Genomic DNA, 57,671 nt, shown 5'->3' with positions numbered 1-57,671 from the left:
TTCGGCGATTGATACAAGGTCACCCGAGTTGATCTTCGCTTCATATTCTTGCGCGCGACGTGACCACATGGTACGCTTCACCTTGGGCTTTCCAGTCAAAGTATGCATCGCTTCTTTCAGTGTCTTATCGCTTGAAAGCTTGCGCATGCCAACGCCTTCGGCCTTGTTGAAAGGCACGCGAAGCGTCATTTTTTCTTTTTCAAAACGCAGGACATAAAGCTGAAGCTGCATCCCTGCGATTTCGGAATCCTGAAGTTCAATCACGCGGCCGACCCCATGCTTGGGATATACCACATAATCGCCTACATCAAACATCGCCGCGTTGGACGTCATATTACGACCTTTCTGATTATTCGGGAGAAATAGCTTGTTCAGGCGACGGTAGGGTCGCCCATCAGACTTTTTTCGTTCGTCCCTTACGTCATGAACCTGTCGCGACCTGGATTGGACGCGCAGTCATCGACCAAAGTTGGCCTGTCGTCACGGAGTGTAACAGATTCGCAACAAAAATTCAATGGCCGCTTTACAGCATGTCATGAGCGCAGGTTAAATCGCGCTTAACTTCCTGACGCGATCATCGATATCATGCATATCGGCGCTGATTGGCGTAATGTCTGCTGAGTGCATCCAGCATAGATCCATGTAGCCAAGAACCCGTCCGTCATGACTGCGGATTGTCACGGGCAGGATGGGTTGACGATCACGGTCATCGACCAACACCGGATTGGACAAAACACCCGTACCCCATTTTTCGCCCCATTGGCGCAACGCGATCATGGTCGGCAACAGGTCGAGCCCTTTTTCCGTCAGGCGATATTCAACCTTACGGCGGTCGTCGGGGCAGGGGGTGCGGTGTAATATTCCGCTTTCTGTCAAACGGGTCAGGCGGTTGGCCAATATGTTGCGGGCAATGCTGATTTCGGAGAGAAACTCCTCAAAATGCCGAACGCCATTAAAGGCCGCGCGCAATATCATGAATGACCAGCGTTCGCCCATTGCCTCCAGCGCCATGGGGAGGCCGCATTCGGCGAGCTGCTGCAAAGGTTCCCGCAATTCACCCATCAAACATCCTCTCGATCGCAGATTGCGACCCTTGTTCAAAATAAGCAACCTAAATTGCAAAATTAAGTTGCAAATAGAAACTTATACTAATAAGTAGCGATTCGCAACTGATTTACCAGAAGCGCAAAATGCTCGCGAGAGCCTAAAGTTCCAGTCTGCATTTTGATGTTTAGCAAAGCTAAAGGAATACATGATGACTCTCTCCCAATTTTCCGCCCGCGTGGGCGCGCTTGCTGCTGCCACTGCTTTGAGCGCAACCCTTTTGTTCGCAGCGCCGCAGGCACATGCCGCCACCAACGGTAGCTATTATAAAGCCGAACTGGCGCAGCCGACCACTGCCAAGCCAAAGCTGTTGCGCAGCGTATTTGTAAAGTGCGAAGGCACGAGCTGCCGCGCGCCAATGGCGTCGACTGCGCCAAAGAATATGTGCGTCAGCATAGTGCGTGAATTCGGCGAAGTTACGGCCTTTACCGCCGGTGAGCGCGTGTTCACGGCGGAAGAAGTTGCGGCATGCAATGGCGACAATGCAAAGGCCGTCGCCAAGAACTAAAGCCACGCCTGAATTATTCGGCTCCGCTCTCCTACCCCCCTTGCTGCTTTTCACGGGCAGCTTCAGGAGCCGAAAGCAAACTGCGCCGGAGGGAATGAACCTTCGGCGCAGTTTTTTGGTCACGCGGCCAAGCTTAAACCCCTCCAAGTCGTGACCTGACCCTAGCCCAAACGCATTTTCCTGTTGCATCGCCACGTAAAAGACCCAAGTTGGGCGGATGATGCGGCAATATGAACTGGTTGAGCGGGTGCGGGCTTACGCACCTGATGTCGATGAAGATCGGCTTAACCGGGCGTATGTGTTCACCGTGCAAATGCATGGCGCACAAAAGCGGGCCTCTGGCGACCCCTATTTCAGCCACCCGGTAGAGGTTGCAGGGCTGATGACTGACCTCAAAATGGATGAGGACACGATCATCACCGCGTTGTTGCACGACACGGTAGAAGACACGCTGACCACCATCGAAGATGTTGAAAAACGCTTTGGTCCTGAGGTCGCGCGCTTGGTCGATGGCGTTACCAAGCTGTCAAAGATTGAAGCGCAAACGGAGGATGAGCGGGCGGCGGAGAATCTGCGCAAATTCTTGCTCGCAATCTCCGATGATATCCGCGTACTTTTGGTCAAATTGGCCGACCGGCTGCACAATATGCGGACGCTGCATTTCATCAAAAGCCCCGACAAGCGACGCCGCATCGCCAAGGAAACGATGGATATTTATGCCCCGCTGGCTGAGCGGATTGGCATGTATGAATATATGCGCGAGATGCAGTTGCTTGCCTTTGAACAATTGGAGCCTGCCGCCTATCAGACGATTACGGGTCGCTTGAAACAAATCCGGGAGAAGGCGGATGTCGAGATTGACCAGATCAACCAGACCATTGCTTGGGAAATGGAGCAGGCTGGCCTTAACATCAAAATTTCTGGTCGTGAAAAGCACCCATATTCGATCTGGAAAAAGATGCAGGAACGCCATGTCGCGTTTGAACAACTGACCGACATCAACGCCTTTCGCGTCATTACCGAGACGACTGACGAGTGTTATCGCGCCTTGGGCGTGCTGCATCGGCGTTGGCAGATGGTGCCCGGACGTTTCAAAGATTTTATCTCCACGCCAAAACGCAACGGTTATAAATCAATCCATACGACGATTATGTTCGCCAAAAATATGCGGGTGGAAGTGCAGATCAGAAGCGCCGAGATGCACCGTAGCTCGGAACATGGTTTTGCTGCCCATTGGGCTTATAAGCAGGCTGACAAGCCCGATGGGCAGGCGGGCTGGTTGCGTGATCTGCTCGAGATACTCGAGACAAGCCAAGATGCCGAGGACATTCTCGAAAACACACGGATGGCGATGTATCAGGACCGCATTTTCGCCTTTACACCTAAAGGCGCGCTGCACCAGTTGCCGAAGGGTTCAACAGTCGTTGATTTTGCGTATGCCGTGCACACCGATCTTGGAGACAACACCGTAGGTGGCAAGGTCAATGGCCGTCATGTGCCGTTGCGGACGCAGTTGCGCAATGGTGACATGGTGGAAATTTTGAAGTCAAAGGCGCAAGAGCCGCAACAGGCGTGGATGAACTTTGTGACTACGGGCAAGGCACGCGCAGCCATCCGTCGCCATGTCCGACACCGCGAACGTGGTGAGCTGGTTGTGATTGGCCGTAAGCTGTATGAAGAAGTCGCCGCGCGTATGCCAGCAAAAATCGGCAAAAAGGCGCTTACGGCGGCGCTGACGCGGTTAAAGCTGGAGGATGAGGACGAGCTGATGCATCGCATTGGCTTGGGCAAAATCAACGACCGCGCATTGATGGAGGCACTGGTCCCCGGTTTTGACGCCGATGGCATTTATGCCGATTTTCCGGGGCAGGAGAGAGCAATCTCTATCCGTGGCTTAACCCCGGGCGTGGGCTATCATCTTGGCGAATGCTGCCATCCCATTCCCGGCGACCGGATTGTCGGGCTGCGCCTGGCGGGGCAGCCGGTTGAGGTGCACACCATCGAATGCGACCGATTGGCGCATGGGACCGACGCCGACTGGGTCGATTTAAGCTGGGGACAAGGCAGCGAAGGCGCGTCGGCGCGGCTTCGTGTCATCATCCACAACAGGCCCGGCACGTTGGGGGAAATTGCGGGGATTTTCGGTTATCACAAGGCCAATATCATCCACCTGCGGATGACCGCGCGCGATATAGAATTCCATACGTTTGAGGTGGATCTGGAAGTCCATGACCTGCAACATCTCATGCGCATCATCTCAGCGCTCCGGGCGTCAGAGGCGGTGGCGACGGCAGACCGAGTCTATGATTAAAATCAATCTTCGCTGATCTCATCGCCGGGTTCGGCATATACAAACCGTTTCGCCAATTCAAAACTATGCCCCGCACGCAGGAAAGCGTTCAACTGCTTATTCCGTTTTTCCGGTTGTGCGGCCTCCTTTGCAAAGGGACCAAGCCGTTTTCGTCTGGCGAAGTTTTCGGCAGCGGTGAAGATGCTATTTTCCATATGCGTTTTGGCATGGATGGCATCGGCGTCACCAATTCCGCTGGCGCGCAAATCCTCGCTCAACCGTCGCTCACCAAAACCCCTGCGGACAAAGGACCGGCTGCGGGCCTCGGCAAATTGGGCGTCGTTGATATAGCCCAAAGACGTGAATTGCTCGGTCAAGCCTGCGATATCCGCCGGCCGTTCGTCGTCCCAACCGCGTTCGCGCGTCTTTCGCGCCAGATAGCCTACCAATTTCGCCTGTGTGGTCGCATATTTGCCGACATAATGCAGCGCCAGTTGACGCATCCGTTCTTCATTTAACGGTGGAGCGGGCTTTTTGGCGGGACGGGCTTGGGTCACGCCCTATTCTTGCCACAGTCGGGTCGAAATTTGAACTGCTATCCTCGGCTAAAAGTCTATACAGATAAAAATAACATGGGCTGTCGCCCGAATGCTATGGGAAAATTTATGAGCGCACTCGCATCCACGCCAACGCAGGACAGCTTGCAACGCCGTTTTTCCGACTTTGAAACGCTTGGCGCTGCGCTTGATTACGCGGCGTTGGGTAAGCGTGGGTTAAACTTCCACGACATGCGCGGCGTATTGGCGCGGCCTTACCCCTATAGCGAAATGCGCGAAGATGCGTTGAAAATGGCGTATCGGTTGATTAGCCATGGCATAAATAAGGATGATCGCGTTGCCTTGGTCGCTGAAACAGGGCCAGATTTTGCCGCCTTGTTTTTCGGATGTGTATACGCGGGCGCATGGCCCGTCCCACTACCACTACCGACCTCGTTCGGCGTTAAGGAAAGCTATGTCGAACAATTGTCGGTGCAGTTGAAAAGCTGTGATCCCAAGATATTGTTTTTCCCTGTTGAACTGGCAGATATGGCAAATGCCGCGGCGCGCGCCTGCGGTGTCGAAGGGCTTGATTGGGAGAACTTCACTGACCGGATTGCTTCGAAGACGGAACTGCCATCGGCCGGTACCGATGAAATTTGTTATCTGCAATATTCGAGCGGATCGACCCGTTTCCCGCATGGTGTCGCGGTTACGCACAAGGCATTATTAAACAATCTGTCGGCGCATTCGCATGGCATGGAAGTGACCGAAAATGACCGCTGCGTGTCGTGGCTGCCCTGGTATCATGACATGGGTCTTGTGGGTTGTTTTCTGTCACCAGTGGCGAACCAAGTGTCGACCGATTACATGAAGACGGAGGATTTTGCCCGTCGCCCGCTGGCATGGCTTGACGTTATCAGTGCCGCCGATGGTATGGTTATCAGTTACTCGCCGACATTCGGCTATGACATTTGCGCGCGGCGGATTTCCAGCCAGAGCCATGTGAACGACCGCTTTGACCTGTCCAAATGGCGGTTGGCGGGCAATGGTGCGGACATGATCCGGCCTGACGTGATGCAGGCATTTGTGGACACCTTTTGCGATGCGGGGTTCAAGGCATCGGCATTCTTGCCCAGCTACGGCCTTGCCGAAACCACGCTTGCGGTATCGATCATGCCGCCGGGTGAAGGCATTCAAGTTGAACTGGTTGAAGAGACCGATCTGACGGGCCACCCCGGCGCGACGGACCGTCCGGTCCGGTATCGCGCAATCGTCAATTGCGGGCGTGCCGTAAAAGACATGACTATCGAGATCCGCGACGAAAACCGCGCGCCAGTTGCGGACAGGACAATTGGCAAAGTGTGGTGCACTGGTCCGTCCTTGATGAAGGAATATTTCCGCGACAAGGAATCCACCGATGCGTGCTTGGTCGACGGATGGCTCGACACCGGCGACATGGGGTATCTGTCGAACGGATATATTTACATCGTTGGCCGTGCCAAGGACATGATCATCATCAATGGCAAAAACCATTGGCCGCAGGACATTGAATGGGCTGTCGAACAACTGCCAGGCTTTAAGGCTGGAGACATTGCTGCTTTCGCCGTGACGACACCGGGCGGCGAAGAAACGCCCGCCGTGCTCGTGCAATGCCGCACAACGGACGAGGTGGAACGGGCCAAGTTGCGTGAGCAGATCCGCGACAAGGTCCGTTCGGTCACGGGCATGAACTGCGTTGTCGAACTGATTCCGCCGCGCACTTTGCCACGGACAAGCTCCGGCAAAATGAGCCGTGCCAAGGCGCGCAATCTGTACCTGTCGGGTGAAATTCAACCTTACGCCATTGCGGCTTAGGGCGTTCGGCGGACGGGCTAGATTGGCTTATAGGATTTCGCGGACCTTTTCCTGAGGTCGGCACAGCCTGACGCCTTTATCCGTTTCGACAAAGGGACGTTCAACCAAAATTGGATGCACAACCATCGCATCGAATATCCGTTCTGACGACGCTTCGTTGATAAGGCCCAATTCTTCGGCAGGTGAACCGCGCGTGCGCAATGCTTCGCGCGGCGTAAGGCCTGCATCACGGAACAGTTGTTCCAGCTTTTCGCGGGCAAAGGATTGTTTGCGATATTCGATGATGGAAACCACGACCCCTTCGGTTTCCTGAAGGATTGCCAAGGTTTTTCGTGAGGTTCCGCACTCCGGATTGTGCCAAATCGTTGCTTGCATCGTTGAAAACCTCCTTCAATCCCATCTTGATAGTGCAAACAATCGCCCAGATGCAAAAGCAATCCAATCATTTTCACAATTTTCAATTGCATATGATAACGCTTCTCAATAGTGAGCCAAAATTGATTTGCGAGTCATTCGCAATAAAACTAAGGTTCAACATGCTCCGCCTATCTGCGTCCATTATCACTTTGCTGTCCGCTTCGGCATTGGGGCAACCGGCCTTCGCCGAAGACGCGTTTGACGTCGAAGCTTATGATGACAGCCGGACAATCATCGTAACGGGCCTAAGCGACGGCTATCTTGCGACCAATTCCGTTACCGCGACCAAAACCGACACACCGTTGATTGATATTCCGCAGACGATTAACGTCGTCACTCGCGATCAGTTGGATGATCAGGCGCATCATTCGCTTGCGGACATTTTGCGTTATGTCCCGGGCACAACGGTGGGCCAAGGCGAGGGCAATCGCGACCAGATTACCTTGCGCGGGCAAAACACCACCGCTGACTTTTTCTTGGATGGTGTGCGCGACGACGTTCAATATTATCGCGGCCTGTACAACATCGAACGCGTCGAAATTCTGAAAGGGCCTTATGCCCTGATCTTCGGTCGCGGCGGCGGCGGCGGTATAATCAACCGCGTGCAGAAATCGCCTTTGAGCGATGATTTTATTTATGCAGGGCAGGTCAGCATCAACAGCCTTGGCGCTTATGATATATCGGCGGATGTCAACGCGCCCTTGAGCGATGCCGTAACCGTGCGCGTCAACGCCATTTACGAAAAATTCGACAGCCATCGCGACTTCGTTGGGGGGGAGCGTTATGCTTGGAACCCTTATGTTGCGTTAAAACTGAACGATAGGTGGAAGCTTGGGCTGTCCTATGAATATGTGCATGACGACCGCACAACCGACCGCGGAATTCCATCAATCGCCGCTGGCGTCGGTCAGCCTAACCGCCCAATCGCAGGCTATCGCGACCAATTTTTTGGCGTTCCGGGCATCAACCATACCAAGTTGGAGGCGCACATCGCCAAATTGCGGCTCGATGGTGCGTTGACTTCAAATTTGAGCTTTAGCGGGACAATATTATATGGCGACTATGACAAAGTTTACCTGAACGTCTATCCCAATGGCGCTGCGACGGCGCAGAATGGCACTGTGGCTTTGGCCGCGTATAGTGACCCGACCCAACGTGAAAACTTCATCGCGCAAGCCAATTTGGTCTGGGATGTGGAAACGGGTCCGTTGGGCCATAAAATCCTAGTCGGCACGGAATATGGAGATCAAAAATCGGCCAATCGGCGTTTCAACGGTGTGCTCTCCACGTCCACGTTCAGCTTGGCTAATCCTATTTTCCCGACCGTCAATTTCAGCGCATTGTCACGCGATACCGTGTCCGACGTAAAATTCTTCTCTGCTTATGTTCAGGACCAGATCAGCCTTGGCGACCATATCGATATTGTTGCTGGTCTGCGTTATGATAATTTCGACATTGCAGGCACAGACCTGTTTCCAGCGGTTGACCGGCCCTTTGCGCGAAAGGATGAAAAAGTAAGTCCGCGCCTTGGCCTGATTTTCAAGCCGCAGGAGAATATCTCTTTATATGGCAGCTACAGCCAGTCTTTCCTGCCACGCTCCGGCGACCAGTTTTTGGCGCTGACGGTGACGCAGGAAAATCTCGCGCCGGAAAAGTTTACCAATTACGAGCTTGGCGCCAAATGGGATGTGCAGCCCAATCTGAACCTGACGCTGGCTGTGTTTCAGCTGGAACGCAGCAATGCGACGACGCCTGATCCACGCAATCCTGTGGCCAGCATCAATATAGGTACGACGCGGACGCAAGGCGTTGAGTTGGCGGTCACGGGCAACATTACGTCATCATGGCAGGTGCATGGCGGCTATAGCTATCAGGACGCAACCCTGGCTGGCAATGACAGCGTGCGTTTGGGGCAAGTGCCCCAGCATCAGGCGAGCCTGTGGAACCGCTATGACTTTAACGGTCGATTTGCAGCTGGCCTTGGTATCATTCACCAATCCAGCCAGTTTGCGGCCATACGTACGGCCGCCAATACAACAAAGCTGCCTGCTTTCACGCGCGTTGATGCGGCATTTTATTATGACCTGAGCGATGCGCTACAATTGCAGTTGAATGTCGAAAACCTGTTCAACACCGATTATTATTCGGATGCGCATAATAATAACAATATATCGACCGGTGCGCCCATGAACGGCCGCGTCACCATAAGGGCGAAGTTTTAAACCGAAGTTACGGCGGCGGCATGTGCCTTGGCATTGTGAACATAATGCGCAACACCAAGCCGCATGTCCATGACCGCAGCATCGTCAAGATCGCGCACAAAACGCGCAGGCGAACCCGCCCATAATTGCCGTGTTGCTATCCGTTTGCCTTGGGTCAACATCGCGCCAGCGGCGAGCATGGCGTCGCCTTCAATCACTGCGCCGTTCATGACGGTCGAGGACAGGCCAACAAAGGCGCGATCATGCAAGATGCAACCGTGCAGCATGACATTATGTCCCACGAGCACATCGTCCCCAATGAGGGTGGGAAATCCGTCCTCAACCCCGGGCGCCGGGCCGTCACAATGGACGATGCTGCCGTCCTGAATATTGGTTCGCGCACCAATGACCACGCGGTTCACCTCTGCGCGGATGACGCAATTATACCAGATGCTTGCTTCAGCTCCGATGGTGACATCCCCGATGATACGGCAACCCGGCGCGATAAAGGCGCTGTCGTGGATCTGCGGTGTTTTGCCGTTCAACGTAATGATGCTGATGTCGTTGCGCGTGTGTATCATTGGCTTTTCCATAGCTTAAGGTGCGGAGGACGGATGCGTTTAGGTGTTACGCCCTAAGTAAGCGCGCCGCCACCGCCGCATGATAGGTCAATATTCCCGAACATCCCGCACGTTTGAAGGCCATGAGCGTTTCCAGCACAAGCGCATCACGATCACCTGCGCCCGCCGCGGCGGCAGCCTCAATCATCGCATATTCACCCGACACCTGATATGCGAACACAGGCACGTTAAAGCGCTCACGCACCCGGCGGACAATATCAAGATAGGGCAGGCCGGGCTTCACCATGACGCTGTCTGCACCTTCGGCAATGTCCATAGCCACTTCGCGCATTGCTTCATCGGTATTGGCCGGGTCCATTTGGTAACATTTCTTGTCACCCTTTAGCAGACCGCGCGAGCCGACCGCATCGCGGAACGGTCCGTAAAAGGCACTCGCATATTTGGCGGCGTAGGACATGATCTGAACATTATGATGCCCGTTCATTTCCAATGCTTTGCGAATGGCACCAATGCGGCCATCCATCATATCGCTTGGCGCGATGATGTCCGTGCCTGCATTGGCCTGGTTGATCGCTTGGTCGACGAGCGCGGCGACGGTGTCATCATTGACGACATAGCCGTCATCATCGATCAGCCCATCTTGCCCATGGGTGGTGTAAGGGTCGAGCGCGACATCAGTCAAAACCCCAATCTGGTCCCCATGCGCTTGCTTGATAGCGCGAATGGCGTGGCACATGAGGTTGTCGGGATTGAACGCTTCCGCACCATCTTCGGTACGGCGGTCGGCCTGTGTGTTCGGGAACAGCGCAATGCAAGGTATGCCCAATTCGATGGCTTCGGCAGCGCGCAGGACAATCTGGTCAACGGACCAGCGCGAGACCCCGGGGAGCGTCGCTATCGGTTCCTCAATGCCTTCGCCTTCGGTTACGAACAATGGCCAGATGAGATCGGCAGGAGAAAGCATATTTTCGCGCACCATCGCGCGGCTCCAACCAGTGATACGGGTGCGGCGCAGGCGGCTGTTTGGAAAAGAAGATATATCGCTCATGCAAAACACTTAGCGGCGATATATTCTTTCCTCAACGCCTTATCCGCCGGTCTGTATCCGGCTGTCGCGAAGTGTCAGCCGGTCAATCTCCCGCTTTGGTGCTTCGTCCCTTTTAGCCGCCGTTTGCAATGGGGTAAGCGCCGCGCCTGGCGTAACGGACTTTAGGCTTTGAAGCTTGCCCTTGAAACGGGTGAGGTCACCGCCGGACAGCTGCGCCCGCTGGGTAAACTTCACGGACATTGGGTTTACTGCGCGCCCGTTGCGATAAAGCTCATAATGCAAATGTGGTCCCGTCGACAGGCCTGTGGAACCCACATAGCCAATGATTTGTCCCCGCCGGACTCTGCTACCGGGGCGTGCTGCAATTCGGCTCATATGGCCATAGCCACTGGCCAGACCGCCACTGTGATTCAGCCGCACAAAATTGCCATAGCCGCCATTGCGTCCAGCAAAAGCCACAACGCCGTCGGTCACCGCAAAAATGGGCTGACCATAGCCGGCCTTGAAATCGAGGCCGGCATGCATCCGCATATAGCCCAAAATCGGGTGTCGCCGTCCGCCAAAACTAGACGTCACGGGGCCATTCACTGGGCGGCTGAGGGTACCTTTGGACTCACCGATGCCCGATGCCTCAAACCATTGGGTGTTGTTACCCAGCGTCCATTTCAGCATCTGGATATTGGATTTTCCATCGCGGTCCACGCCAGCATATAGCAGGTCGCCTACTTTAACTTCGCCGGTTTCAGCGCGCTTGTAATCAACGATGATATCAAATTGGTCAGTCGACCGGATGCTTGATAAGGATGTGCGTCCGGAAATGACTTTCAGATAGTCCTGAATAGCCCGCGCCGGCGCGCCGGCGGCTCGTGCCGAACGGAAGATGCCTTCATTACCCACAGTTCCGCGAATACGCAGCGGCGTGTTGTCGACGTTTATGGGCTTTTTGTTTAATCTTAACCTGCCGCCTTCACGATTGATTTCGAGATTGAGGTCAAAGCGCGCGCGAAAGGCAACGGATTCAAGCGGTCTCGGCTGATTTTTCGACGGTCGCGTTCCAAGTATGATGTCAATGGGGGTGCCAGGCTCAATATCCGACAATGCCGTCACGCCCGATACCATGTTCACCACATTGGCTGCCTCACTGCCGCCGACGCCCGAACGTTGGAGCACACGGGCAAAGCTGTCGCCGCGCCCCAAAGATGCCGTGAGCTCGATGCGCGGGCGTTCTGGGCTATCGGCCAGCGCGACAACGGCGTCCGTGGCGGCCATGCGCTTGCCGCTGTCGCTGCCATAACCGATTGGCATAATCATTTGTGCGCGCGCCTCTTCAAACTCTGCCTCGGTGGGCAAGGAGGGCTGTACACCGTAAATGGGTCCGTAATCTGGCAGAAGTGCAAGCGCAGCGACGCTTAATGCGGTTAAAGTGCCAAGGCCACGGAACCAGCGAAGCGATCCGATATCTTCGCCAAGGTCTGGCACAAAATCGAGTTCGGCGAAGCGATGAAACCAGCTGGCGCCAGACGCGCTGGGTTCGGATTTGTGACGCATCGACTTGGTCATGGCTTCGGGCAACGACATATCCATGTCCCAGCCCTGTCCAGCAAGCCGTGTTTCTTTGCCGTCAAACATAAGGCGTATCATCCACGACCGACTTCCCATCCCCACGGGCGTTCCCGCACGCACTTCTGTGGCCGGTTATGGTTAAAGTCAAATTAACAGCGGCCTTGCCTTTGTCGAACTGCGCCAAACGGTGCAATTTCGCGGACAAGCGTTGGAACTTTCGTCCATGCGCGCAAATCGAAATTTATCGGCTTCATAAAATATGCCGCAATGCTATGGCTGATATGAGCAAAAGGAGCGGAACATGAACGGCGAACGGGTTGAATTTTTCTACGATCTTTCAAGCCCGTGGACTTATATTGCGTTCCACAATCTTGATGCCCTCATTGCGCGCACCGGCGTCTCTGTCCGCTTGCGTCCCATATTGGTCGGTGGCGTTTTCAATGCGGTCAATCCGTCTGTATATGCCGCACGAGAAGCGGCGGATAACCCCAAGCTCAAGCATAGTTGGCGGGTTATGCGCGATTGGGCAAAGCTGGCGGGCGTGGAACTTAACTTTCCCAGCATCTATCATCCCGCAAAAAGCATCAACGCCATGCGTATGGCAACTGCGCTCGCAGGGGATCAGGTGGCGCTAAAAACGTTCACCAAGGCCGCCTTTGAGAGCTATTTTGGCGCGCAGGAAAATCTTGATGATCCCGATGTCTTGGTCGCGGTGGCGAATAAGGCTGGTCTTGACGGAGAGGCCATGCGGATAGCGTCACAGACCGATGCGGTAAAGGCCCAGTTGCGCGCGAACACCGACGAGGTCATAGCGCGCGGCGGCTATGGCTCGCCGACCATATTTGTTGACACCGACAAGATGTATTTTGGTAATGATCAATTGCCGCTGGTGGAATTTGCACTGAACAGGAGCGAAGCATGAACGACCGCGTATCCATTTCCATCGACAATCATGTCGCCGACGTCCGCCTGACGCGTGCGGACAAGATGAACGCACTTGACCCGGCGATGTTTCAAGGGATCATAGCCGCAGGTGAAGAGCTTGCCAGCACGAAAGGCATACGCGCGTTGGTGTTGTCGGGCGAAGGACGCAGTTTCTGCGCAGGCCTTGATATGGGCAGCATGGCGAGCGGTGGCGCAAGTGCGAGCAGCGGTATGGGTAACCTGACCGACCGGACGCACGGCAATGCCAACACATTCCAACAGGTTGCGATGCTGTGGCGCAAATTGCCGATGCCCGTGATCGCGGCGGTGCATGGTGTGTGTTTCGGCGGCGGGTTGCAAATTGCGAGCGGCGCAGACATTCGCGTGGTCGCGCCGGATGCGAGGCTTGCGGTGATGGAAATGAAATGGGGGCTTATCCCCGACATGGGCGGCTATGCCTTGTGGCGCGGGATGGTGCGTGAAGACAGCTTGCGTGAACTGACCTACACCAATCGGGAATTTTCAGGGGCCGAGGCGCTAAATCTGGGCTTTGCGACGTTCGTAGACGAAAACCCGCATGTCCGCGCCATGGCCATTGCCCGCGAAATTGCCGACCGCAACCCAGAAGCGATGCGCGAAGCAAAGGCGCTATTCAATGAATATGCCGATATGGACGAAGACGCGATATTGATGGCCGAAAGCGTCCGCCAAGCCCGCGTCATACGCAAGCCTAACCAGATCGAAGCGGTTATGGCCGGAATGCAAAAGCGGGCAGGGGTGTTTGCTGATTAAGCGGTCTTGACGCTTAGCCGTTCAAATTCTTCCCGCAAATCCTGTGGTAAAGGCGCTGGCCCTTGTTCGTCGGTGAGGACGATAGTCGTAATACAAGTCGCTTTGCATTCGCCGCCTTGAAAGGCTGCGGACGCGATCTGCCAACTGCTGCTGCCCACGCGCAATATGCCGCACGCTACATCAACATGTTGGGGGAAATGCGCCTCGGCGATATACTCGATTGCCACACTGACGATGAGCCAGCGTTGCCCCGGCGCTCTTCGTTGGACTCCGATTGTGTGATTAAACATGCCGCGACCATGCTCAAACAATCCAGCCATGGCGACATTGTTGATGTGGCCGAGCAAATCCATATCTGCAAACCGTGTTTCCGTGCGGTGGCTGAATGGATAGCTTGCAGGGTCAAGCTGCCAGCTTTGCGGTTTGGGCATGTGGAACCTTTATAAACAGTCGTCACCCTGAACTTGGTTCAGGGTCAATTTATCAGCCTCAACCGCCGGTTGTGTGGCACGATGGACCCTGAAACAAGTTCAGGGTGACGGAGTAGTCCGAGGATATAGATCGTTCTATAGACCCCGACCGATCAGTTCTTTCATGATCTCGTTCGTACCGCCAAAAATACGCGTTACGCGGGCGGCGCGCCACATGCGGGCGATGGGATATTCGTTCATATATCCCGCGCCGCCATGTAATTGCAGGCAGGCATCTATTACTTGCCACTGCAGATCTGTGTGCCACAATTTCGCAGCTGCGCCTTCCTCGGCGGTCAGTTCTTTCTTATAATGGCGGTTCAATGCCCAATCGAGATGCGCCCAGCCCACCTGCAATTTGGATTTGATATCGGCCAAAACAAAACGGGTGTTCTGGAAATCGAGCAATGGCTTGCCGAAGACGATCCGGTCGCGGCAAAAAGCGACGGTCTCGTCAAATGCCTTTTGCGTGCTTGCCATGGATGACACGGCGATAGAAAGACGCTCCTGCGGCAATTCGCTCATCAGATAGATGAAGCCCTTGCCCTCTTCGCCCAAGCAATTGGTCATGGGGACGCGCACATCTTCGAAGAACAATTCGGACGTGTCGGCTTCGTCCATGCCGATTTTGTCAAGGTTGCGACCGCGTTTGAAACCTTCACGCTCCGCCTCAACGAGAACGATCGACATGCCCTTATAAGCGGGCTGAATTTCGGTGTCGGTTTTAACGCAGACCAAAATCAGGTCCGCATTCTGGCCATTGGTGATGTAGGTTTTGCTGCCATTGATGACATAATGATTGCCATCCTTCTTGGCAGTGGTCTTCATGCTTTGCAGGTCGCTTCCGGTGCCAGGCTCGGTCATCGCAATCGCGGTGATGACTTCGCCAGCGATCATCTTGGGCAGCCAATGCTTCTTCTGCTCTTCGCTACCATAGCTGGTGATGTAGTTGACGACGATGTCAGACTGCAAGGAGAAGCCGGTTGTAGCGCCGCCATAATAAGCCGATTCTTCGTCGACGATTGCGTTGTAACCAAAGTCGAGGCCCAGACCGCCATATTCGACTGGGGCAGTTGGGCACAGCATTCCTATTGCACCCGCTTTGGGCCAGATGGATTTATCGACAATTCCAGCTTCCTGCCATTTCTTCGCATTTGGCGCGACTTCCTTTAAAAGGAATTGGCGCACAGACTGGCGGAACGCCTCATGGTCTTCATTATAGGCGGTGCGTGGAATGGTATCGAGTGACATGTTAAATCCCCTGCAAAATTGTCCTGCGGTATAACTCTTTCAATGGCAGTAAGTTGACGCAGACGTCAAGACGAATTTAATCGTTCGATTAAGCCGGTTCACCTGCGTCACGTGCGCGCTCGACGATACTCTGCTCGGCCTTTGGCACCGTGCGATAGGCGGCGATCAACAAGGCCAAGGCAACAGGTGCAACGGCGATGAGCGACAGGATGCCAACGCGCAAATCGCCGACCAGCTTGCCATCGACCATCGTTCCCGCAAGGTCAGAGATCTGCCCGACCATATAAGGTCCAAACGACAAGCCGACGAGCGTGGTACCCAAGAAAAACGCAGCCGTTGCGGTGCCACGCATGCGCGGCAGGACAAGGTCTTGCGTCGTGGCTGCTGCCGCGCCGAGTGCCGTCGCGCCCAGCATGCCTGCAAGGAAGTTCATGACGTAGAATAGAATCGCATTATCGGTGGTGTAGCCAATAGCGATAGGAATGATCGGGCCGAGGACGCCGAGAATGATGACAAGAATACGGCCGGCGGCATTTTTTGTACGCAGGGCGTCTGCAACGCGGCCACCCGCGATTACGCCCAAGAAGCCACTGACTGCACCATTCGCGCCGAGGATAAAGGCCAGTTCCTGCTTTGGCAGGCCAAGAACGACTTCAGCATAAGGCGCAGACCAGAACGCAAGGGCGTAGGCGACCAAAGCGACAAGGCCATAGCCGATGGTTGTGCAGATAAAGGCAGGCGTGCCCCAAATCAGACGGAAGGTCGCAGGGTCCTTGGCGCGGAGCGTCGATGCCCATGAGAAAACGGCATAATAACCAAAGCCAACAGCGGACCATTGCGGGAAATTGCCGGTGAGTTGGATCATCCAATACGCAAAGGCCGCAATTGCCGCGCCGGTCGCGACATTGATAGCCAGTGCCGCGGGGCCGCGTTGCCAAGCGCCGAGCAGAGTAAAGGGCGGGACGATCATCGACAGATCGCTCACAAACGCGCGGAAAGGGGCAGGGTGCGCAGGCGTGCTAAGACCGTCCATTGCCCCGCGCGCAGGTTCGCGCAGACTTGCGACCCATAATCCTACCAAAACGCCTGGAATACCAACGGCGAGAAACGCCGCTTGCCAACCGACCAGTCCAAGTGGCCCACCTTGCGGATAGGCTTCGTTCCAGCCTTGGACGATCAGTGCGCCAATGAACAACGACACACCGCCGCCAATATAAAGACCGGACGAATAAATGGCGAGCGCGGTCGCGCGCTGCCTTTTGGGAAAATAATCGGAGATCAGGGAATAGGCTGTTGGGCTGGCAGTCGCCTCGCCAACGCCAACGCCCATGCGTGCGATGGTCAATTCGGCTTGATTGCGCGCAAAGCCTGACAAGGCAGTCATGACCGACCACATCGCAAGCCCAATCGACAGCAGCTTCACCCGGCTCCAATTGTCCGCAAGCCGCCCGAGAGGAATGCCAAACAATGCGTAAAACACGGCAAAAGCCGCGCCGCCCAAAAAGCCCATATCTGCGTCGGTCAGGCCAAGGTCTGCCTTGATATCGACTGCCAAGATGCTGAGGATTTGTCGGTCGACGAAGTTGAGGATGTAAACGACAACCAGCACCACAAGCACGTACCAGCTGTAACTGCTTGCCTCGGGCAATGACGCTTCGGGTTCTGGTAAAACGACGTTGTTGTTGTCACCCTCGGTCGTCATACGCACATCACTCTCCCTATCAGGCCGTTTGCGCCCTCTTGCTTTGTGGCTAGCAGAACAGCCAAGCGGTGCAACCCGATTCACGAATGGCGCAATCACGGCCATGATGTCGGTATAGTTGCGGTCATGAGGGAAACCGGCGGGGCAAAGACCTCCTTTTTGTCATCATCTGTAAAAAACGTTACGTTTCATGTCGTGTTTTGCTTGAATCTGGAACGATTTCATCCAATATACTGGGCTTACGGCTATATTGCCGTGTTTTGAGGAGAAATAAGTCATGGCACAGTGGTCCGATCCACGGGTAACCGGGACCCAGTCAAGTCTTGCAGGTGTCGGCTCACGCGCCGGTGACGTCGCTTTTGACGCCGGTCTGCGTTCGCACATGCTCAAGGTTTACAACTATATGGCGTCGGGCGTTTTGCTGACTGGCATCGTCGCGATGTTGTTTGCAAGTAGCGCCTTTGGTCAGAATCTGATGATCAACGGCGGCGCGTTGCGCTGGGTTATCATCCTGTCACCGCTTGCGCTGATTCTGGTAATGAACTTCGGCTTGAACAAGCTGTCGACTGGCGCATTGCAGGCCTGTTTCTGGGCCTTTGCGGGTCTGATGGGGCTGTCGATGTCGACAATCTTCTTGGTTTATACAGGGGCGTCGATCGCAACGACTTTCTTTGCGACGGCAGCGGCCTTTGCCGGGCTTAGCCTTGTCGGGTATACGACCAAGAAGGACCTGAGCGGCATGGGCACGTTTCTGATCATGGGCGTTGTCGGCCTGCTCGTTGCATCACTTGCCAATATCTGGTTCCAGTCGAGCACCTTGCAGTGGGTTGTGAGCGCTGCTGGCGTGCTGATCTTTGCAGGCCTTACCGTTTATGACACGCAGATGATCAAGAATACCTATCTGCAATTGCGCAGTTCGAATTCTGACTTCATCGGCAAGGCAGCGATCATGGGCGCGCTGACGCTCTATCTGGACTTCATCAACATGTTCCAGTTCCTGCTCAGCTTCTTGGGCAACCGCGAATAATCATCCGCGGTTCAGTTTGAACAGATCATTATGGCCCGGTGGTAAACCACTGGGCCATTTTTCTTAGGGATTTGGTCGAACAAGGCTTTTCTTTCCACGCAAAATCTTGTTGGAATGAGGCTGATAACATCGGAGAATTCATAATGCGCCGGGGCGTTAAAAATCTAGCAGCACTCATCCTCGTCACGGCTATCGCCGCGTGTGCGCCACCGCCGGTAAAGGTTGCGCCTGTTCCGGTTCAGCTTCCACCCCCGCCACCATCTATTCCTTCTATGCCGTTACCACCCGGCGGCGCTGCATTGTCGATGACCCTCCCGTCCATCGGTGTTGATGGCATTCGCGTAACGCCTAATCGCGGCCTCAGCCGGGACGAGCAGATATGGCATTTCCGTGCCGCTTTAAACGTTGCCGCGCTTAACTGTCAGGGGCCGGTATGGGGCCAAATCGCAACCGATTATAACAAGTTCATTGTCATTCATAAGGTGCTGCTGTCGAAAACCAGCAAGTCGGTCGACCGCGAATATGTGAAACGTTATCCAAAGCAGAATGGCCTGCGTATCCGCGACACGCGGATGACGGATTTGTACAATTATTTCGCTCTACCGCCCGTGCGCGCGCAATATTGTGATATGGCGTTACGCAAGCTGCAAGAGGCTAATCAGGTGCCTAAAGGCGCCTTGCCCGAATATGCCATGGGCGGCCTTGCCGATATCGACAATGTATTTGTCAATTTCTACAATGCGTATGCAAAATATGAACTTGAACTGGCGGATTGGAACATGAAATATGCGCCAAAGCCTGCTTATAACCCTGCCAACAACATTATGACTCCGCCAGTGACAACGCAGCCCGTCGCGGCCTCTTCCGCCAAGGTTACGACGCCATCGCAACCGCGATAATATGAACGGGTGGAGACTTTTTTCACGCCATGCTGATGTAATCGCGCATGGCAGCAGCTTCGGTTTCGATTTTTTCAATCCGGTGTTTGACCAAGTCGCCGATTGAGACAAAGCCGATAAGTGCATCATCCTTGATGACAGGCAAATGCCGGATACGTCGTTTCGACATCAGCGATAGGGCGGACAAGACAGCAGTGTCCGGTGCGACGGTAATGGCAGGTGCTGTCATCGTCTCCGCAACTGTTTTAGTCAGAAAATCTCCACCATGCTTGGCAACGCCATATATTATGTCGCGTTCGGAAAAGATGCCAATCACGCAGGTGCCATCGACGACAGGAAGCGCGCCAATACGGTTTTTAGCCAATCGGGTGACGACGTCCCCCACGCTTTCGTGCGGCAATGCCGTAAATATGTCCGCATGGTGATTGGCCAGTATTGCAGAAATCGTCATCGACTCTCTCCCTTATGTCCTTGCCCCGGATGGAACTTATAGCATAAGAACGCCTTATCAAGCTATGACTCGTCCCTCCCGCCTCGATGATCCCGAATATGCTAACTTCGCATGGCAGCGATATTGGCGTCTGATGCGGTGGATGTTTGGCGTTACAATATTTGTGACCGCCATCGCATTGGGGACATTCTGGTGGCAGAATGGTATGGTTTCCATCCATTTCTTCATAGCGACCACAGGCGCAATTTTTGGCGCAATCATGCTTACAGCGGCGCTGATGGGCTTGGTTTTCTTGTCCAGCGGGTCGGGCCATGATGAAGCCATTGATGATCCGTTTGAGGATGAAGCCGACCGGTGACGGAAAATATTCGAAACTTGCCTCAACGCAAGGACCCGGTTTTGCGCGTCATCCCAGGGCCGGCGGATATCAACGCCAATGGCCACATCTTTGGCGGCTGGGTGCTTGGCATGATGGATCAGGCAGGCGGCATAGTGGCGGGCCGTATCGCGCAGGGTGCCTGTGCCACGGTCGCGATCGAAAAAATGGCGTTTATCGCGCCGATATTGTTGCGCGACATTATCTCGGTCTATGCAACGCTTGAACATCGCGGACGGACGTCGATGGGTGTTCGGGTTGAGGTGATAGCCACACGCGAACGTGGCCAACAAGAGGTGAAGGTCACCGAGGGATTATTCACCTTCGTGGCGTTAGACGAAAACCACAAACCACGGCCCTTGCCAGAGGGTTGAAGGCGCCGGAAACTAATCCAGCGCCAGTTTACATTCCCAATACATCCTGACCGTAATCATTCGGCAGCGGCGGTAACCTGATCTTCACCAGCGGGCTTCACGCGGCGGGCGCGTGGCTTACGCGCCGGCTTTTCGGCGGCATCATTGTCGCTGGAAGAAATCGCAATTGATGGCGGCAATACCGCAAGATCTAGGCCAGCCGGGGCATCGTCAACGTCTTCGCTGTGATGGCGGCGCGGGCCGCGATTTGCATTGCGGGTATTTGCCGGACGTTCGCTACGTTCTGGACGTTCGCTGCGGTCATTGCGCTCAACACGCTCACTGCGTTCTGGACGGCGCGCGCGCATATCGCGCTGCTGACCGCGTGGTTCGCTGTTGTTAGATTCCTCATCGGATGCGTCTTCCGCGTCATCATTCACGGATGAGGGCTGATCGTCGTAATTGGGGGAGCGATCATAATTCGTCGTGCGGTCGTCATTCTGCCAATCGTCGCGATCATCGCGATTTTCGTCGCGTGCATCCTCACGTGGGCGGCGCTCGCCTTGTTGTTCCTGACGCGCTTCTTGGCGACCACGGAAATCGGCGAGCACGCGGAAATAATGGTCGGCAAACTGAAGATGATATTCCGCGTTAACGCGGTCACCATTGAACTGCGCATCCTGCGCCAGTTTTTTGTATTTTTCTAACATTTGCGCTGCGTTGCCGCGCGCACGGTTATCAATCTGGTTCTGATAGTCAAAACCACTACGATTGTTATTTTGTTGCCGGTTATTGTTGTTGTTATTATTGCGCCCGCGCCGACGATTGTTGTTCGGCTGCTGCCTGTTGTTGGTATTCATCAGGGCTGACCCGTCCTCTTTTTAGCACTTCGATTGCATGGAACCCCTGAACCCGTTTTAGGTTGCGCGCGGGTCAGCATTGACCCTTATACTTTGTCCATCTGCGCTGGGGGGGCGGCTTCGCGCTAAAAAACCATCAAATCGGAGTTTTCGCTGTGAAGCTCTTTTGTCCTAGTCCTACTATTATGCGATTCCAAGCGAAAAGCGTATGACCCGCGGATTACCAGCAAGATCATGATGTAATTCCGTCAAAAATCCTTCTTTTGCGCCCAATTGGTGAACGGCTTGTGCCTGATTATATCCGATTTCGAAAAAGGCGACTCCGCCTAAATTAAGCAATGCGCGCAGCGATGGGACCAAAATTCGGTAGTCATCCAGACCGTCTGCCCCCGCAAACAAGGCGCTATGCGGTTCATGCGCAGCCACCATCGGGGCGAGTATGCAGGCGTCCTCAATATATGGCGGGTTACACAGGATAAGGTCGAATTGTCCAAGCCCGTCGGCCCAGCCTGCCTTGGTCCAATCGCGCAGTTCACATTGGACACGGTCGGCAAATCCGGTGCGGTTGGCATTATCGTTGGCGACGGCAAGCGCCTTTGCGCTGGCATCAATGCCAATACCCGTGGCGTCCGGAAATATAGACAAGGCCGCGAGCAATAGCGCGCCTGACCCTGTCCCAAGGTCCGCAATACGCATGGGCCCGTCCTTGGCACCAAACCATGTAATCGCGGCCGCAAGCAGCGTCTCGCTGTCTGCACGGGGGATCAGCACGTCCGGCGTGACACACAGTTCAAGATCCCAAAACGCCTGCACCCCGGTGATATAAGCCACAGGCTCGTCGGCCATCCGGCGGGCGAGCAGGCCAGTATAGCTGTCGGGCGCGCTTAAGTCTGGCTGCTGCAACAACATTGTTGATCTGTCGATGCCCAGCGCATGCGCCAGCAATAACTCCGCGTCTAAACGCGGTGTCGGGCTAATGCCTTCAAGGGCAGCGGTTACTTCCCGCAGGACAGGGGCAAGGCCAGTCATCATCCGCCCGTATATCGCGCCGCACGTAAAGCCCAACTATATTTCCGCCTTATGCACCCATTCCGCCCCGTGCGACGTTATTGTGCATTGGGGAACCATATAGAAGGACTTAGATCATGAAAAAATCGACATTAACCTGGGCCGTCGGCCTGTCTGCGCTGGCTTTGTCGGCATGTAGCGGAAGCGAGCCTGCGCCAACCGAAACCGAAATCGTACAAGATGACGCCATGGCACCTGACAATATCGTTGCCACCGAAGCCACCGAAAACAAAAATATCGTCGCATTGGCGCAAGACAATCCGCAAGTGTCGACTCTCGTCACCGCCATAACTGCTGCTGGCCTTGGCGAAACCTTGTCGGGGACTGGCCCATTCACCGTCTTTGCGCCATCCAATGCCGCCTTTGCTAAATTGGACAAGGCAACGCTCGACAGTTTGTTGAAGCCGGAAAACAAGGCCAAGCTGGCAAGCCTGCTGACATATCATGTCGTCGCCGGCAATGTGAAGTCGGGTGATCTTGCCAAGTTGATCAGCGACGGCAAAGGCACCGCGACCGTCAAGACGGTTAATGGCGGCAGCCTGAAGGCCAACATGAACGGTAATAAGATTGTCCTGACCGATGCCAAGGGTGGCAAGTCGACCGTGACCGCGGCAGACATGGTTGCGTCAAACGGCACGATCCATTTGGTCGATACGGTCGTTATGCCATAAAGTTTCGGGCCGCTTCGGCGGCCGGAATGTCCTCAATTTCCCCCTAGCAGGCGAAAGAGGACCAAATGAACCCCGTCCGGTCCCCTCCCTCGGACGGGGTTTTTGTTTGCGCTGTATTTAGGCCGCGGCGTCAATTTTCACGGGGCCAAGCTCCTGCAAACAGGCTTGCACCTTGGACATGGCTTCTGTCGGGCTTGGCGGGTTGGTGACGAGGTCTGACACGCTCTGGCCATCCATGACCTTGTCCGCCGCGCAGGCGCAGACCGTGCCGATATCGACGTCAATACCTTCGGGAATCTGCTCACCCGCTGCGGTCGTACAGGTCACGACCAGCGATTCACGCACGCTAATCTGAACCGTATCATTCAGCGCGCTGCCTTCACCGCATCCTGCCAGCGCCGCCGACAATAAGGCTATCGTCATCATCCGTTTCATAAACTTCCTCCGGTGCAGTACCCCCGCACCCGATAAGTGGGCGGCACTGCCGGAATTACAAGGCGGCCTTACTTAAAACCTAACGCCGCGCGCATGATGTGGAAGATGGTGTTTTGTTCAATCGTGCCTTTGAACAAATGCGCCTTTGGCCCAGCGGCGCGGGCAACGACATCGTCACCGCCATGCGTTTCGGCGAACATGCTGATCAACGATTGCTGGCGATAGTTAAGCGCCTCGGTGTCCTGTTTGGACGGGTCAGGGCGCTCGGCCGCATTCACCGCGCCGGGGCCATTGGCATAGCCTAAGGTGGTGTAGGCCTTTCCATCCATCGCCAGGGTCGGTGTGCCAATGGGCGCAGAGACCACGCCAAGGATCGGGTTCCCGCGCTCGGGATAGCCAGCGATCGTGAACACATGGCTATGGTCCGATGTCACGACAATCAACGTTTCGCGCAGGTCGACGCTGTCCATCGCGGCCTTGAGCGCCGCGTTCAGCGCGACGGTGTCTTGCAAGGCGCGGCGGGCATTGCCGCCATGATGGGCATGGTCAATCCGGCCAGCTTCGACCATCAGGACATAGCCCTTTTGGTTCTTCGACAGCATCGCAATCGCCTTGGTCGTCATTTCGGCCAGCGATGGTTCTTTGCCGCCCGCCGCCGTCCGGTCGGCCTCAAATTGCATATGCGATGGTTCAAACAGACCCAGCAGCTTGGTCGTTTTCTTGGCGTCAACGGCGGCGAAACTGTCGTGGTTCCACACATATGCGCCCTTGGGGTTGGCAGCGACCCAGCTTGCGGCCAGATCTTTGCCATCGGCGCGCTTGCCTTTCCTGTCGGCATATTCGGGGTCCGCCATGGTCGCCGGAATGAAATGCTGACGCCCGCCACCCAGCATGACGTCAAGCCCGTCACCATGCGGCCATTCGACCATCTGCCGGGCAATGTCGGTGCAACCAGCGGCCTTGGCCGCGGCGGGCATATTGGCGTCGACTTCCCAATCGCGCTGCGCGGTGTGGGCATAAGTCGAGGCAGGCGTGGCATGCGTGATGGTCGCGGTGGAGACGATGCCGGTGGCAAGGCCGCGATCCTCCGCCATGCCGAACAAGGATTGGACCTTGTACGGCGCCGTCGCGGCGCAGTCATTCTCAATGGCTTCGGGGCCAACGCCAATCACGCCATTTTTGGTTTTGATGCCCGCAACAATCGCGGTCGCGGTCGGCGCGCTGTCAGGCACTTGCGCATCATGGGAGTAAGTTTTGACTAAGGCGGTGTGCGGCAAACGGTCCATTTGCGCGACATAGGATTCACCGTCGAGGCCAAGCTGCTGCCCCTCAAAAATCCGGCCGGCGGTCAGCGTGCTCACGCCCATGCCGTCGCCGATAAAGATGATGACATTGCGCGCCTTATTATTGTTGGGCTTCTCCGCCTCCAACCGTGCAAGCTCGGCTGCACCAGCGTTGAGATAGCCTGCGGTAGTGGTGATCGGCGGTTTGGCGGGCGCAGGAGTAGGCGCGCCTTGCGCCAACAATGGCGCGGTGATCAGGCAGGATGCCAAAAGGGCGGATGACAGTTTACGCATGCGATACTCCTCAAAAAGCGGGCTCACCCATCGCAGACCAAGATGACCAGCGCATGACAGGGGCGTGATGGTGTGTGTTTACACAAGCGCGCTTGGCTTGGCGAGGGGGGAGTGTGGGTGGGGGTGGGGGTGGGTAGTTTAGCCATCGCGGTCCTTCCCGTAATTCCTCGTCATTCCCGCGCAGGCGGGAATCCAGCTCATGACGACGGCATTCTCAGCAACGGTGATGGTGCATTCTTGCGTGGGAGTTGGGTTCCCGCCTGCGCGGGAATGACTTAGTGTGCTAGCGGAACGACGTTCGGCGATGACGCACCTGACACCGGCAGTCTAAGTTTACAAACATATACCCAAAACACGGTATTTCTGTAAACTTATCGCCACTTGACGAAGGTGGTTCACCGGTTCCGAAAGCCGGGATGGGAGCAACATGTTCAAAGAGCCAGCCGCGCACCAAATGCGGGCGAGAAGCGCAGAATCTCAGAGCAAATCCTACATTGCAAGTGGAAGCTGTTTTGGGGGGTTTTGCGGGTGTTGGCGGAATTACGTAATGCCACTCCCTTCGTCATCCTGAACTTGTTTCAGGATAACAAGCGACCGTGGAATGTTATCCTGAAACAAGTTCAGGATGACGAGGCATGGAGTGAGGAAGATGGATCAACCGCTATTTCGGTGATGACGCACCTGTCACCGTAACTCCATGCTGCTCAAATCGCTGATCATTGTAGCCTGAATCCTGCCAACCTATGCCAGCCAGATGTGTTTTTTGCAGTATCAACGCAAAGGCAAAAGCATTATTAAGAATCTGATTCAAAACAAATCTAGGTGAAGTTTAACATGTCACGCTACTGCCCAAACTGCTCCGCAAAGCTTAGCCCTCTGATATTCTTCACACCTCGATTTTTCTTCACACCTCGACCTCATTATCAATGCCCTTCGTGCGGCGTTAGAATCGGCTTTTCTGGTATGTTTTCATAAGGGCTAGAGATTGCCTTTCTTTTGCTATGCTTTAGTCTTTACGAAACTGTTGACGGGAATTGGACACAATCGTTTATTGCGCTGCCGTTTGCTGTGCTGGTCTTGGTGCTCGAATTTTATTTTGCCAATATCAAGGTCATCGGCGGCAGAAACTAAGAGGTCTGCGCGTAAGAGGGATGCAATTACGGTGACAGATAAGTCATCCCCGAAATAGTACCGCTTTTCTCATTTCGTCATGCTGAACTTGGTTGTGCGATGCACGCCTTCGGCTCCAGCATCTTACTTTCTGTAGTCGGTCGGAGTTAAGATCCTCGAACGTCAGTCACCGCAGGTGAAACAAGTCCAGGATGACGGGTCGGTGTTTTCGGGATGACGACGGGCCAGCCCTTCTTCTTATCTTCGCGTCTTCGTGCGAGATAAATTGGCGCAGCCTGCAGCTTTAGCGGGACGGCGCACGCGCGCGCACTGGCAAGTGCCCTCCACTCGCCTGCGGGAGGGAAATCTTGGTGTGGCTTCGCCGTTGCAGGCCCCTCCGTCAGCCGTTCCGGCTGCCACCTCCCCGTTCCGGGGAGGATTTGGCTTACTTCGCCTTTTCCAACATCGGTTTCAGATAATAGCCGGTATAGCTCGCGGCGACCTTGACCACATCCTCCGGCGTGCCTTCGGCGACAATCTCGCCGCCCTTCACGCCGCCTTCGGGGCCAAGGTCGATGACCCAATCTGCGGTTTTGATGACGTCGAGATTATGTTCGATGACCACCACGCTGTTGCCCTGCTCGACCAAGCGGTGGAGCACTTCAAGGAGTTTGCGGACATCCTCGAAATGCAGGCCAGTGGTTGGCTCGTCGAGAATGTACAGCGTCTGGCCAGTGGACCGGCGGCTGAGTTCCTTGGCGAGTTTGACGCGTTGCGCTTCGCCGCCCGATAGCGTCGTTGCCTGTTGCCCGACCTTGACATAGCCCAAGCCAACCTCCGCCAGCATCGCCATTTTGTCGCGGATCGGGGGGACGGCCTTGAATGTTTCCACCGCGTCCTCCACCGTCATGTCGAGCACGTCGGCGATGGAGAGGCCCTTCCATTTGACCTCCAATGTTTCGCGGTTGTAGCGTTTGCCGTTACATTCCTCGCACGTCACATAAACGTCGGGCAGGAAGTGCATCTCGATTTTGATCAGGCCATCGCCGCTGCATGTTTCGCAGCGCCCGCCCTTGACGTTGAAGCTGAAACGCCCCGGCTTATACCCGCGCGCGGCGCTTTCGGGCAATTGCGCGAACCAGTCGCGGATGTTGGTGAACGCGCCGGTATAGGTTGCCGGGTTTGAACGCGGGGTGCGGCCAATGGGGGATTGGTCGATGTCGATCACCTTGTCGCAATGTTCCAGACCCGTGACCTTATCATGCGCGCCCGCAATGACGCGCGCGCCGTTTAAGGACCGTGCCGCAGATGCATAGAGCGTGTCGATGGTGAAACTCGACTTGCCGGAGCCTGATACGCCGGTGATGCAACAGAATGTGCCCAAAGGAATGCTCGCGGTGACATTCTTTAAATTGTTGGCGCGGGCGTTGTGGACGGTGAGCTTCTTCTTATTGCCCTTGCGCCGAGTCTTGGGCACCGCAATCTCCCGCGTGCCGTTAAGGTATGCGGCGGTCAGGCTGTCTTTCGATTTTAGGATGTGCTTCAACGTGCCTTCGGCCATGACCGTGCCGCCATGGACGCCAGCGCCGGGGCCCAAGTCCACCACCCAGTCGGCGGTGCGGATCGCGTCTTCGTCATGTTCAACCACGATGACGGTGTTGCCCAAATCGCGCAAGCGGCGCAGCGTGGCGAGCAGGCGGTCATTGTCTTTTTGGTGCAAGCCGATGCTAGGCTCATCGAGCACATAGAGCACGCCCGACAGGCCGCTGCCGATTTGGCTGGCCAAGCGGATGCGCTGGCTCTCCCCGCCGGACAAGGTGCCGCTGGTCCGGTCAAGGTTGAGATAATCCAGCCCGACATTGTTGAGGAAGCCCAACCGTTCGTTGATTTCCTTGAGGATCGCCTTGGCAATTTGCTGCTGCTGATTGGTCAGTGTCTGGTCAACGTTGCCGAACCAGACCAAAGCGTCGCCCACGCTCATGCGGGTCGGCGTGGCGATGTCGACGCCGGCGATTTTCACGCTGAGTGCTTCGGGCTTCAACCGCGCGCCGTGGCAAGTCTCGCAGGGCTGCGACGTTTGGTATTTGCTCAGCTCTTCGCGCATCCACGCGCTGTCGGTTTGCAGCAAGCGGCGGTTGAGATTGCCGATGACGCCCTCAAACGCCTTGCGTACGGTATATTCCTTGCGCCCGTCCTTAAACGTCAGCTCCACCGCCATGCCGCCGGTGCCGTGCAGGATGATGAGCTTTTGTTCCGGAGCCAATTCCTCCCATGTGGAATCGAGGCTGAAACCATAAGCTTTGGCGAGGCTGGACAGCACTTGCATATAATATGGGCTGGGCGGGTTGGACTTCGCCCAAGGCACAATCGCGCCCTTTTTTAAGGACAGATGTTCGTTGGGGACCACCAGTTGCGGGTCAAATTCCTGCCGCTCGCCAAGGCCATCGCAATCAGGACAGGCGCCTTGTGGGGCGTTGAACGAGAAGAGACGCGGCGCGATTTCGGCAATGGTGAAGCCGGACACGGGGCAGGCAAATTTTTCGGAAAAGACGATGCGGTTGGCGGGCAGGCCAGTGCCTTTGAGGTTTCCCTCCCGCTTGCGGGAGGGGTTAGGGGAGGGCAGCGCCGTATCGGTATCGGCGGATAAGCTCGCTGCGCTCGCCCCTCCCCCGGCCCCTCCCGCAAGCGGGAGGGGGGAAAAGGTCGCGCGGGCTTCGCCAAATGCCGTTGGCACATGATCGGGGTTGCTACTCGCCAATTCCGCAACCGTGGTGTCCGCCAGATCGACAAAGGCCAAACCATCGGCAAGCTTCAACGCCGCCTCAAAGCTTTCGGCCAACCGTTGCTGAATGCCGTCCTTGACGACAATACGGTCAATGACAACTTCAATGTCATGCTTATATTTCTTGTCGAGCACGGGCGCTTCTTCAATCGCGTAGAGTTCGCCGTCGATGCGCACGCGGGTGTAGCCCGAACGCTGCCATTCGGCGAGTTCCTTGCGATATTCGCCTTTACGGCCTTGGACGACGGGCGCGAGCAAGAAGGCGCGGGTACCGTCGGGCAATGCCATCACACGGTCGACCATCTGGCTGACGGTTTGCGCTGTGATCGGTAGGCCAGTCGCGGGCGAATACGGCACACCGACGCGCGCCCAGAGCAAGCGCATATAATCGTAAATCTCGGTCACGGTGGCCACTGTCGAGCGCGGGTTGCGGCTGGTCGTTTTCTGCTCGATGGAGATTGCAGGGGATAGCCCCTCAATATGCTCGACATCGGGCTTCTGCATCATCTCCAAAAACTGGCGGGCATAAGCGGAGAGCGATTCGACATAGCGGCGCTGCCCCTCGGCATAAATGGTGTCGAACGCGAGGCTGGACTTGCCGGAACCCGAAAGCCCAGTGATAACGATGAGCTTGTCGCGCGGCAGGTCGATATCGATGCCCTTGAGATTATGCTCGCGCGCACCGCGCACCTTGATGTGGGTGAGTGACATGGTTCAGCTTGTTCCAGATTTGTTCTAAAAGCGCAAGTGAGCGCGTTGTTATCGAAGTGGGCTAAAATTCATCGAATTTCAAGCTAGGCTTTTGCCTTAGCCTAAGCCGTGAACTGATGTCGGTGCATCATCAGCCACGACGCAGCCATGACGATGGGTTGATTTTCCGCTTCTAACCTGTGTGAAAGCATGCTTGAGTGAACGCATGGAAACTGAACTGCGCAATCACCCGATCAGCGGCGAACCGCTGCCCGTCGCGACACCGGCGGCAACTATGGTCATTTTTCGGCAGAACCCGAATGGAGGCGCGCCGTTATTGTTGATGGTCGAGCGGATGAAGGCGATGGCCTTTGCCGGCGGCGCTGCGGTCTTCCCCGGCGGCAAGGTTGACCTGGCCGATTTTGATTATGCGCAGATGTTGGGTTCGGCACTATCGCTGAATGAAACGGCTGCAAGGCTCGCGGCTATCCGTGAGACGATTGAAGAGGCCGGACTAGCGCTTGGTCTATCGGGTGTTTCGGACGCTGCGAACTGCATCGACGCTCGCGCCGCGTTGCATGATGGGCAAAGCCTGCAAGCGGTGTGTAACCGCTTTGGCTGGACGCCCGATTTGGAACAACTCGTGCCATGGTCGCGCTGGCGTCCGCCCGCCCATGAAAATGCCAGCCGCGTTTTTGACACGCGTTTCTATCTGGTGGATGCAGGTGACACCACGCCGCTCGCAACCGTTGACCAGACCGAAAACCGTATGCTGTTTTGGGCAACCGCTGCCGAGGTTCTGGAAAAAGCCGACAAAGGCGAGGTGAAGATCATCTTCCCTACGCGGCGCAATTTGGAACGGCTGGCTATGTTTGGTGACTTTGACGCCGCTGCCGCCCATGCGGCGGAACATCCCGTGTCGACGGTGCTGACTTATATCGACAAACGCGCAGACGGAAGCTGGCTATGCATCCCCGACGGCCATGGCTATCCTGTGCTTGAGGAGTCGCTCGGCAGCGCCATGCGGGGGTGAGCGTCGCTGAGAGGCATTTTTGGCGAAAGCCCGTGACATTCACCGTCACCCTGAACTTGTTTCAGGGTCCATCTATCCTCTCGGGCTCTGGGCGTGCTGGATAGATCCTGAAACAAGTTCAGGGTGACGGTAGCTTAGACGGCAAGGGCTGCTTTGCCCACCCCCAACCCCTCCCGCCTGCGGGAGGGGAGTTACGTCAGCAATTGATCAATCCTCAGGCGCAATCGTTACGATCAAGCCATTGAGCGCATCGCTGATGGGGATCTGGCACGACAGGCGTGAGGTGTCGTTGCGGTGATCGGTGCTGTCGAGCAAGTCGTCTTCGTCGGCGCTCATTTTCGGCAGACGATCGGTAAAAGCGGGGTCGATATGCACATGGCACGTCGCGCAGGAGCAGCAGCCGCCGCACAAAGCGAGCAATTCGTCAAAGCCATTGTCGCGGATCACTTCCATCAGCGACAGGCCGTTTTCAGCGTCGACTTCGCGACCTTCGCCGTTACGTGAAATAATCGTGACTTTGGTCATGAACTGTCCCTCTATTCTGAATGTTGACGGACTGATAGTTTGCACCTGCGGACATGTGAAGCCCTAATTTAATGGGGATAAGTCAGGTGCCGGCCTTGGCCAGCGCAGCGCCAGCGCCTATGTTTCCAGCCAACAGAATCAGAAAGACAATATATGACCGAAAATCGCCACGCTCCTGTTATCATCATTGGTTCCGGCCCCGCGGGATATACCGCCGCCGTTTACGCCGCGCGCGCGAACCTGACGCCGATGATGATCACGGGTGTTGAAGTTGGCGGGCAATTGATGACAACGACTGAGGTCGATAATTGGCCCGGCGATGATGCGGGCGTCATGGGCCCTGAATTGATGGAGCGGATGCGCAAACATGCCGAACGTTTTGGCACGCGCATTGAAAATGACTATATCGAGAAAGTCGATTTTTCGAAGCGGCCATTTGTGCTGACGGGCGGGGCAGGCGATTATACCGCAGACTCCGTCATCATCGCGACAGGCGCAAGCGCGCAATATCTCGGACTGCCAAGCGAAACGGCGTTCATGGGCAAGGGCGTATCGGCTTGTGCCACCTGTGATGGCTTCTTCTACCGGAACAAGCCAGTCGCCGTAATCGGCGGCGGCAATACGGCGGTGGAGGAGGCGTTATATCTCGCCAATATCGCCAGCCATGTGACCTTGGTCCACCGCCGTGACAAGTTAAAGGCGGAGAAAATTCTACAAGACCGGCTGTTCGCGCGTGAGGCAGAGGGCAAGGTCACGATCAAGTGGAACCATAGGCTGGATGAAGTCTTGGGCGACGCGATGGGTGTCACTGGCATGCGCATCGCCGCGACCGATGGCGACGGCACCGAAGATATCGAACTGCATGGCGTGTTCATCGCCATCGGCCACAAGCCCAATACCGGCATTTTTGAAGGGCATCTCGATATGGCAGGCGGCTATATCAAAGTGCGCGGCGGGTTTGAAGGACAAGCAACCGAAACGAGCGTTCCGGGCGTGTTTGCCTGCGGTGATGTGATGGACCATATCTACCGTCAGGCCTGCACCAGCGCCGGGACCGGCTGCATGGCCGCATTGGATGCGGAGCGGTTTATCGACGCGGTTGCTTAGCCGCGTCAGCTTTCCGCTTTCTTCTCCTGCCGGAATTTATGCAGCAGCGGCTCGGTATAGCCATTGGGTTGCATGACGCCTTCGAAAATCAAAGCGCGGGCAGCCTTGAGCGCAAGGCTCGCTCCGTCCAGCTTTTCGTAGAGCGGATCGCCCGCATTTTGGGCGTCAACCTTGGCTGCCATCTTCGTAAGCGCCGCGTCCACCTGCGCCTCGGTCGCAATGCCGTGCAGCAGCCAGTTGGCGATATGCTGCGATGAAATACGCAGCGTGGCGCGGTCCTCCATCAGGCCAATGTCGTGAATGTCGGGCACCTTGGAACAGCCAACGCCTTGGTCAATCCAGCGCACGACATAGCCCAAAATACCTTGCGCGTTGTTCTCCAGCTCTTGCGCCACATCCTCGGCCGACCAGTTATGGCCAACGGGGGCGACAGGAATGGTCAGCAGCGGATCCAGCCCCGGCGTTGCTTCCTTGGCAAGTTCCACTTGGCGGGCAAAGACGTCGAACTGGTGATAATGCATGGCGTGCAATGTTGCGGCTGTAGGTGATGGCACCCATGCAGTGTTCGCGCCAGCCTTGGGATGACCGATTTTCTGGACCATCATGTCCGCCATCATGTCGGGTGCGGCCCACATGCCCTTGCCGATCTGCGCCTTGCCGCTGAGGCCGCAGGCAAGGCCGATTTGGACATTGCGGGCTTCATAAGCTTGAATCCAGGATGAGGTTTTCATCTCGGCTTTGCGGATCATCGGACCCGCATGCATCGCCGTGTGCATTTCGTCACCGGTGCGATCCAGAAAGCCGGTGTTGATGAACACAATACGGTCTCGAACGGCGTGAATACAGGCGGCGAGATTGGCGCTGGTGCGGCGTTCTTCGTCCATGACGCCAACCTTGATTGTGTGACGGGTGAGGCCAAGCACATCTTCGACCGCATCGAACAGGTCGTTGGTGAACGCCGCTTCTTCGGGGCCATGCATTTTGGGTTTGACGATATAGATGCTGCCCGCGCGGCTATTGCGATGCGTGCCAAGTCCCTTGAGGTCATGCAGCGCGCAGAGCGATGTGAACACAGCGTCGAGTATGCCCTCTGGCGCTTCGCTCCCGTCGGCGAGCAATATGGCCGGATTGGTCATCAGATGCCCGACATTGCGGACAAACATCAGGCTGCGGCCAGCAAGCGTCAGTCCGTCATACACGCGGTCTGGTTCAAGCGCGCGGGTGACGGTCTTGCCACCTTTGTCAAAGCTGGCGACCAGATCGCCGCGCATGAGGCCAAGCCAGTTTGTGTACGCGGCCACCTTGTCATCGGCATCTACCGCTGCGACGGAGTCTTCCAAATCGATGATCGTCGTCAGTGCGGATTCCAGGATGACGTCGGCGATGTGCAATGCATCGGTGGCGCCCACGGGATGTTGCGGATTGACTAATATTTCGATGTACAGGCCATGATGTTTGAACAAATAAAGCGTGGTGTCATTTGTTTGCGTCTTCGCCACGAAATAAGCGTTGTCGCCGCCAGCTAAAGCCGCCTGCCAACCGGGAATGGCTTCATCAAGAAAATGACGCGCATACGCAACGACTGCGTCGCCACGGTCCGTGTCATAGCCACCGGGCCGTGCCGTGGGCGCTGGAAGGGCGTCGGTCCCGTAAAGCGCGTCATATAGGCTACCCCAGCGCGCATTGGCGGCATTGAGCACGAAGCGATCATTGAGGCTTGGTACCACAAGCTGCGGCCCAGCCATTGTTGCGATTTCCGCGTCGACATTTTGCGTACCAATGCTGAAAGGCGCGGGTTCGGGGACCAGATAGCCAATTGCGCGTAAAAAGGCTTGATAGCCTGCCATGTCCGTGATGGGGCCGGGATTGGCGCGGTGCCACGCATCCAATTTGGCCTGAATCGCATCGCGCTTGGCCAGCAGCATCCGGTTTTGCGGCACAAAGCGGTCGAGGATATCCGATAGGCCTTGCCAAAGCCCATCCACAGCGATGCCTGTGCCGACAAGGGCATGGTTCTCGATAAATTCGGCGAGCTGCTCGGCAATCCGAAGTCCGGCACGCGTCGTATATTTGGTCATAATCGGGCTCCAGTAAAAACGGTGCCTAGGGAGATTCTTATCGTTGCGCACCCCCTAACGGGTGTTACCCATCGACAAAAGGAAAAAACAGGACTGGCCGTTAATTCGGTGGCGCATGCATCCTTAGCCTCAACAGCTCAATAAAATTCCGGTCATCTGGGGAGTACCAGTCGTTCCACCCGAACGAGACATGCATCAACATATTGGGCCGAAAGGCTGGTGACGAAAATTTCCCTGCGCATGGTGCATATCATCGCCGCTGCAATGTTCTTCCTTCTGGGGATTTGGCAGTTGTGGGAGTTGTCGAGCCGCGCCTAAGCTGTTAGGCCGCGCCGCAGATATTTTAGCTTCGGAACCAAAGTGACATGACAGACAGCATCAAGAAAGTCGTTCTTGCTTATTCGGGTGGTCTCGACACCAGCGTCATCCTGAAATGGCTGCAGGTTGAATATGGCTGCGAAGTCGTAACCTTCACCGCTGATCTGGGGCAGGGGGAAGAGCTTGGGCCAGCCCGCGAAAAGGCGGTGCTGATGGGCGTGCCTGACCATCATATTTATATTGATGATCTGCGCGAAGAATTCGTCCGCGACTTTGTCTTTCCGATGATGCGCGCCAATGCCCGCTATGAAGGCGATTATTTATTGGGCACATCGATTGCGCGGCCGTTGATTTCGAAACGGTTGATTGAGATTGCGGCGGAAACGGGCGCTGATGCCATTGCGCATGGCGCGACGGGCAAGGGCAATGACCAAGTGCGTTTCGAGCTGTCGGCTTATGCGCTCAATCCCGATATCAAGGTTATCGCCCCTTGGCGCGAATGGGACCTGACGAGCCGCACGCGCCTGATTGAATGGGCCGAACAACATCAGATTCCTGTACCCAAGGACAAGCGCGGCGAAAGCCCGTTTTCGACCGACGCTAACCTTCTGCACACTTCGTCCGAGGGCAAAGTGCTAGAAGATCCGTGGGATGAAACACCCGATTATGTCTATTCGCGCACGGTCAATCCCGAAGACGCGCCGGACACGCCGGAATATATCACCGTCGATTTTGAAAAGGGTGACGGCGTTGCGCTGAATGGTGAAGCCATGTCGCCTGCGACCTTGCTGGCGGCGTTGAATGAACTGGGTCGCAGACATGGCATTGGGCGGCTTGATCTGGTCGAAAACCGTTTCGTTGGTATGAAATCGCGCGGCATGTATGAAACGCCTGGCGGCGAGATTTACGCGCGTGCCCATCGCGGCATCGAAAGCATCACCTTGGACCGCGGCGCAGCGCATCTCAAAGATGAACTGATGCCCAAATATGCCGAACTGATTTACAACGGCTTCTGGTTCTCGCCCGAGCGCGAAATGTTGCAAGCCGCGATAGACCATAGCCAAGTGCATGTGTCGGGCACTGTGCGCCTGAAGCTTTACAAGGGCCTTGCAAGCGTGGTCGGCCGCAAATCGCCCAACAGCCTGTATAGCGAAAAAGTTGTGACGTTCGAAGACGATGCTGGTGCTTATGACCAGAAGGATGCCGCAGGCTTTATCAAGTTGAACGCGCTGCGCTTGCGTTTGCTGGCGGGACGTAAAGGGTAAATCTGCCGGTACTGCGTCGCAAAGGTTCAATTGCCGGATTAAAGCTGATACATTCACCTCGAGGAAAGAGGAGAGTCGGCATGCATGATCTGGTTATTCGGGGCGGAACCGTAGTTGATGGCACGGGCGCGGCGCGTTTTGTGGCCGATGTCGCGGTGGATGGCGGCGTGATTACCGCCATTGGTCAAATCAGTGCATCGGGCCGCGAAGAAATCGATGCGACTGGTAAGGTCGTCGCCCCCGGATTTGTTGACATCCATACCCATTATGATGGCCAAGCCACTTGGGACAGCGAAATGGCGCCATCCAGCTGGCATGGCGTCACGACTGTGGTGATGGGCAATTGCGGTGTTGGCTTTGCCCCCGCGAAAAAGGACAAGCATGACTGGCTGATCGGCCTGATGGAGGGTGTCGAGGATATTCCAGGCACTGCGTTGGCCGAAGGTATGAAGTGGGATTGGGAGAGTTTTCCTGATTATTTGGATGCGCTGGAACGCCGCCCGCGCACCATCGATATTGGCACGCAAGTTCCGCATGGCGCGTTGCGTGCCTTTGTCATGGGACAGCGCGGGGCGGATAATGAGGAGCCAACCGAAGCAGACATCGCCGAAATGGCGCGGCTGGTGGAGGAAGGCTTGCGCGCAGGGGCTTTGGGCTTTTCCACCTCACGCACGGTGTTGCATAAATCGGTCGATGGCGAACTTGTCCCCGGGACCACGGCGACCGAACCCGAACTGGTTGGTATTGGCCGCGCCATGGGTAAGGTTGGGCATGGGGTGTTTGAGCTAACCACCGATTTCTTGGAAGAATGGGACGAGTTCGGCTGGATGGGTCGGTTAAGCCGCGAGACGGGGCTGCCCATCGCCTTCACCATGTTGCAATCGCCCATCAAGCAAATGCCATGGACCGAGCAAATGGCAGGGATGCGCAACGCCAATGACAATGGTGCCAATCTGGTCGCGGCGATCGGCCTGCGCGGTATCGGCGTCATCATGAACTGGCGCGGCACGGTGCATCCATTCATGCGCAAGCCAAGCTGGCAGAAAATCGCTGGGCTGTCATGGGATGAACAGAAGGCAAAACTGTCCGACCCGGCGTTCAAGGCTATGATGCTAGCGGAGGACAATTTGCCGTCGCCATCGGTTGATATGGCCCCATTCTTCATGCTGGTGACCGCCGCTTGGGCTATGCAATTCCCGCTGGGCGATGGTTTTAGCTATGAACCCACACGCGAAGAAAGCGTCTTTGGCTTTGCACAGGCTGCAGGCAAAGAAAGCGCCGAATATGCCTATGACCAGTTGATGGCCGACGACGGGAACGGCATGATTTACTTGCCGATATTGAATTATATGGATGGCAATTTGGACTTCACCAAAGAACTGCTCCAGCGTGAAGATATCGTCGCATCGCTGTCCGATGGCGGCGCACATTGCGGGACGATTTGCGACGCGGCGTCACCGACATTTCTGCTGTGTTATTGGGCGCGCGATCGTAAGGCTGGGACAATATCGCTCGAACTGGCCGTGAAACGCCAATGCCACGACACGGCGCGGCTCTATGGGTTGAATGATCGCGGTGTGCTGAAGCCCGGCTATCTCGCCGATATCAACGTGATCGATTTTGACGCGTTGAAATTGTTGAAGCCGTGGTTGGCGTTCGACCTGCCCGCCGGTGGCAAGCGTTTATTGCAAAAGGCTGACGGCTATGTCGCAACAATAAAATCGGGTGTAGTAACCTTCCGTAATGGTGCCATGACCGGCGCGTTGCCGGGCATCGTAGTGCGCGGCCCGCAGAGCATCGATATGGCGGAGGCGGCGGAGTGATGGCAGGCGGAAAGTAAGACCCTGAAACGAGTTCAGGGTGACGGTGAAAGGAAACAGCTGTTCTCCACTCCGTCATGCTGAACGTGTTTCAGCATCTTAATTTTTAACAGTCAGTCCAATTACACCCGCATCGGCATCAGTACATACAACGCCGCCGACTTGTCATTCTCACGGATCAACGTAGGGGCGCTGGCGTCGGCCAAGTGCAACTCAACCACATCGCCTTCGATTTCGCCTAATATGTCCATCAAATAGCGGGCGTTGAAGCCGATTTCGAAACCCTCGCTGCTATATTGGCCGGAGACTTCTTCCGCCGCCGTGCCGTTTTCGGGGCTGGTGACGGACAAGGTGATTTTGTCCTGATCCAGTGCCATTTTGACGGCGCGGGTTTTTTCGGTGGCGATGGTCGCGACGCGGTCGACGCCTTGTGAAAATGCCTTGGGATCAATGCGCAGCAATTTGTCGTTCGCGGTTGGAATGACGCGGCTATAATCGGGGAAGGTGCCGTCGATCAGCTTTGATGTCAGGATGACGCTGTCAAAGGTAAAGCGGATTTTGCTGGCCGACAGGTCGATCTGGATGACATTGTCGCCGCTTTCGTCGAGCAGCTTGCGGATTTCGGCAACACATTTGCGCGGCACGATGATGTCGGGCATGTTTTCTGCGCCAGCGGGACGTGGCAGGGTCACGCGCGCCAAACGATGGCCATCGGTCGCTGCGGCTTTCAAAACGGGCTCGGCATCGTCGGTGACGTGCAGGAAAATGCCGTTGAGATAATAACGTGTTTCTTCGGTCGAAATCGCAAAACGCGTTTTATCGATGATCTGGATCAGCGAACTTGCAGGGATTTCAAACGATGTGGGCAAGTCACCTTCGGCAATTGTCGGGAAATCCTCACGTGGCAGTGTCGCGAGCGAGAAACGGGCGCGGCCAGCGTTGACCGCCATACGACCGTCGGCGGCATGCAATTGCACTTGCGAACCATCGGGCAACTTGCGCGCGATTTCGAACAAGGTGTGCGCGGAAACCGTTGTTGCGCCGGGGGTTTCGACATCAGCAGCAAAGGTTTCAACGACCTGCAAATCAAGGTCGGTGGCGGTCAGCTTGATCTTACCGCCTTCGCTTGCTTCGATCAGGACATTGGACAATATGGGTATGGTGTTGCGCCGCTCCACTACGGACTGGACGTGGCTCAGGCTTTTCAGCAGGGTCGCGCGTTCGATCGTGGCTCTCATTCAAATTCCCCTTGTCTGACCGGATAGTCTGTAATCCAGCCAAAAAACCCTATTTCTATGCTTAATCTTCCATAACCGCTTTGACCGTTAGGGCAAGTCGATAGCTTTTGCCTCTAACAATATCCTGTGGAATAAGGGGGGTCATGGGCATTTCAACACACAATCGACGGCTTTTCATCGCGCGGCATGGGGAGACAGTGTTCAACAAAGTGGCGCGGATGCAAGGCCAGGCCGAATTGCATACGCCGCTGACGTGGGAGGGGTGTATTCAGGCGCGTGATATGGGCCGTGCGTTGGCGGAATATCTGGGGGCGGATGCAAGGCCGCAGCTTTGGTCATCCACCGCAGGCCGCGCGCTACAAACGCTTGCCTTAATTGCGGAAGAAATTGATGCGGATTGGCACGAGACCAACCGCGACGACCGTTTGCTTGAAATCGACGTCGGACGTTGGTCAAGCCGGACCTATGCCGACATATCTGCCGAAATCGGCCCCATAGTTGATATCGAGCATAAACTATTTTCGGTCCGGCCCGAAGGCGGCGAATATTATGAAGATGTGGCGCAGCGTCTGTCGCACTGGCTTGGCGCATTGCCCTTTGATCAGGATATGCTGATTATCTGCCACGGCATGACTGCGCGGGTGCTGCGCGGGTTGCTGCTTGGGATCGAACCGATGGCGCAGTTCGGCGCGCCCATCGCGCCCAGCCTGGCACAAGGTAGCATGGTCATGATCCGCGACGGTGTCGAAGCTTTGGTCATTGATGGCAGCGGGCAAGGCGAGCGCGCGTGAAATAGCCGCGTGGCTGTTGTCGATACAGATCATCTTCATGGCCCGCTTAGCGCCATTGCCGCGGCTGTCTTCAGATGCATTCAAATATAAAATCACGTTCAAGCCGAATTGACTCACTGGAATGGCGCAGGTCTGTTACAAAAGGTGACATTTTATATTTGTTCGATAACAAATTGCGCTTGGGTATGGCTCTCGCCCCGATAGCCTCCAGTTTACAACGGCTATACGCCATGGAAAAACCGCTGACCCGTTTGCCCGAGCATGCCGACAATATGTCGGTCGCATTGATATCGTCCTCCTTTTCACCGCTTATTCTGTTGCGGGAGGATCTGACGATTATCGCGGCGAGTAGATCCTTTTGCGCTGCTTTTGATCTCGATTGCGCGGGTGTTACGGGCAAAAAGCTCGCCGACTTGGGTGGGGGCGAATGGAATGTGCGGCAGCTCAATGCGCTGTTGCAAGCCACGATCTCGGGCAAAGCCGCAATTGATGTGTATGAAATGGATTTGGTTCGCCCTGAAAAGGATACGCTGCGGCTGTTGATAAACGCCCATACGCTCGATTATTTTGAAGCGGAGAGCATTCGTGTCGTGCTCGCCATCACCGATGTCACATCGCAGCGTTTGGCCGATAAAGTGCGCGACGATCTTGTCCGCGAAAAACAGTTGCTGCTGAACGAAATACAGCACCGCGTTGCAAATAGCCTGCAGATTATCGCGAGCGTCCTGCTGCAAAGCGCCCGAAAGGTGCAGTCGAACGAGACGCGTGAGCATTTGCGCGACGCCCATAACCGCGTGATGTCCATCGCAACGCTGCAAAAGCACTTGTCGTCGACAGCTGTCGATAATGTCGGCCTCAAAAATTACTTTGCGGATTTGTGCAATAGCATCGGTGCATCGATGATCGGTGACTCCGGGCGCATAAAGCTCTCCACGCAATGCGATGACAGCGCTGTTGACCCGGATACCTCGGTCAGCCTTGGCTTGATTGTCACCGAATTGGTCATCAATTCGTTAAAGCATGCCTATCCGGACCGGAACCAGCACGGGTCGATTAAGGTAGGCTTCAGTTCGGTTGGCAAGGCATGGACACTCGTCGTTACAGATGACGGCGTCGGCATGCCCAAGGATGAAGAAGACCGTAAACCAGGGCTAGGCACTGGTATTGTCGAGGCGTTGGCAAGCCAATTGGGTGCAGTTGTGCTGATTTCGGATGAGGGACCGGGGACAAAGGTGTCGGTGGTGCGAACCGCCTAAGCCGCAACGCTGGCTTTTCGCGGACAACATAATTATAGGCGCGGCTATCATGCAAATTCCCGGCCATATCGACCCTATAGTCACCCCGCGCGCCATTACGCCGCGCAGTGATGGACGTATTGACCTTATGGGGTTGAGCCATCTCCAAATTCGGCAGCTATTTGAAGAATCGCAGTTGGACGAAAAAGCGGCGAAGCTGCGTTCCAAGCAGGTGTTCCATTGGATTTACCATCGCGGCGTCACCGATTTTGAGGCGATGACGGACATCGCAAAAACGATGCGGCCTTGGCTTGCCGATCGCTTTGTCATTGGCCGCCCCGAAATTGTCGAGGCGCAGGTGTCAACCGACGGCACGCGCAAATGGCTTTTGCGCACGGACGATGCGCAGGATTATGAAATGGTTTTCATCCCCGATGCCGATCGCGGAACTTTATGCATTTCAAGTCAAGTCGGTTGCACGCTGAATTGCCGATTCTGCCATACGGGCACGATGCGGTTGGTGCGCAATCTGACGCCTGGCGAAATCGTCGGTCAGGTTATGCTGGCACGCGATGCGTTGGGCGAATGGCCAAAGGGCAATATGGCCTTTGCATCGGCGGAGGAAGATGACGACGACGATGTCGGCCATTACACCGCCGATGGCCGCATGCTGACCAACATTGTCCTGATGGGCATGGGTGAGCCGCTGTATAACTTCGACAATGTCCGCGACGCGATGAAGATTGTCATGCATGGTGATGGTCTTGGACTCTCGCGTCGCCGCATCACGCTGTCTACGTCCGGTGTTGTGCCCATGATGGCGCGCGCAGGCGAGGAAATTAACGTCAACCTGGCGGTATCGCTGCATGGAGTCACCAAAGAGGTGCGTGACGAACTGGTACCCTTGAACCGCAAATATGGCATAGATGAATTGCTCCGCGCTTGCGCCGAATATCCCGGTATCAGCAACGCGCGGCGGATTACGTTTGAATATGTGATGTTGAAGGACAAGAATGACAGCGACGAAGACGCCCGCCAGCTCGTCAGCCTCATCCGGCAGTATAAACTGCCCGCCAAGGTCAATTTGATCCCCTTCAATCCATGGCCCGGCGCAGACTATGCATGTTCTGACCCCGAACGGATTAAGCGTTTTTCCAGCATCATTTTTGAAGCTGGCATTAGCGCGCCGATCCGCACACCACGTGGCCGCGATATCATGGCGGCATGTGGGCAATTGAAATCTTCCAGCGAGAAGAAAAGCCGCGCCGAGCTTGACCGCCTCGCCGAAGAAAAACAGGCGGCTTTGGGCTAAGCTATGAGCTTACAAAGCGCACAAGACACGCATGGCGGCGTATTTGCACGGCACAACCGCCTGCCTTTTGCCATTGATGTGGCCACGGGCCTGTTATTCTACGTCATAGCCAAAATGACCGATTTACAGACGGCCGCCTTGGTTGGTGTTGCTGTCGGTTTTGGCCTTGTGACGTTCCAACGCATCACAAAAATAGACCTCACGGGCGGCCTCGCTTTGTTTGGCATCGTCATGCTTTGCATATCGGCTGGGTTGGCATTGTGGTTCAATGATGACGAATGGATCAAGCAACGCGGGACGATTACGGGCCTGATTGCGGCCAGCTTCTTCATCATCGATGGTGCGCGAGGCGGGCCGTATATCGGCAAAGGCTTGGCGCGTTACATGCCATATTCGGATATCAACGCGGGCCGCTTTGCCATAGTCATGGGCGTCATCGGTCTTATCATGGCGGCGTTGAATTATGGCGCTGCAAAGTTGCTGACCACCGACAATTGGCTGTTCTACAAAACCTTCGTCGATAATTTTATCGTTATTGGTCTCGTCATGCTTGCCATGCGCTTTGCCCGGACAAAGCCGGCTGTTTAAGCGAAAATCGCGACCGATTGCATACCCATTAGCACCGCTTCGCCGCTGCTGTTCCAGACCGTCATATACTGGCTGCTTGCGCCGTTGGCGGCGTGGTGGGTTTCGCTCGATAAATACCACCAGCCATTTTCGGTGGTTGGCGCGTCGGTTAGCATATTGATCTGCCAGTTCATGGAGCTCACCATGCCCTTTTCGGTCATCAGTCCCATGGCCGACGGCGGCAGGGCGTCCCCGATACAGATAAGTTCGGCAATATGGTCCAGCCCTTGATGCTCGGTCAGCCGATGCCAGCTTGCCAGCCGATTGGTCGCCATGCCCAGATCCAGCCTTTTGTCTGGATATTGCATATGCCCAGTGAAAAACTCTGGCGGGCCGCTGCGCACAACATCGTCGGTTGGAATAAGTGGCAAGTTCGGAGCCGGGATATGCACATAATCCAAATGGCTTTGCCTGCGGTTCATGAAAATGAAATTGCATGTCAGGCCAACGCCATCTGCGCCAGATATTTCGGCCTGAACGAAAGCGGTGTTCTTACCACGCCGCAGGATATGTGCGTTGATTTCTACTTCGCCCGCCAGAGGCCCGATAAAAGCAATCTGGGCCGATTGTAGGGGCGGAAGGTCGTCCGCTGCCAGCTTGGCCGCCTGATAGGCCAGAACGGAGCTCAGGCCGCCATAGCAGGTGCGCCCCTGATGCCAACTTGGCGGAATGGAGATTGTGTGCGTATTGGCGCCGGTCGAAAATTGGGCGAGAAGGGATGCTAGATTCATGCCTCGGGCTTAGCGATGGAAAATCAATGCCGCAAGCCGCGGACGAAAACTGGCTTGCGTCGGAATGCGTTGCGTGTTGAACCTTGTGACATCGCCAACGGGAGACATCCGATTTATAACTGGATCGACAATCTGCTGCAGAATGGAAAAGCTATCCCGCCCGACACAATGTCGGCAAGTCTTGCCGCCTGGATATTGCGTGCCGCAGTTGCAGAGGGGGCGAACAAGCGCGAGCTTATCTTTGCTATGGGCCTTGATGAAACAAGGCTACGCAATCCCTTAAGCCGGATTTCCGCGCAAGTGGCGTTGCGTCTTTTAAAAACATTGCAGACCTATTTTAACGATCCAGCGGTGCACCTGCGGCTTGGCGACAAGGCTGCGATGCAGAACTTTTCCGACTTTGGCTATGTCACACGTCTCGAGCTTGATCTTGCCTCAGTGATTCGGGCGAATGTGCGTATTCAACCACTGCGGCAGAATATGGTGCGGACGACCTTCCACGCGGATGGCAAACCACCGTTTTTTACATGGGATTACCCACCCGGCCTTGTGCAGAGCTACGCCAGTTTTGTCGAGCTTTCCGTAATGAACTTCGCGCGTTTGTCACGGCAGTTGCTGAACGAACCACCTGTGCTGCAGGCTGTCCATTTTCAGCATCAGCCCCAATTTGGCAGGGCCGTTTACGACGCGGCTTTTGGATGTCCGGTAGAATTCGGAATGCCGCAAACGCGCCTCGAAATCGCAGGGCGTCAGGTATTTCGTCCGTCGCCGTTCGCTAATCAGGCGCTGCTTGATGCAGAATCTGATCGCTATGCGCTTCCGGCCAAGTGGATGTTTGCAGGCAAAACCCAATTGGCCTTCAGCTATTTCTATCTCACAAGTGAGTTAGACAAGTCACCGCCGACATTGGACCGAATGGCCGCATCCTTTGGCATGAGCGAACGGACATTGCGGCGTAAATTGGTCGATGAAGGCATGTCGTTCCGCGACTTGCTTGATTTGGTGCGCAAGGACTTGTGCAGGCTGTACTTCATAGAAGGCACGCGCTCCTTGGGCGAGATCGCACTGCTGCTGGGTTATGGTGACCTAAGCGCATTTACCCGCGCATACAAAAACTGGACCGGAACGCCGCCAAGCCGACGTTAAGCCGCAGCTATTGTCGCGGTGAAACTTTAGCACGCGCATGAATGAATACAGACATCGCAAAGGAAAACATGGTGGGCGTAGCAAGGATTGAACTTGCGACCCCTGCGATGTCAACACAGTGCTCTACCACTGAGCTATACGCCCACTCTGCGGCAGCCTCTAGCTGGGCTTGCCCTATCATTCAAGCCTATTTCAGTTCACCGAAATTTTCCTTTGCAAACAAGCATTCGACTTCGAGAACAAGACCCTTGAGATGGAAGGGCTTGGACGGGAAGTTGGCGCTTGGCCTGTGCACCTTTTTATTTCTCCCCCATTTTGCTGAGTATCTGCCAATTATGTCCAAGGTTAGTTAAGGGGAAGCATGGCATCACCGGATATAGATGGATTCGCAATATGGGGCACGGAAATACCCTCTGTGCCTGTGCTACTGTCCGTGCCGCATGCCGGGCGTGATTATCCATCGGCGCTGTTGGATGCATTAAGGCTACCGCCTGCCGTCCTAATGCGGCTTGAGGACAGATATGCCGACGTTTTGACGCGGCGCTGTGTCGCGTTGGGCTATCCTGTCATTATGGCGCACCGTGCGCGGGCGTGGATTGATTTGAACCGCGACGAGCAGGATATTGACGCAGAAATGGTGCAAGGGGCGCTGCGCAGTGATTATCCGCCGCCAGGGGTGAAACAACGCGGCGGTCTTGGCCTGATTCCCCGAAGATTGTCGGGCGAGGGTGAGTTGTGGAAACGGCAATTTACCTTGGATGATGTGCAGCACCGCATATTGTCGTTCCACCGACCTTATCACGAAGCTGTCGCCGATGTGCTCGAACACATGCGGCAGCGGTTTGGTGTAGCCATATTGCTTGATCTTCACAGCATGCCGCCGATCCGTGGCGCAACTTCTGGACCCGCACCTCAATTTGTCATTGGTGACCGTTTCGGCAAAAGTGCAGCGTCGCGATATGCCGAGTTGTTAATGGCGCGGTTGCAAGTCCATGGGTTTAGTGCCGCGCTTAACCATCCTTATGCTGGCGCGTTTATTCTCCGCCGCCATGCGCGGCCACGTGCAAACATCCATGCCCTTCAACTGGAAGTCGACCGTTCTTTGTATCTCGACCCCGATTTGCGCCATCCTGGGGCTGGTTTTGACCGCATGAACAGCATGGTTGCTGCTTTGGTGTCGGCGCTTGCAGACGAAGCCTTGGGTTCCGCTACCCTAATTGCTGCGGAATGATGAAAAAAACCACCCCGGATCGTTCCGGGGTGGCCTAGGTTCAGGGAGTTGATGCCCTCACAGACATCGGTGGACGGAAACGGGAGGGGATGATTCCGTCCATACCTAAGGATGGGGTGTTGGCATTACGGTTTCAAGACTCGAGGCAAACACAACGACAGTTTGCCGACCAGCCGCCCGATGGTTGCGAGGAATTGTGCGTTAACCTTCGCTGCAACCGCGTCAGCGCCATAGAATGTAGAAAAGAATATGTACGGTTCGCCCTGCCGTCACTTCCCCCCAATAGGTGGCGTGACGGCATGAAGCATTAGGTCGGCTTAGGCCGAAGGCAGTTCCGTCACTTGCGGTACCTTACCCTGTGCGACCTGAACTGCAAAGATTTCCCGCATTAATTGCAAAGAGAATAAATGTGCATGGATCAGCGCAAGAATACCGTTTTGATTCAACTTGCGAACTGTATCGCCACGAAGCTCGCGCAATTTGTTTTCATCGACCATCTTAAAGCCACGATAGATAAAGGGCTGCGCCTGACCTTCTTGTTGAATAGACACTTCGCCATCCATGAGAAGATCGAGCTTCCGGATTTCCTCAACAAAAGCGTGCGTTTGCGCGCCAGCATTTTCAAAGTCTTCGCAGAACTTCAAAATCGCGTTTGTGTTCTCGCTTGGCTTGCCGTCTTCAAACAAAGGCAGCCCTTCTTCAAATTCGCCAACCGCACCGGACGTTGGGTCAAAGCACAATGACAGCTCGTCAGTGTCCGGACGCAGTTTCGCCAGCAGGAAGGGATAGCGGCGGACATAGGCAGGGATGTAAACGGGTCGTTCAAAATGCCCTTCGTCATTCATGAAGGTGTTCACGCCCTCATTCATGCCCATCAGGACGAGCGGTACGGGATTGTCTGATGCGGAGAAGATGATTGGATAGGTGCGCGACGCCGGCACAAATTCTTCGATCGTCAACGGAATGGCATGTTGGCCCTCAAGAAATTTAGCGTTTTCGAGCATGCGCGACTTCCACGTCGCATGATCGTTGCTGCTCAACGGCAATAGGTCGTTGTACAAAAGCGGGAGGTTGGCGGCTTGGGGCGCGGTGGCCATAGATAACTCCATCGTTGAATTATATTAAAGAAATTTTGAAGGCGCCGTTTAAGCGGATCGCCTTGTTTACGCAAGCGGAACAAGCTTGCCGGGGTTCATAATTCCCAGCGGATCGAGCGCATTTTTGATGGCTCGCAATGCGGCAAGCCGCGCTGGTTCCGCCAGGCGTTCGAACTCGTCAATTTTGGCCTGTCCAATGCCATGTTCTGCGGAAAGCGACCCGCCATAAGCGCGCACACGGTCGTAGACATGCGACGTGATCGCTTTGCCATCGCCTGCGTACCAAGAGGCGACATCGACGCCATCCGGTGCCTTAACATGAAAATGGATGTTGCCGTCGCCCAAATGCCCAAAGGCAAGCGTTTTGGTACCGGGATAGCTGCTTTCAATCACAGGGGATTCATCCTCAATGAAGCGCGCCATCGCCGACACAGGGACGCTGATATCATGTTGAAGCGCAGGCCCCGCCGCGCGCTCAGCCTCTGCAATCGAATCGCGAATTTTCCAGAATGCTTCGGCTTGCGCGTCGCTGCTCGCAATGGTCGCGTTGCCAAGCAGATTTTCATGCATAGCCTTTTCCAAAAGGTGCGTGGCCAGCTCGCCGGGGGGCATCTGGCCTGGATCATCCTGCACAAATTCCATCAGCGCGTGCCAGCGATGCGCGGTGTCGAGCGGTGGCCGGGTTCCGGCGATGTGTGTCGTCACGGCATTCAGCGCGCGTTGCGGCAGAATTTCAAACCCTTCCAAGCGTTCCCGCCCATGCCGTTGCATAAACAACAGCAAGCCATATGCTTGGGCGGGGCTGTCAACACCGGCCCACACGACGCAGCGATCTATCAGGGCTGGGACCGTATGCAAGACGGCCTTGGTGACGATGCCAATCGTCCCTTCTGCGCCGATCAGCAGTTGTTTGAGATCATAACCACGATTGTCTTTTTTCAACGGTGCCATAGCGTCGTAGATGGATCCATCGGGCAAGACCGCCTCAAGGCCGGCCACCAGCATCCGCATCGTGCCATGGCGGAGTACTTGCGTTCCGCCAGCATTTGTTGAAATCAACCCGCCGACGGTGGCAGATCCCTTTCCACCCAAGGTCAGCGGAAAACGGCGTCCAACCGCCGCTGTTGCCTCATGCAAATTCTGCAGAATAACCCCTGCATCACAGCATATCAGCCCATCTTCCGCGTCCATCACGTTTATGTTGTTCATGCGCCGCAAAGACAGGATTATTTGCTGACCGCTCTTATCCGGCGTTGCGCCAGCGACCATCCCGCTATTGCCGCCTTGCGGAACAAGCGAAATCCTATGCTTGGCCGCGAGCTTCACCACGGCTGCAACTTCGTGCGTATTGGCAGGCGAAAGCAGGGCAGGCGCGGCTCCTGTAAATCGGCCGCGCCAGTCGGTCAGCCAAGGGGCAATCACGTCGGTTTCGTCCGAATAGCCCTTCGGTCCCAATATGGCGCGAAATTCGGATAAAATCTTTACATCTGGCACAGTATTTTCCATTGTCCGCAACGGCCTTGGCTCGCAATTCATGATAGGTTCAACCTTATCGGGTAAAGCGATCCGAACTTCAACTTCATACCGGAATGTTTCTTGCGCGCACTATTGGTAATCATCCTTTTTGCGGTCGCAGGCACAACATTGTCGCATACGGCTTTGGCGCACTTTAGCGTTGCTGCGATTGATCGTCCGTTCATGCCCTTTTTGGGGTTAAAGACTGACTTTCACCAGGTGCGTATTGACCAACGTGTCATTGTTAGATTTCCTGCCTCGGATTCAGTTCCGGCAGCGGTGGGCGCGCAACGACAGTCCGTTGGCAAGATCCGGTATAAGGAAAAAAAGATTGGCAAATGCCTGTTGGTCAACAGGCTTGGTGGTTCGCGGCCTGGTCCTGACCGCAGTCTGGATTTGGTGACGCGGGACGGCATTCTCATTCGTGCGTATCTAGGGGACGGCTGCCTCGCCCGCGAATTTTACGCCGGCGCCTATATGGAACGGTCATATGACGGCAAATTATGCGTCAATCGCGATCTTTTGCATGCCCGCACTGGCGCCAAATGCGATATCGACAAATTCAGGTTGCTGATCCCGCGCTAGCGCCCGTTTGATCGGGCATGTATCTTGACATTTGTTGTGGTAGCGACCAATGCCCACGCGCGTCTCCATGAATTTGTTTCTGTTGGCGCTGCGCCATTTTTTTCCGGAACATCATATGCGTTTTGCCGATATCGGCCTGTCTGACGAGTTGTTGAGAGCCTTGAGCGAGGCTGGCTATGACACGCCGACCCCAATTCAGGCTGCAGCTATTCCGCAAGTCCAAATGATGCGCGACATCATCGCCATCGCCCAAACAGGGACGGGCAAGACGGCAAGTTTCGTTCTCCCGATGATTGACGTGCTCGCCAATGGCCGCGCGCGCGCGCGGATGCCCCGCAGCTTAATATTGGAGCCAACACGCGAACTGGCTGCGCAAGTTGCGGAGAATTTTGAAAAATACGGCAAATATCATAAGCTGTCGATGGCGCTTCTGATTGGTGGCGTGCAAATGGGGGATCAGGTCAAGGCGCTTGAAAAGGGCGTTGACGTGTTGATTGCTACTCCTGGCCGGTTGATGGACCTGTTTGAGCGCGGCAAGATTTTGCTGACTGGCTGCGAAATGCTCGTTATCGACGAGGCGGACCGCATGCTCGATATGGGCTTTATTCCCGATATTGAACATATCTGCACAAAATTGCCAGCAACGCGCCAGACATTGTTGTTTTCGGCAACGATGCCGCCGCCTATCAAGAAGCTGGCGGACAAGTTTTTGTCCAATCCCAAATATATTGAAGTTGCCCGTCCCGCGACCGCCAACGTCAACATCGAACAGTTTTTGGTCAACGTAACCCAGATGAAAAAGCGCGATGTTTTGCGCGACCTTCTGCGCACGGAAACCGTGTCGAACGCGATCATCTTCTGCAACCGTAAGACGACGGTGCGCGAATTAAACACCAGCCTTCAACGCCACGGCTTTCGTTCCGGCGAAATCCATGGTGACATCGACCAAGCGTCGCGCCAGAAGCAATTGGAAGCGTTTAAGAATGGCGACATTGATCTGCTCGTGGCATCCGATGTCGCGGCGCGCGGGCTTGATGTAAAGGGCGTCAGCCATGTGTTTAACTTTGACGCGCCATGGCATCCCGATGACTATGTCCACCGCATTGGTCGTACCGGCCGTGCTGGCGCCAAGGGCAAGGCATTTACATTTGTCACAAAGGCCGACGAAGAAGCGATTGAAAGCATTGAAAAGCTGATCGGTAATAAGATCGAGCGTTTTGGCAAAATCGAAGCACCCGCCGAAGGTGAAGAACGTGCGCCGGCAAAGCGGGGGCGCCGAACACCCTCGGCTAAGGCCAAGGAAGCGCGGTCTGACACGCCTGAGGCAGCGGCCGAAGTGCCAGAGCCAGTGCGCGAGAAAGCGGCAGCCAAGCCAGCACGTGAGAAAGCGGCGCCTAAGGCTGAAGTCGCTAAGCCAGAGCAGTCTACCGGTGCTGCGACGTCGGGCGATGATGGCTGGAATGGGCCGATGCCGGGCTTCTTGAGCGTGGGTTTTAGCAGTTAAGCTGCACCGCATACGGCGCGATTAAGCGCGTTTTTTCAATATGATATTTTTATCGTCATCCTGAACTTGCTTTGGCTCTGCCAGCATCCGGCTCCAGGATAAAGCATCACTGTTGCCTGTTATCCTGAAACAAGTTCAGGATGACGAAGGCTGCGTGCAGAAGCTATTTGCTCTGATTGCCTGCAACTCGGTCCCACCGTCTCTTCATCCAACAAAAAAGGGCCCGCATCGCTGCGAGCCCTTTTTCATTTAAGTGAGCGAAGTTCTTAGAACTTGCCGCGCAATGTGATGCCATAGGTCCGCGGTTCAGCAAGGAACTGCGAGAAGATCTGGCGACCACCGGGATATTGCGAATCCACAAATGGTGCTGAACTTTGACCCGCCTGGAATGGCGAGTTGAAGGCAACCTGTGCATAATCTTGATTAAAGATATTCTGGCCCCAAAGCTCAATACCCCAAGCTTCGTCCGCGCCGCGCAGACCAATACGCGCGTTGAATACGGCAAAACCGTCCTGCTCCTTCTGCGGGAACAAGTCGGAACCCGTGTTGTAATCGCTGGTCATACGACCGTCGATGTAAACAAGGCCGCTCATACCATTGCTGCCAATATCCGGCGTCCATGTGACACTTGAGGTGGCAACGAATTCAGGTGCGTTCGACAGATTGTCACCGGGCAATTTGCGCAATGCAGAATCCAGCGGTGCGCCGTTCTTAGTTCCGATCAGATCGTCCCGATAGGTGGTCTTGGCATACGTCAGACCAGCCGCCATGCGGAAGTTACGTGCTGGCGTCAGCGATGCTTCAAGCTCAAGACCTTGCGTACGAACACCATAAGTGATGTCGCCCTTGGCACAGCTTCCGGTCGTATTCGGCGCGGCATTGAAGTTGGTGCCAGCAGCAGACAGATTCTGATCCGTATCCGCATTTGGTCCGCCAACGAGGTTGTTACACCCATTGACGTTCTGAACGAGGAACACAGTACCGTTGAAAGTATTCAACTGGAAGCTGCTGAAGTCCGAACGGAAGGCCGAAACGCTAAGGCCAAATGGACCGTTCGAGAATTTCGCACCCAGTTCATAGCTGTCCACCAGTTCGGGATCGAACTGAAGGCTACCAACCAGTGCCTGTGCGCCGCCAAGCGAGGCAAAGGTTGGAACTGGCGACTTCAGTGCCGAGCGGTCAAGGTTGAAGCCGCCCGCTTTATACCCGCGTGCAAAGCTCGTGTAGAGCAGAAGATCATCGACAGGCTTCCACGAAAGAATGGCCGTTCCGGTGATTTGATCTTCATTGCGGTCATCACGGATCGAAACGCCGTTGAGCTCTGCGGTCGAGTTGCCCTGACAGGAAAGGCCAATGACGGCACCAGCAGTTGCAGCAGCTGGAGTCGTCAACAGCGACGCCAAAGCCGCTTGGTTTGCTGTACAAATCGTGTTGTCGTTACCGAAGGTCGCGTCGAACTTCTTCTTGTCCTTCGTGTAGCGAAGGCCAAGCGTCAGATCGACAGTGTCGGTGACGTGCACGATGTTGTGCGTGAACAACGCCCAGTTCGTTCCATTCTGGAAGTAACGATCATTGGTCGTGCCGACATTGTTCATAGTGTCGAGACGGTCAAATGCGGAAATGATGAGTGGCCCCGCAGCGCCCAATGCACCCGAAACGGTCGGACGCAACGACGGCGTGATGCAGCTCTGCGCAGCAGGGTTGTATGCAAATGCCAAGCCGCCGCCGGAAACAACGCGGCAATTTGCAAAGCGGCCATATTGATTACCGAAGCGCAGATTGTCACGCACGGTCAGCTTTTCATTGGCAAAGAACCCGCCGACCAACCAATCCAGCTTGCCGTCCAATGCCTCACCCTGCAGACGTAGTTCCTGCGTGAAGGTGTGGAACTGACGATAGGCATCGTCGCTCGGTGCGCGATAAAGAATGTCGACCTCACCATAATCGGTGTCGGACGCCTGACCGGAGCGATACTGGCGGTAAGCCGTGATCGAGGTCAAAGTTGCACCGCCAAAGTCATAGTCCACCTGACCGGAGAAACCATAATCTTTGGTTTCACCGCTGAATAGGCGGTTCGGGCTAACCGAAACGTTGCGACCAAAGCCTTGGTTGAATGCAGCCATTGGCTGACCCAAGTCGCGCAATACGTTGATGATGTTGTTGGACGTGGCTGTTGATGCCGCGCCAACCGTGCTTGGTGTGTTCAGGTCACCAATAAACTGATTGACGGTCCGATCAACATAGGTCGCTGCGCAGCATTCTTCCTTACGGAACGTATAATCGGCAATCAAACGGACGGACAATGCGTCTGTGGGTTCGAAGAGCAGCTGACCGCGCAAGAAGTAACGATCACGATTATTGATATCGCGGCCATTTTGGTCATCGCGGTAGAAACCGTCGCGTTTGACGTATACGCCATCAACGCGGAATGCCAATTGCTCCGAAATCGGGCCAGTGACGCTGCCCGCGGCGCGCATGAAATCATAATTGCCGTATGTCAGCTCGCCAGTGCCGCCAAAGGTAAAGCTTGGCTTTTTCGAATAAATGCTGATGAGGCCAGCCGACGAGTTACGTCCACCCAGCGTGCCTTGGGGGCCACGTTGCACTTCGACGCGGTCAATCTCGCCGAGTTCGTTCAGGCCAATGCCCGAACGCGAACGGTAAACGCCGTCGATGAATACTGGAACCGAGCTTTCAAGGCCGGGGTTATCGCCCACGGTCCCAATGCCGCGAATACGGGCCGAGCCATTGGCTTCTGATCCGGTTGAAGACACGAGCAAAGATGGCGCAACTTGGTTAAGCTGACGAATGTCGTTCGCGCCGCTGTTTTGCAGTGTTTCGGCGTTTACGGCGGAAATGGCGACAGGAACGTCGGAAAGCAGTTGGCTACGGCCCTGCGCCGTCACAACGATTTCTGCGTCGGAAGCGTCTTCGCCTTGCGGCGCTTCTTGCGCAATTGCCATGCTGGGCACGGCAAGTGCGAGGCAGGCCGCCGACAATTTTAATGTACGGCTAAAAGATTTGTCACGTCGCAACATGTAATTTCTCCTATTTGACACTTATTTGACAATCTAACGCGTACGCAGAAGAATGTCATCGCTCTAGAGGTCTATGCCCTTTTAAAATTTAGGGGTGCGTCAATATTACAACAATTTGATAATCGACCGGGCGAAAGGCGTGCTGTCCCAGCCCGCAGTTATGCGGTTTTGTTGTAAATATTATTGCGCAGCATTTTACGTTAGAGCTTAACCAACATCTTGCCAGTGTTCTCGCCACTGAAAAGTCCGATGAAAGCTTCCGGCGCTTTTTCTAAGCCGTCTTTCACAGTCTCGCGGCCTTTGACAGCGCCCGATTGAATGAGGACCGCCATGTCCGCATTGAACTCTGGCACTTGGGCGTAGAAATCAGGGTAGAGGAAGCCTTTAATCATAATCCTTTTGCCAATGATCATGGGCAAATACTGCATCGGTTGCGCCTTAAAGTCATTATAGACGTCAATCATGCCGCAAATGGCAAAGCGCGCCCACTCCTTTGACATCGCAAGCGCCGCATCAAAATGTTCGCCGCCAACATTGTCAAAATACACATCGATACCGGTCTCGTTTATGTCCTTCAGCGCCGCCATTAATTGCGGCAGCACCTTGCCGGATTTATAATCAATTACGGCATCGGCACCGATCTCTTTGACCCAAGCGCATTTGTCTGCGCCGCCAGCCGAGCCAATGACTTTCATACCCTTCGCCTTGGCAATCTGCGTAACAGTTGAACCTACAGCACCTGCCGCCGCAGAGACAAAGATGACTTCGCCAGCCTTCGCTTCAGCTACCTTGAGCAGACCAAACCATGCGGTGCCGCCGGGCATACCGATGATGCTAAGCCAATGTTGGTCCGGCACGCCTAAATCCGGCAGCTTTACAGGTGGCATTCCGGCAGGAGGCGTATGGCCACCACCAAAGACAACCGTGTCGCGCCAGCCAGCCATGTGCAGCACCTTTGCGCCCACAGGAAATTCGGCATTATTGCTCTCGGTCACAGTGCCAACTGCGCCGCCAGTCATGGGCTCGCCCAACATGAACGGATCCGCATAGCTTTTTGCATCATTCATGCGTCCGCGCATATATGGGTCAACGGACAGCCAGCTATTGGTTACGCGAAACTCGTCCGCACTCAAGGGGGCATCGGGATGTTCAACAATCGCAAAATTGCTGTCATTAGGCAGTCCAGATGGGCGGCTAGCCAGTGTCCATGCGCGCATTATTATCTCTCTCCATTTGTATTTTTACCTGCAGCATTTGCTGCAGCATTTTTATAAACAGGCCGTCCGCCGACCCATGTTTCTTGAACCACTGCATTACGCAATTCGCGAGGGCTTGCAAGCAAAGGGTCAACATCAATCAATATGAAGTCCGCATAATGTCCCGGGGTCAGTGAACCGAACTTGCCCTCTGCAAAGGCCGCATAGGCCGCGCCCGTGGTAAAGCCAGCAAGTGCCTGTTCGCGCGATACGCGATCTTCCGGTCGCCAGCCGCCAAAAGGTTGCCCCTGAGCATCTTCGCGCGTCATCGCGGTGGCAAGGCCAGCAAAGGGATCCGCCGATTCCACTGGGACGTCGGAACCAAAAGCGAGTTTGCCCCCGGCGCGTGCAATTGACTGCCACGCATAAGCACCGTTCAGACGCTCTGGACCAAGTCGTGCCTCAGCCATCAAGCGATCAGATGTCTGGTGTACAGGCTGCATCGACGAAATAATGCCGTGCTTGCCAAGCTTTTGCAGATCGACTGGGTCAACAATCTGGACATGCTCAATCCGCCAGCGTTGATCACCCTTATATGTTTCGGACAATTCTTCGATGGCGCTGATGACCTCTGCATTGGCGGCGTCACCAATGGCGTGAATGGCGGTTTGGAAGCCGTCCATGGACGCGCGGACCATGAGGTTGCGGATTTCCGCGCTCGCCAGAAATTGGAGACCCGTTTGCCCAGCGGCATCGGCATAAGGTTTTTTCAACCACGCGCCACGGCTGCCCAAGGCGCCATCGAGATACAGCTTTACCCCGCCAAGCCTGAGCTTGTCATTATACAGCCATGGGCTTGGCCGCGGACCAGCAATGGCGACCATATTATCAATGCCGCCTGCATACGCGAAAATCCTGACCGTCAGCCAGCCAGCATCACCCGCCCTACGATAGCTTTGCCAGTCGTCCATAGATGTGCCCATGTCGGCAATGGCGGTGATACCTAAGCTATGGAGTTTCTTCTGCGCCTCCCCCAAGGCAATGTCGCGCTCCAGTGGCTTGGGCGTGGGCACAAAATTGCCAACCAAATCCGCTGCGGCGTCAACAAATATGCCGCTTGGTTTTCCGCTGATAAGTTCAATACGCCCACCTGGTGGGGATTTTGACGCAGTATTTACGCCAGCAATGTCCATCGCGCGGCTGTTAACCCAGCCCGCATGGCCATCAACGCGCTCAAGCCAGACGGGCCGGTCGCTGACCGCAATATCAAGGTCTTGCGCTGTCGGAAAGCGGCCAAGGCCCCATTTTTCCTGGTTCCAACCGCGACCAATGATCCAGCGGCGCTCAGGATATTTTGCGGCATACGCCTTTATTGCGGCCTGTGCCTCGGACAGGCTGTTCGTATTGGACAGGTCAAGTGTCAGCAATTGGAAGCCAAGGCCCATGACATGGCCATGCGCATCAATCAGACCGGGCAATAATGTCGCGCCGCGTCCGTCCAAGCGGAAATCGAGTATCTTGGGAAGCGTATCCTTTTTGGTCAGCAGTTCCGTAACTTTACCGTCTCTGCCGACGAGCATGGCGTTAAAACGGATGACCTTGCCATTTTGGTCTAGCGTAATGCCGTTCACATTTTCAACAAGCCCGTCGGCGAAAGCTGGCGAAACGGCGGTGCTCGCGAACAAGGCGATCGCGCATAATTTCAACAATAGCCATTTCTTGTCGGACACGAACGGGGCTTGGACCGAGGACGGAGCTTGAAGACGGAGCGCCAGTGATAATGCGGTTTTCATCATCCTTTAGGCAATCTTTTCACAATCGCACTGGTATCTAGCCGGCCCCCGCCCATATGCTGTACATCCGCGTAAAACTGATCAATTATTGCAGTGATGGGCAAAGTCGCGCCGACCGCGCGGGCTTCTTCAAATGCTAATCCAAGGTCCTTGCGCATCCAATCAACCGCAAAGCCGAAATCAAACTTGTCCTCAGCCATCGTCGCCCAGCGATTATCCATTTGCCAGCTTTGCGCCGCGCCGCCGGAAATGGCCTCATATACTTTCTCAACGTCCAGTTCAGCAGACTGCGCAAACCGCATAGCTTCGGATAAAGACTGGATGATACCCGCAAAGGCGATTTGATTGCACATTTTCGTGATCTGCCCCGTACCGGGGCCGCCGACATGGACGATACGTTTGGAGTAAGCTTCGATAATTGGCGATGCTGCCGCAACAGAAGCTTCCGTCCCGCCACACATGATGGATAAGGTGCCGTTTTCTGCACCCGCCTGCCCGCCGGTCACGGGTGCGTCGACGATCAACAGCCCCCGCGATTTCGCCTCAACGCCGAGCTGCCGCGCAATCCGCGCGGAAACCGTTGTGTGGTCGATATACAGGCTGCCCTTGGTCATCGTCGAGAACGCCCCGTCGCGGCCAAGCGTCACGCCCGACAGGTCATCGTCCGTGCCGACACAGCTAATCACGACCTCGGCCTCTTTGGCCGCGTCTGCTGGAGACGTGGCAAGCGTGCCGCCATAAGCTTCGATCCATTTTTCGGCTTTGGCACGCGAACGGTTATACACCGTCAAATCATGCCCCGCCTGTTTGAGATGCCGTGCCATCGGGCCGCCCATGACGCCCAATCCGATAAAAGCTATTCTGGTCATCCTTTGGTCTTAATGTCTGTTTTCAGTTAACGCCAGATGCGTTAGAGCCATTTTATATGTCTGACCTATTGACC

General features: G+C 55.4%; 51 protein-coding genes and 1 tRNA gene (2 of these 52 cut by a window edge). 25 read left to right on the top strand and 27 right to left on the bottom strand.

From position 1 onward, the window contains the following. Window positions 1–333, bottom strand: the 5' portion of a protein-coding gene (locus tag Q0O07_RS01690; protein ID WP_295489585.1) for a CarD family transcriptional regulator. 195 nt of this gene lie to the left of the window's left edge; the window shows 333 of its 528 coding nt (coding positions 1–333); its start codon is at window positions 331–333; its stop codon lies beyond the left edge, outside the window. A 213-nt stretch (window positions 334–546) separates the two neighbouring features. Continuing rightward, window positions 547–1,062 carry a helix-turn-helix domain-containing protein gene (locus tag Q0O07_RS01685; RefSeq protein ID WP_295489581.1) on the bottom strand — a complete coding sequence of 172 codons (516 nt, stop codon included), beginning with the start codon at window positions 1,060–1,062 and terminating at the stop codon, window positions 547–549. A gap of 190 nt (window positions 1,063–1,252) precedes the next feature. Here Q0O07_RS01685 and Q0O07_RS01680 point away from each other — a divergent pair, with 190 nt between their 5' ends. Both Q0O07_RS01680 and Q0O07_RS01675 read left to right on the top strand, forming a co-directional pair. After that, complete coding sequence (locus tag Q0O07_RS01680; protein WP_295489578.1) at window positions 1,253–1,612, top strand: hypothetical protein; 360 nt, start codon at window positions 1,253–1,255, stop codon at window positions 1,610–1,612. Window positions 1,613–1,829: 217 nt separating this feature from the next. Then, a complete protein-coding gene (locus Q0O07_RS01675) occupies window positions 1,830–3,923 on the top strand; it encodes a bifunctional (p)ppGpp synthetase/guanosine-3',5'-bis(diphosphate) 3'-pyrophosphohydrolase (RefSeq protein WP_295489575.1) in 2,094 nt (697 codons plus the stop codon). 2 nt (window positions 3,924–3,925) lie between these two features. On the opposite strand, the gene Q0O07_RS01670 is transcribed toward Q0O07_RS01675, so the two are convergent. Further along, a complete protein-coding gene (locus Q0O07_RS01670) occupies window positions 3,926–4,459 on the bottom strand; it encodes a RecX family transcriptional regulator (protein WP_295489572.1) in 534 nt (177 codons plus the stop codon). A gap of 108 nt (window positions 4,460–4,567) precedes the next feature. On the opposite strand from Q0O07_RS01670, the gene Q0O07_RS01665 reads away from it, so the two are divergent. Further along, a complete protein-coding gene (locus Q0O07_RS01665) occupies window positions 4,568–6,295 on the top strand; it encodes a fatty acyl-AMP ligase (RefSeq protein WP_295489570.1) in 1,728 nt (575 codons plus the stop codon). Window positions 6,296–6,322: 27 nt separating this feature from the next. Here Q0O07_RS01665 and arsC read toward each other — a convergent pair whose 3' ends face one another. Next, window positions 6,323–6,670 carry an arsenate reductase (glutaredoxin) gene (gene arsC / locus Q0O07_RS01660; RefSeq protein ID WP_295489567.1) on the bottom strand — a complete coding sequence of 116 codons (348 nt, stop codon included), beginning with the start codon at window positions 6,668–6,670 and terminating at the stop codon, window positions 6,323–6,325. 161 nt (window positions 6,671–6,831) lie between these two features. Here arsC and Q0O07_RS01655 point away from each other — a divergent pair, with 161 nt between their 5' ends. Further along, a complete protein-coding gene (locus Q0O07_RS01655; protein WP_295489564.1) occupies window positions 6,832–8,934 on the top strand; it encodes a TonB-dependent siderophore receptor in 2,103 nt (700 codons plus the stop codon). Here Q0O07_RS01655 and Q0O07_RS01650 read toward each other — a convergent pair. The 3 genes from Q0O07_RS01650 to Q0O07_RS01640 are packed head-to-tail and all read right to left on the bottom strand — an operon-like array spanning window position 8,931 to window position 12,183. Then, the gene (locus Q0O07_RS01650; RefSeq protein WP_295489562.1) at window positions 8,931–9,494 is read right to left on the bottom strand and encodes a gamma carbonic anhydrase family protein; all 564 of its coding nucleotides are present in this window, start codon (window positions 9,492–9,494) and stop codon (window positions 8,931–8,933) included. The genes Q0O07_RS01655 and Q0O07_RS01650 overlap by 4 nt on opposite strands. 46 nt (window positions 9,495–9,540) lie before the next feature. Then, window positions 9,541–10,542, bottom strand: coding sequence for a porphobilinogen synthase (gene hemB / locus Q0O07_RS01645; protein WP_295489559.1), 1,002 nt, complete (start codon window positions 10,540–10,542; stop codon window positions 9,541–9,543). Window positions 10,543–10,581: 39 nt separating this feature from the next. After that, the gene (locus tag Q0O07_RS01640; protein ID WP_295489556.1) at window positions 10,582–12,183 is read right to left on the bottom strand and encodes a M23 family metallopeptidase; all 1,602 of its coding nucleotides are present in this window, start codon (window positions 12,181–12,183) and stop codon (window positions 10,582–10,584) included. Between the two features lie 223 nt (window positions 12,184–12,406). On the opposite strand from Q0O07_RS01640, the gene Q0O07_RS01635 reads away from it, so the two are divergent. Together Q0O07_RS01635 and Q0O07_RS01630 are read left to right on the top strand one after the other, a co-directional pair. Continuing rightward, window positions 12,407–13,027, top strand: coding sequence for a 2-hydroxychromene-2-carboxylate isomerase (locus Q0O07_RS01635; protein ID WP_295489553.1), 621 nt, complete (start codon window positions 12,407–12,409; stop codon window positions 13,025–13,027). Beyond that, window positions 13,024–13,821 (top strand): crotonase/enoyl-CoA hydratase family protein, encoded by a 798-nt coding sequence (locus Q0O07_RS01630; protein WP_295489550.1) that lies wholly within the window; start codon window positions 13,024–13,026, stop codon window positions 13,819–13,821. Before Q0O07_RS01635 ends, Q0O07_RS01630 begins: the two co-directional genes overlap by 4 nt. On the opposite strand, the gene Q0O07_RS01625 is transcribed toward Q0O07_RS01630, so the two are convergent. The 3 genes from Q0O07_RS01625 to Q0O07_RS01615 form a co-directional block, all read right to left on the bottom strand. After that, complete coding sequence (locus Q0O07_RS01625; RefSeq protein WP_295489547.1) at window positions 13,818–14,252, bottom strand: thioesterase family protein; 435 nt, start codon at window positions 14,250–14,252, stop codon at window positions 13,818–13,820. The genes Q0O07_RS01630 and Q0O07_RS01625 overlap by 4 nt on opposite strands. 135 nt (window positions 14,253–14,387) lie before the next feature. Further along, window positions 14,388–15,542 (bottom strand): acyl-CoA dehydrogenase family protein, encoded by a 1,155-nt coding sequence (locus Q0O07_RS01620; protein WP_295489544.1) that lies wholly within the window; start codon window positions 15,540–15,542, stop codon window positions 14,388–14,390. Window positions 15,543–15,630: 88 nt separating this feature from the next. Next, window positions 15,631–17,244, bottom strand: coding sequence for an MFS transporter (locus Q0O07_RS01615; protein ID WP_295489652.1), 1,614 nt, complete (start codon window positions 17,242–17,244; stop codon window positions 15,631–15,633). A 277-nt stretch (window positions 17,245–17,521) separates the two neighbouring features. Between Q0O07_RS01615 and Q0O07_RS01610 the strand changes: the two genes are divergently transcribed. Beyond that, window positions 17,522–18,271: a Bax inhibitor-1/YccA family protein gene (locus tag Q0O07_RS01610; RefSeq protein WP_295489541.1), complete on the top strand. Its 750-nt coding sequence runs from the start codon at window positions 17,522–17,524 to the stop codon at window positions 18,269–18,271. Between the two features lie 143 nt (window positions 18,272–18,414). Beyond that, window positions 18,415–19,170, top strand: coding sequence for a hypothetical protein (locus Q0O07_RS01605; RefSeq protein WP_295489537.1), 756 nt, complete (start codon window positions 18,415–18,417; stop codon window positions 19,168–19,170). Window positions 19,171–19,192: 22 nt separating this feature from the next. Here Q0O07_RS01605 and Q0O07_RS01600 read toward each other — a convergent pair whose 3' ends face one another. Further along, complete coding sequence (locus Q0O07_RS01600) at window positions 19,193–19,621, bottom strand: CBS domain-containing protein (RefSeq protein WP_295489534.1); 429 nt, start codon at window positions 19,619–19,621, stop codon at window positions 19,193–19,195. Window positions 19,622–19,685: 64 nt separating this feature from the next. Here Q0O07_RS01600 and Q0O07_RS01595 point away from each other — a divergent pair, with 64 nt between their 5' ends. Both Q0O07_RS01595 and Q0O07_RS01590 read left to right on the top strand, forming a co-directional pair. Next, a complete protein-coding gene (locus tag Q0O07_RS01595; RefSeq protein WP_295489532.1) occupies window positions 19,686–19,979 on the top strand; it encodes a hypothetical protein in 294 nt (97 codons plus the stop codon). Between the two features lie 41 nt (window positions 19,980–20,020). Beyond that, window positions 20,021–20,371: an acyl-CoA thioesterase gene (locus tag Q0O07_RS01590; RefSeq protein WP_295489530.1), complete on the top strand. Its 351-nt coding sequence runs from the start codon at window positions 20,021–20,023 to the stop codon at window positions 20,369–20,371. Between the two features lie 56 nt (window positions 20,372–20,427). Here Q0O07_RS01590 and Q0O07_RS01585 read toward each other — a convergent pair whose 3' ends face one another. After that, window positions 20,428–21,210 (bottom strand): DUF4167 domain-containing protein, encoded by a 783-nt coding sequence (locus Q0O07_RS01585; protein WP_295489527.1) that lies wholly within the window; start codon window positions 21,208–21,210, stop codon window positions 20,428–20,430. A 183-nt stretch (window positions 21,211–21,393) separates the two neighbouring features. After that, entirely contained in the window at window positions 21,394–22,242 is an 849-nt protein-coding gene (prmC, locus tag Q0O07_RS01580) for a peptide chain release factor N(5)-glutamine methyltransferase (RefSeq protein ID WP_295489523.1), read from the bottom strand. A 113-nt stretch (window positions 22,243–22,355) separates the two neighbouring features. Between prmC and Q0O07_RS01575 the strand changes: the two genes are divergently transcribed. After that, the gene (locus Q0O07_RS01575) at window positions 22,356–22,949 is read left to right on the top strand and encodes a fasciclin domain-containing protein (RefSeq protein WP_295489520.1); all 594 of its coding nucleotides are present in this window, start codon (window positions 22,356–22,358) and stop codon (window positions 22,947–22,949) included. A gap of 117 nt (window positions 22,950–23,066) precedes the next feature. Here the strand turns inward: Q0O07_RS01575 and Q0O07_RS01570 are convergent, their stop codons facing one another. Both Q0O07_RS01570 and Q0O07_RS01565 read right to left on the bottom strand, forming a co-directional pair. Next, a complete protein-coding gene (locus tag Q0O07_RS01570) occupies window positions 23,067–23,384 on the bottom strand; it encodes a hypothetical protein (RefSeq protein ID WP_295489517.1) in 318 nt (105 codons plus the stop codon). Between the two features lie 68 nt (window positions 23,385–23,452). After that, window positions 23,453–24,961 (bottom strand): alkaline phosphatase, encoded by a 1,509-nt coding sequence (locus Q0O07_RS01565; RefSeq protein WP_295489514.1) that lies wholly within the window; start codon window positions 24,959–24,961, stop codon window positions 23,453–23,455. A 528-nt stretch (window positions 24,962–25,489) separates the two neighbouring features. On the opposite strand from Q0O07_RS01565, the gene Q0O07_RS01560 reads away from it, so the two are divergent. Further along, entirely contained in the window at window positions 25,490–25,654 is a 165-nt protein-coding gene (locus Q0O07_RS01560) for a hypothetical protein (RefSeq protein ID WP_295489511.1), read from the top strand. Between the two features lie 862 nt (window positions 25,655–26,516). Here the strand turns inward: Q0O07_RS01560 and uvrA are convergent. After that, window positions 26,517–29,564, bottom strand: coding sequence for an excinuclease ABC subunit UvrA (gene uvrA, locus Q0O07_RS01555; RefSeq protein WP_295489508.1), 3,048 nt, complete (start codon window positions 29,562–29,564; stop codon window positions 26,517–26,519). A gap of 205 nt (window positions 29,565–29,769) precedes the next feature. On the opposite strand from uvrA, the gene Q0O07_RS01550 reads away from it, so the two are divergent. Continuing rightward, window positions 29,770–30,576 carry an NUDIX hydrolase gene (locus Q0O07_RS01550; RefSeq protein WP_295489506.1) on the top strand — a complete coding sequence of 269 codons (807 nt, stop codon included), beginning with the start codon at window positions 29,770–29,772 and terminating at the stop codon, window positions 30,574–30,576. A gap of 207 nt (window positions 30,577–30,783) precedes the next feature. Here the strand turns inward: Q0O07_RS01550 and Q0O07_RS01545 are convergent, their stop codons facing one another. Then, window positions 30,784–31,101 carry a 2Fe-2S iron-sulfur cluster-binding protein gene (locus Q0O07_RS01545; RefSeq protein ID WP_295489504.1) on the bottom strand — a complete coding sequence of 106 codons (318 nt, stop codon included), beginning with the start codon at window positions 31,099–31,101 and terminating at the stop codon, window positions 30,784–30,786. Window positions 31,102–31,254: 153 nt separating this feature from the next. Here Q0O07_RS01545 and trxB point away from each other — a divergent pair, with 153 nt between their 5' ends. Beyond that, window positions 31,255–32,208: a thioredoxin-disulfide reductase gene (gene trxB / locus Q0O07_RS01540; protein ID WP_295489501.1), complete on the top strand. Its 954-nt coding sequence runs from the start codon at window positions 31,255–31,257 to the stop codon at window positions 32,206–32,208. A 5-nt stretch (window positions 32,209–32,213) separates the two neighbouring features. Here the strand turns inward: trxB and Q0O07_RS01535 are convergent, their stop codons facing one another. Next, window positions 32,214–34,286: a malate synthase G gene (locus Q0O07_RS01535; protein WP_295489499.1), complete on the bottom strand. Its 2,073-nt coding sequence runs from the start codon at window positions 34,284–34,286 to the stop codon at window positions 32,214–32,216. 365 nt (window positions 34,287–34,651) lie between these two features. Between Q0O07_RS01535 and Q0O07_RS01530 the strand changes: the two genes are divergently transcribed. Together Q0O07_RS01530 and Q0O07_RS01525 are read left to right on the top strand one after the other, a co-directional pair. Then, entirely contained in the window at window positions 34,652–35,869 is a 1,218-nt protein-coding gene (locus Q0O07_RS01530; protein WP_295489497.1) for an argininosuccinate synthase, read from the top strand. A gap of 80 nt (window positions 35,870–35,949) precedes the next feature. Beyond that, on the top strand, window positions 35,950–37,692 hold the full coding sequence (locus tag Q0O07_RS01525; RefSeq protein WP_295489495.1) for an amidohydrolase family protein: 1,743 nt from the start codon (window positions 35,950–35,952) through the stop codon (window positions 37,690–37,692). A 119-nt stretch (window positions 37,693–37,811) separates the two neighbouring features. Here Q0O07_RS01525 and dnaN read toward each other — a convergent pair whose 3' ends face one another. After that, entirely contained in the window at window positions 37,812–38,927 is a 1,116-nt protein-coding gene (gene dnaN / locus Q0O07_RS01520) for a DNA polymerase III subunit beta (RefSeq protein WP_295489493.1), read from the bottom strand. A gap of 143 nt (window positions 38,928–39,070) precedes the next feature. Between dnaN and Q0O07_RS01515 the strand changes: the two genes are divergently transcribed. From Q0O07_RS01515 to Q0O07_RS01500, 4 genes are all read left to right on the top strand, one after another. Further along, window positions 39,071–39,718, top strand: coding sequence for a histidine phosphatase family protein (locus tag Q0O07_RS01515; protein ID WP_295489491.1), 648 nt, complete (start codon window positions 39,071–39,073; stop codon window positions 39,716–39,718). A 230-nt stretch (window positions 39,719–39,948) separates the two neighbouring features. Beyond that, window positions 39,949–40,974, top strand: coding sequence for a histidine kinase dimerization/phosphoacceptor domain -containing protein (locus Q0O07_RS01510; protein ID WP_295489488.1), 1,026 nt, complete (start codon window positions 39,949–39,951; stop codon window positions 40,972–40,974). Window positions 40,975–41,023: 49 nt separating this feature from the next. Further along, window positions 41,024–42,265: a 23S rRNA (adenine(2503)-C(2))-methyltransferase RlmN gene (rlmN, locus tag Q0O07_RS01505; RefSeq protein WP_295489485.1), complete on the top strand. Its 1,242-nt coding sequence runs from the start codon at window positions 41,024–41,026 to the stop codon at window positions 42,263–42,265. Between the two features lie 3 nt (window positions 42,266–42,268). Next, complete coding sequence (locus Q0O07_RS01500) at window positions 42,269–42,853, top strand: septation protein IspZ (RefSeq protein ID WP_295489482.1); 585 nt, start codon at window positions 42,269–42,271, stop codon at window positions 42,851–42,853. Here Q0O07_RS01500 and Q0O07_RS01495 read toward each other — a convergent pair. Beyond that, window positions 42,850–43,623, bottom strand: a complete 774-nt coding sequence (locus tag Q0O07_RS01495) for a thioesterase family protein (protein ID WP_295489480.1) — start codon at window positions 43,621–43,623, stop codon at window positions 42,850–42,852. The genes Q0O07_RS01500 and Q0O07_RS01495 overlap by 4 nt on opposite strands. 54 nt (window positions 43,624–43,677) lie before the next feature. Here Q0O07_RS01495 and Q0O07_RS01490 point away from each other — a divergent pair, with 54 nt between their 5' ends. Next, window positions 43,678–44,769, top strand: coding sequence for an AraC family transcriptional regulator (locus Q0O07_RS01490; protein ID WP_295489478.1), 1,092 nt, complete (start codon window positions 43,678–43,680; stop codon window positions 44,767–44,769). 69 nt (window positions 44,770–44,838) lie between these two features. On the opposite strand, the gene Q0O07_RS01485 is transcribed toward Q0O07_RS01490, so the two are convergent. Further along, window positions 44,839–44,913, bottom strand: a tRNA-Val gene (locus tag Q0O07_RS01485). Window positions 44,914–45,130: 217 nt separating this feature from the next. On the opposite strand from Q0O07_RS01485, the gene Q0O07_RS01480 reads away from it, so the two are divergent. Continuing rightward, entirely contained in the window at window positions 45,131–46,000 is an 870-nt protein-coding gene (locus Q0O07_RS01480; protein ID WP_295489476.1) for an N-formylglutamate amidohydrolase, read from the top strand. A 317-nt stretch (window positions 46,001–46,317) separates the two neighbouring features. Here the strand turns inward: Q0O07_RS01480 and Q0O07_RS01475 are convergent, their stop codons facing one another. Together Q0O07_RS01475 and Q0O07_RS01470 are read right to left on the bottom strand one after the other, a co-directional pair. Beyond that, a complete protein-coding gene (locus tag Q0O07_RS01475) occupies window positions 46,318–47,097 on the bottom strand; it encodes a SapC family protein (protein ID WP_295489473.1) in 780 nt (259 codons plus the stop codon). A gap of 66 nt (window positions 47,098–47,163) precedes the next feature. Further along, window positions 47,164–48,603: an FAD-binding oxidoreductase gene (locus Q0O07_RS01470; protein WP_295489470.1), complete on the bottom strand. Its 1,440-nt coding sequence runs from the start codon at window positions 48,601–48,603 to the stop codon at window positions 47,164–47,166. A gap of 90 nt (window positions 48,604–48,693) precedes the next feature. Between Q0O07_RS01470 and Q0O07_RS01465 the strand changes: the two genes are divergently transcribed. Both Q0O07_RS01465 and Q0O07_RS01460 read left to right on the top strand, forming a co-directional pair. Next, window positions 48,694–49,197 carry a hypothetical protein gene (locus Q0O07_RS01465; protein ID WP_295489468.1) on the top strand — a complete coding sequence of 168 codons (504 nt, stop codon included), beginning with the start codon at window positions 48,694–48,696 and terminating at the stop codon, window positions 49,195–49,197. Window positions 49,198–49,312: 115 nt separating this feature from the next. Next, on the top strand, window positions 49,313–50,701 hold the full coding sequence (locus Q0O07_RS01460) for a DEAD/DEAH box helicase (protein WP_295489650.1): 1,389 nt from the start codon (window positions 49,313–49,315) through the stop codon (window positions 50,699–50,701). 266 nt (window positions 50,702–50,967) lie between these two features. On the opposite strand, the gene Q0O07_RS01455 is transcribed toward Q0O07_RS01460, so the two are convergent. From Q0O07_RS01455 to Q0O07_RS01440, 4 genes are all read right to left on the bottom strand, one after another. Further along, window positions 50,968–53,739, bottom strand: coding sequence for a TonB-dependent receptor (locus Q0O07_RS01455; RefSeq protein WP_295489465.1), 2,772 nt, complete (start codon window positions 53,737–53,739; stop codon window positions 50,968–50,970). A 200-nt stretch (window positions 53,740–53,939) separates the two neighbouring features. Next, on the bottom strand, window positions 53,940–54,956 hold the full coding sequence (locus Q0O07_RS01450) for an NADP-dependent oxidoreductase (protein WP_295489462.1): 1,017 nt from the start codon (window positions 54,954–54,956) through the stop codon (window positions 53,940–53,942). A 2-nt stretch (window positions 54,957–54,958) separates the two neighbouring features. Next, window positions 54,959–56,731 carry an amidohydrolase gene (locus Q0O07_RS01445; protein ID WP_295489460.1) on the bottom strand — a complete coding sequence of 591 codons (1,773 nt, stop codon included), beginning with the start codon at window positions 56,729–56,731 and terminating at the stop codon, window positions 54,959–54,961. Beyond that, window positions 56,728–57,597: an NAD(P)-dependent oxidoreductase gene (locus tag Q0O07_RS01440; protein ID WP_295489457.1), complete on the bottom strand. Its 870-nt coding sequence runs from the start codon at window positions 57,595–57,597 to the stop codon at window positions 56,728–56,730. Before Q0O07_RS01440 ends, Q0O07_RS01445 begins: the two co-directional genes overlap by 4 nt. A 56-nt stretch (window positions 57,598–57,653) precedes the next feature. Between Q0O07_RS01440 and Q0O07_RS01435 the strand changes: the two genes are divergently transcribed. After that, a protein-coding gene (locus Q0O07_RS01435) for a threonine ammonia-lyase (RefSeq protein ID WP_295489455.1) crosses the window boundary here: on the top strand, window positions 57,654–57,671 show its start. Its footprint extends 1,203 nt past the window's final position; the window shows 18 of its 1,221 coding nt (coding positions 1–18); it begins with the start codon at window positions 57,654–57,656; the stop codon falls past the right edge of the window.

This window comes from Sphingorhabdus sp. EL138, assembly GCF_945890115.1.
In the GTDB taxonomy this organism is placed as follows: domain Bacteria; phylum Pseudomonadota; class Alphaproteobacteria; order Sphingomonadales; family Sphingomonadaceae; genus Sphingorhabdus_B.
Note: the sequence above shows the minus strand (reverse complement) of the source record. Positions and strands in the feature narration are given on the sequence as shown.

Bases quoted from the DNA above. Each gene is read 5' to 3' on its own strand.
- Q0O07_RS01530 (WP_295489497.1), top strand. From the start codon at position 34,652: ATGACAGACAGCATCAAGAAAGTCGTTCTTGCTTATTCGGGTGGTCTC.
- Q0O07_RS01440 (WP_295489457.1), bottom strand. From the start codon at position 57,597: ATGACCAGAATAGCTTTTATCGGATTGGGCGTCATGGGCGGCCCGATG.
- Q0O07_RS01615 (WP_295489652.1), bottom strand. From the start codon at position 17,244: ATGACGACCGAGGGTGACAACAACAACGTCGTTTTACCAGAACCCGAA.
- Q0O07_RS01575 (WP_295489520.1), top strand. From the start codon at position 22,356: ATGAAAAAATCGACATTAACCTGGGCCGTCGGCCTGTCTGCGCTGGCT.
- Q0O07_RS01600 (WP_295489534.1), bottom strand. From the start codon at position 19,621: ATGACGATTTCTGCAATACTGGCCAATCACCATGCGGACATATTTACG.
- Q0O07_RS01640 (WP_295489556.1), bottom strand. From the start codon at position 12,183: ATGATACGCCTTATGTTTGACGGCAAAGAAACACGGCTTGCTGGACAG.
- Q0O07_RS01470 (WP_295489470.1), bottom strand. From the start codon at position 48,603: ATGGAAAATACTGTGCCAGATGTAAAGATTTTATCCGAATTTCGCGCC.
- rlmN (WP_295489485.1), top strand. From the start codon at position 41,024: ATGCAAATTCCCGGCCATATCGACCCTATAGTCACCCCGCGCGCCATT.
- Q0O07_RS01455 (WP_295489465.1), bottom strand. From the start codon at position 53,739: ATGTTGCGACGTGACAAATCTTTTAGCCGTACATTAAAATTGTCGGCG.
- Q0O07_RS01630 (WP_295489550.1), top strand. From the start codon at position 13,024: ATGAACGACCGCGTATCCATTTCCATCGACAATCATGTCGCCGACGTC.
- Q0O07_RS01675 (WP_295489575.1), top strand. From the start codon at position 1,830: ATGATGCGGCAATATGAACTGGTTGAGCGGGTGCGGGCTTACGCACCT.
- Q0O07_RS01610 (WP_295489541.1), top strand. From the start codon at position 17,522: ATGGCACAGTGGTCCGATCCACGGGTAACCGGGACCCAGTCAAGTCTT.
- Q0O07_RS01685 (WP_295489581.1), bottom strand. From the start codon at position 1,062: ATGGGTGAATTGCGGGAACCTTTGCAGCAGCTCGCCGAATGCGGCCTC.
- Q0O07_RS01450 (WP_295489462.1), bottom strand. From the start codon at position 54,956: ATGCGCGCATGGACACTGGCTAGCCGCCCATCTGGACTGCCTAATGAC.
- Q0O07_RS01475 (WP_295489473.1), bottom strand. From the start codon at position 47,097: ATGGCCACCGCGCCCCAAGCCGCCAACCTCCCGCTTTTGTACAACGAC.
- Q0O07_RS01460 (WP_295489650.1), top strand. From the start codon at position 49,313: ATGCGTTTTGCCGATATCGGCCTGTCTGACGAGTTGTTGAGAGCCTTG.
- Q0O07_RS01655 (WP_295489564.1), top strand. From the start codon at position 6,832: ATGCTCCGCCTATCTGCGTCCATTATCACTTTGCTGTCCGCTTCGGCA.
- hemB (WP_295489559.1), bottom strand. From the start codon at position 10,542: ATGAGCGATATATCTTCTTTTCCAAACAGCCGCCTGCGCCGCACCCGT.
- Q0O07_RS01605 (WP_295489537.1), top strand. From the start codon at position 18,415: ATGCGCCGGGGCGTTAAAAATCTAGCAGCACTCATCCTCGTCACGGCT.
- Q0O07_RS01585 (WP_295489527.1), bottom strand. From the start codon at position 21,210: ATGAATACCAACAACAGGCAGCAGCCGAACAACAATCGTCGGCGCGGG.
- Q0O07_RS01625 (WP_295489547.1), bottom strand. From the start codon at position 14,252: ATGCCCAAACCGCAAAGCTGGCAGCTTGACCCTGCAAGCTATCCATTC.
- Q0O07_RS01550 (WP_295489506.1), top strand. From the start codon at position 29,770: ATGGAAACTGAACTGCGCAATCACCCGATCAGCGGCGAACCGCTGCCC.
- Q0O07_RS01570 (WP_295489517.1), bottom strand. From the start codon at position 23,384: ATGAAACGGATGATGACGATAGCCTTATTGTCGGCGGCGCTGGCAGGA.
- trxB (WP_295489501.1), top strand. From the start codon at position 31,255: ATGACCGAAAATCGCCACGCTCCTGTTATCATCATTGGTTCCGGCCCC.
- Q0O07_RS01515 (WP_295489491.1), top strand. From the start codon at position 39,071: ATGGGCATTTCAACACACAATCGACGGCTTTTCATCGCGCGGCATGGG.
- Q0O07_RS01665 (WP_295489570.1), top strand. From the start codon at position 4,568: ATGAGCGCACTCGCATCCACGCCAACGCAGGACAGCTTGCAACGCCGT.
- Q0O07_RS01525 (WP_295489495.1), top strand. From the start codon at position 35,950: ATGCATGATCTGGTTATTCGGGGCGGAACCGTAGTTGATGGCACGGGC.
- prmC (WP_295489523.1), bottom strand. From the start codon at position 22,242: ATGATGACTGGCCTTGCCCCTGTCCTGCGGGAAGTAACCGCTGCCCTT.
- Q0O07_RS01565 (WP_295489514.1), bottom strand. From the start codon at position 24,961: ATGCGTAAACTGTCATCCGCCCTTTTGGCATCCTGCCTGATCACCGCG.
- uvrA (WP_295489508.1), bottom strand. From the start codon at position 29,564: ATGTCACTCACCCACATCAAGGTGCGCGGTGCGCGCGAGCATAATCTC.
- dnaN (WP_295489493.1), bottom strand. From the start codon at position 38,927: ATGAGAGCCACGATCGAACGCGCGACCCTGCTGAAAAGCCTGAGCCAC.
- Q0O07_RS01495 (WP_295489480.1), bottom strand. From the start codon at position 43,623: ATGAATCTAGCATCCCTTCTCGCCCAATTTTCGACCGGCGCCAATACG.
- Q0O07_RS01500 (WP_295489482.1), top strand. From the start codon at position 42,269: ATGAGCTTACAAAGCGCACAAGACACGCATGGCGGCGTATTTGCACGG.
- Q0O07_RS01445 (WP_295489460.1), bottom strand. From the start codon at position 56,731: ATGATGAAAACCGCATTATCACTGGCGCTCCGTCTTCAAGCTCCGTCC.
- Q0O07_RS01680 (WP_295489578.1), top strand. From the start codon at position 1,253: ATGATGACTCTCTCCCAATTTTCCGCCCGCGTGGGCGCGCTTGCTGCT.
- Q0O07_RS01510 (WP_295489488.1), top strand. From the start codon at position 39,949: ATGGAAAAACCGCTGACCCGTTTGCCCGAGCATGCCGACAATATGTCG.
- Q0O07_RS01535 (WP_295489499.1), bottom strand. From the start codon at position 34,286: ATGACCAAATATACGACGCGTGCCGGACTTCGGATTGCCGAGCAGCTC.
- Q0O07_RS01620 (WP_295489544.1), bottom strand. From the start codon at position 15,542: ATGTCACTCGATACCATTCCACGCACCGCCTATAATGAAGACCATGAG.
- Q0O07_RS01635 (WP_295489553.1), top strand. From the start codon at position 12,407: ATGAACGGCGAACGGGTTGAATTTTTCTACGATCTTTCAAGCCCGTGG.
- Q0O07_RS01545 (WP_295489504.1), bottom strand. From the start codon at position 31,101: ATGACCAAAGTCACGATTATTTCACGTAACGGCGAAGGTCGCGAAGTC.
- arsC (WP_295489567.1), bottom strand. From the start codon at position 6,670: ATGCAAGCAACGATTTGGCACAATCCGGAGTGCGGAACCTCACGAAAA.
- Q0O07_RS01480 (WP_295489476.1), top strand. From the start codon at position 45,131: ATGGCATCACCGGATATAGATGGATTCGCAATATGGGGCACGGAAATA.
- Q0O07_RS01595 (WP_295489532.1), top strand. From the start codon at position 19,686: ATGACTCGTCCCTCCCGCCTCGATGATCCCGAATATGCTAACTTCGCA.
- Q0O07_RS01650 (WP_295489562.1), bottom strand. From the start codon at position 9,494: ATGATACACACGCGCAACGACATCAGCATCATTACGTTGAACGGCAAA.